Origin of the sequence: Silvanigrella paludirubra, assembly GCF_009208775.1 — a bacterium.
GTDB lineage: Bacteria > Bdellovibrionota_B > Oligoflexia > Silvanigrellales > Silvanigrellaceae > Silvanigrella > Silvanigrella paludirubra.
Genome location: NZ_WFLM01000003.1, coordinates 406,867 through 464,537, shown reverse-complemented (window position 1 = coordinate 464,537; position 57,671 = coordinate 406,867). Strand labels below are relative to the sequence as shown.

Annotated in this window: 48 protein-coding genes and 5 tRNA genes (2 of these 53 only partly in view); 27 read left to right on the top strand and 26 right to left on the bottom strand. The window is 29.5% G+C overall.

The genetic code is table 11. The features are described 5' to 3' along the window. From GCL60_RS09620 to GCL60_RS09605, 4 genes are all read left to right on the top strand, one after another. Positions 1-397, top strand: partial view of an amidohydrolase family protein gene (locus tag GCL60_RS09620; RefSeq protein WP_153420440.1) — the end only. Its footprint begins 1,049 nt before the window's first position; 397 of the gene's 1,446 nt are visible here — the last part of the coding sequence; its start codon lies beyond the left edge, outside the window; it ends in the stop codon at positions 395-397. A gap of 89 nt (positions 398-486) precedes the next feature. Next, positions 487-557 (top strand) — tRNA-Gln (locus GCL60_RS09615). A gap of 65 nt (positions 558-622) precedes the next feature. Next, complete coding sequence (locus GCL60_RS09610) at positions 623-799, top strand: hypothetical protein (protein WP_153420439.1); 177 nt, start codon at positions 623-625, stop codon at positions 797-799. A 146-nt stretch (positions 800-945) separates the two neighbouring features. Continuing rightward, complete coding sequence (locus tag GCL60_RS09605; RefSeq protein ID WP_153420438.1) at positions 946-3,237, top strand: alkaline phosphatase family protein; 2,292 nt, start codon at positions 946-948, stop codon at positions 3,235-3,237. A gap of 18 nt (positions 3,238-3,255) precedes the next feature. Here GCL60_RS09605 and GCL60_RS09600 read toward each other — a convergent pair whose 3' ends face one another. From GCL60_RS09600 to GCL60_RS09585, 4 genes are all read right to left on the bottom strand, one after another. Next, the gene (locus GCL60_RS09600; protein WP_153420437.1) at positions 3,256-3,693 is read right to left on the bottom strand and encodes a GNAT family N-acetyltransferase; all 438 of its coding nucleotides are present in this window, start codon (positions 3,691-3,693) and stop codon (positions 3,256-3,258) included. Positions 3,694-3,716: 23 nt separating this feature from the next. Beyond that, positions 3,717-4,223 carry a DUF2165 family protein gene (locus GCL60_RS09595; protein WP_153420436.1) on the bottom strand — a complete coding sequence of 169 codons (507 nt, stop codon included), beginning with the start codon at positions 4,221-4,223 and terminating at the stop codon, positions 3,717-3,719. Between the two features lie 128 nt (positions 4,224-4,351). Then, positions 4,352-4,428 (bottom strand) — tRNA-Gly (locus tag GCL60_RS09590). Between the two features lie 96 nt (positions 4,429-4,524). After that, the gene (locus GCL60_RS09585) at positions 4,525-5,361 is read right to left on the bottom strand and encodes a type IV toxin-antitoxin system AbiEi family antitoxin domain-containing protein (protein WP_153420435.1); all 837 of its coding nucleotides are present in this window, start codon (positions 5,359-5,361) and stop codon (positions 4,525-4,527) included. 104 nt (positions 5,362-5,465) lie between these two features. On the opposite strand from GCL60_RS09585, the gene GCL60_RS09580 reads away from it, so the two are divergent. Genes GCL60_RS09580 through nth form a run of 3 tightly spaced genes read left to right on the top strand, consistent with a single transcriptional unit; the run spans position 5,466 to position 11,253 of the window. Then, the gene (locus GCL60_RS09580; protein ID WP_153420434.1) at positions 5,466-7,688 is read left to right on the top strand and encodes a sulfatase-like hydrolase/transferase; all 2,223 of its coding nucleotides are present in this window, start codon (positions 5,466-5,468) and stop codon (positions 7,686-7,688) included. Then, positions 7,685-10,597 carry a sulfatase-like hydrolase/transferase gene (locus GCL60_RS09575; protein WP_153420433.1) on the top strand — a complete coding sequence of 971 codons (2,913 nt, stop codon included), beginning with the start codon at positions 7,685-7,687 and terminating at the stop codon, positions 10,595-10,597. Before GCL60_RS09580 ends, GCL60_RS09575 begins: the two co-directional genes overlap by 4 nt. Beyond that, positions 10,594-11,253 (top strand): endonuclease III, encoded by a 660-nt coding sequence (gene nth, locus GCL60_RS09570; RefSeq protein ID WP_153420432.1) that lies wholly within the window; start codon positions 10,594-10,596, stop codon positions 11,251-11,253. Before GCL60_RS09575 ends, nth begins: the two co-directional genes overlap by 4 nt. Here nth and ychF read toward each other — a convergent pair. Continuing rightward, positions 11,243-12,352 (bottom strand): redox-regulated ATPase YchF, encoded by a 1,110-nt coding sequence (gene ychF, locus GCL60_RS09565; protein ID WP_153420431.1) that lies wholly within the window; start codon positions 12,350-12,352, stop codon positions 11,243-11,245. The genes nth and ychF overlap by 11 nt on opposite strands. A gap of 245 nt (positions 12,353-12,597) precedes the next feature. Between ychF and GCL60_RS09560 the strand changes: the two genes are divergently transcribed. From GCL60_RS09560 to GCL60_RS09550, 3 genes are all read left to right on the top strand, one after another. Further along, positions 12,598-13,068, top strand: coding sequence for a helix-turn-helix domain-containing protein (locus GCL60_RS09560; RefSeq protein WP_153420430.1), 471 nt, complete (start codon positions 12,598-12,600; stop codon positions 13,066-13,068). 100 nt (positions 13,069-13,168) lie between these two features. Next, the gene (gene dnaB, locus GCL60_RS09555; RefSeq protein WP_153420429.1) at positions 13,169-14,533 is read left to right on the top strand and encodes a replicative DNA helicase; all 1,365 of its coding nucleotides are present in this window, start codon (positions 13,169-13,171) and stop codon (positions 14,531-14,533) included. Positions 14,534-14,647: 114 nt separating this feature from the next. Next, a complete protein-coding gene (locus GCL60_RS09550) occupies positions 14,648-16,756 on the top strand; it encodes an HD-GYP domain-containing protein (protein ID WP_153420428.1) in 2,109 nt (702 codons plus the stop codon). On the opposite strand, the gene GCL60_RS09545 is transcribed toward GCL60_RS09550, so the two are convergent. The 3 genes from GCL60_RS09545 to GCL60_RS09535 all read right to left on the bottom strand — a co-directional run bounded on the left by GCL60_RS09545 (position 16,753) and on the right by GCL60_RS09535 (position 17,752). Continuing rightward, a complete protein-coding gene (locus GCL60_RS09545; protein WP_153420427.1) occupies positions 16,753-17,403 on the bottom strand; it encodes an HAD family hydrolase in 651 nt (216 codons plus the stop codon). The genes GCL60_RS09550 and GCL60_RS09545 overlap by 4 nt on opposite strands. Before the next feature lie 35 nt (positions 17,404-17,438). Then, positions 17,439-17,515 (bottom strand) — tRNA-Glu (locus GCL60_RS09540). Positions 17,516-17,676: 161 nt separating this feature from the next. After that, positions 17,677-17,752 (bottom strand) — tRNA-Glu (locus tag GCL60_RS09535). 229 nt (positions 17,753-17,981) lie between these two features. Between GCL60_RS09535 and GCL60_RS09530 the strand changes: the two genes are divergently transcribed. Together GCL60_RS09530 and GCL60_RS09525 are read left to right on the top strand one after the other, a co-directional pair. After that, a complete protein-coding gene (locus GCL60_RS09530; RefSeq protein WP_153420426.1) occupies positions 17,982-20,255 on the top strand; it encodes an aconitate hydratase in 2,274 nt (757 codons plus the stop codon). Between the two features lie 496 nt (positions 20,256-20,751). After that, entirely contained in the window at positions 20,752-21,228 is a 477-nt protein-coding gene (locus tag GCL60_RS09525; RefSeq protein WP_153420425.1) for a hypothetical protein, read from the top strand. A gap of 7 nt (positions 21,229-21,235) precedes the next feature. Here the strand turns inward: GCL60_RS09525 and GCL60_RS09520 are convergent, their stop codons facing one another. From GCL60_RS09520 to tilS, 6 genes are all read right to left on the bottom strand, one after another. Further along, entirely contained in the window at positions 21,236-22,504 is a 1,269-nt protein-coding gene (locus tag GCL60_RS09520; protein ID WP_153420424.1) for an MFS transporter, read from the bottom strand. Positions 22,505-22,873: 369 nt separating this feature from the next. Then, the gene (locus GCL60_RS09515) at positions 22,874-24,055 is read right to left on the bottom strand and encodes a MalY/PatB family protein (RefSeq protein WP_153420423.1); all 1,182 of its coding nucleotides are present in this window, start codon (positions 24,053-24,055) and stop codon (positions 22,874-22,876) included. A 1-nt stretch (position 24,056) separates the two neighbouring features. Further along, the gene (locus GCL60_RS09510; protein WP_153420422.1) at positions 24,057-25,013 is read right to left on the bottom strand and encodes an HAD family acid phosphatase; all 957 of its coding nucleotides are present in this window, start codon (positions 25,011-25,013) and stop codon (positions 24,057-24,059) included. Positions 25,014-25,034: 21 nt separating this feature from the next. Beyond that, positions 25,035-25,901, bottom strand: a complete 867-nt coding sequence (gene folP, locus GCL60_RS09505; protein WP_161998155.1) for a dihydropteroate synthase — start codon at positions 25,899-25,901, stop codon at positions 25,035-25,037. Between the two features lie 92 nt (positions 25,902-25,993). Then, entirely contained in the window at positions 25,994-27,955 is a 1,962-nt protein-coding gene (ftsH, locus tag GCL60_RS09500; RefSeq protein ID WP_153420420.1) for an ATP-dependent zinc metalloprotease FtsH, read from the bottom strand. Positions 27,956-28,099: 144 nt separating this feature from the next. After that, positions 28,100-29,143 carry a tRNA lysidine(34) synthetase TilS gene (gene tilS, locus GCL60_RS09495; protein ID WP_153420419.1) on the bottom strand — a complete coding sequence of 348 codons (1,044 nt, stop codon included), beginning with the start codon at positions 29,141-29,143 and terminating at the stop codon, positions 28,100-28,102. 223 nt (positions 29,144-29,366) lie between these two features. On the opposite strand from tilS, the gene GCL60_RS09490 reads away from it, so the two are divergent. After that, the gene (locus GCL60_RS09490) at positions 29,367-30,566 is read left to right on the top strand and encodes an aminotransferase class I/II-fold pyridoxal phosphate-dependent enzyme (protein ID WP_153420418.1); all 1,200 of its coding nucleotides are present in this window, start codon (positions 29,367-29,369) and stop codon (positions 30,564-30,566) included. On the opposite strand, the gene GCL60_RS09485 is transcribed toward GCL60_RS09490, so the two are convergent. Further along, complete coding sequence (locus tag GCL60_RS09485) at positions 30,556-31,455, bottom strand: hypothetical protein (RefSeq protein WP_153420417.1); 900 nt, start codon at positions 31,453-31,455, stop codon at positions 30,556-30,558. The genes GCL60_RS09490 and GCL60_RS09485 overlap by 11 nt on opposite strands. A 247-nt stretch (positions 31,456-31,702) precedes the next feature. Between GCL60_RS09485 and GCL60_RS09480 the strand changes: the two genes are divergently transcribed. After that, entirely contained in the window at positions 31,703-32,098 is a 396-nt protein-coding gene (locus tag GCL60_RS09480) for a histidine biosynthesis protein HisIE (RefSeq protein ID WP_153420416.1), read from the top strand. 112 nt (positions 32,099-32,210) lie between these two features. Here the strand turns inward: GCL60_RS09480 and GCL60_RS09475 are convergent, their stop codons facing one another. Next, the gene (locus GCL60_RS09475) at positions 32,211-32,426 is read right to left on the bottom strand and encodes a hypothetical protein (protein WP_153420415.1); all 216 of its coding nucleotides are present in this window, start codon (positions 32,424-32,426) and stop codon (positions 32,211-32,213) included. Positions 32,427-32,934: 508 nt separating this feature from the next. On the opposite strand from GCL60_RS09475, the gene GCL60_RS09470 reads away from it, so the two are divergent. Next, entirely contained in the window at positions 32,935-33,579 is a 645-nt protein-coding gene (locus GCL60_RS09470) for a hypothetical protein (protein WP_153420414.1), read from the top strand. A gap of 133 nt (positions 33,580-33,712) precedes the next feature. Beyond that, complete coding sequence (locus GCL60_RS09465) at positions 33,713-34,162, top strand: hypothetical protein (protein ID WP_153420413.1); 450 nt, start codon at positions 33,713-33,715, stop codon at positions 34,160-34,162. Between the two features lie 3 nt (positions 34,163-34,165). On the opposite strand, the gene GCL60_RS09460 is transcribed toward GCL60_RS09465, so the two are convergent. Both GCL60_RS09460 and smpB read right to left on the bottom strand, forming a co-directional pair. After that, positions 34,166-36,616: a hypothetical protein gene (locus GCL60_RS09460; RefSeq protein ID WP_153420412.1), complete on the bottom strand. Its 2,451-nt coding sequence runs from the start codon at positions 36,614-36,616 to the stop codon at positions 34,166-34,168. A 372-nt stretch (positions 36,617-36,988) separates the two neighbouring features. Then, complete coding sequence (smpB, locus tag GCL60_RS09455; protein WP_272914822.1) at positions 36,989-37,435, bottom strand: SsrA-binding protein SmpB; 447 nt, start codon at positions 37,433-37,435, stop codon at positions 36,989-36,991. 108 nt (positions 37,436-37,543) lie between these two features. Between smpB and GCL60_RS09450 the strand changes: the two genes are divergently transcribed. The 7 genes from GCL60_RS09450 to GCL60_RS09420 all read left to right on the top strand — a co-directional run bounded on the left by GCL60_RS09450 (position 37,544) and on the right by GCL60_RS09420 (position 46,211). After that, positions 37,544-38,407 carry a prepilin peptidase gene (locus tag GCL60_RS09450; protein WP_153420410.1) on the top strand — a complete coding sequence of 288 codons (864 nt, stop codon included), beginning with the start codon at positions 37,544-37,546 and terminating at the stop codon, positions 38,405-38,407. 22 nt (positions 38,408-38,429) lie between these two features. Continuing rightward, positions 38,430-40,445, top strand: coding sequence for an ATP-dependent helicase (locus tag GCL60_RS09445; RefSeq protein ID WP_153420409.1), 2,016 nt, complete (start codon positions 38,430-38,432; stop codon positions 40,443-40,445). Between the two features lie 26 nt (positions 40,446-40,471). Continuing rightward, positions 40,472-42,088: a hypothetical protein gene (locus tag GCL60_RS09440; protein WP_153420408.1), complete on the top strand. Its 1,617-nt coding sequence runs from the start codon at positions 40,472-40,474 to the stop codon at positions 42,086-42,088. 15 nt (positions 42,089-42,103) lie between these two features. After that, the gene (locus GCL60_RS09435) at positions 42,104-42,958 is read left to right on the top strand and encodes an MBL fold metallo-hydrolase (RefSeq protein WP_153420407.1); all 855 of its coding nucleotides are present in this window, start codon (positions 42,104-42,106) and stop codon (positions 42,956-42,958) included. Next, positions 42,955-43,803 carry a 16S rRNA (cytidine(1402)-2'-O)-methyltransferase gene (gene rsmI / locus GCL60_RS09430; RefSeq protein ID WP_153420406.1) on the top strand — a complete coding sequence of 283 codons (849 nt, stop codon included), beginning with the start codon at positions 42,955-42,957 and terminating at the stop codon, positions 43,801-43,803. The genes GCL60_RS09435 and rsmI overlap by 4 nt, the downstream gene beginning before the upstream one ends. A 104-nt stretch (positions 43,804-43,907) precedes the next feature. Further along, positions 43,908-45,038 carry a hypothetical protein gene (locus tag GCL60_RS09425; protein ID WP_161998154.1) on the top strand — a complete coding sequence of 377 codons (1,131 nt, stop codon included), beginning with the start codon at positions 43,908-43,910 and terminating at the stop codon, positions 45,036-45,038. A gap of 213 nt (positions 45,039-45,251) precedes the next feature. After that, positions 45,252-46,211 carry an acyl-CoA desaturase gene (locus GCL60_RS09420; protein ID WP_153420404.1) on the top strand — a complete coding sequence of 320 codons (960 nt, stop codon included), beginning with the start codon at positions 45,252-45,254 and terminating at the stop codon, positions 46,209-46,211. A gap of 9 nt (positions 46,212-46,220) precedes the next feature. Here the strand turns inward: GCL60_RS09420 and GCL60_RS09415 are convergent, their stop codons facing one another. Continuing rightward, a complete protein-coding gene (locus GCL60_RS09415; RefSeq protein ID WP_153420403.1) occupies positions 46,221-46,718 on the bottom strand; it encodes a hypothetical protein in 498 nt (165 codons plus the stop codon). 301 nt (positions 46,719-47,019) lie between these two features. Here GCL60_RS09415 and GCL60_RS09410 point away from each other — a divergent pair, with 301 nt between their 5' ends. Then, positions 47,020-47,256 (top strand): hypothetical protein, encoded by a 237-nt coding sequence (locus GCL60_RS09410; protein ID WP_153420402.1) that lies wholly within the window; start codon positions 47,020-47,022, stop codon positions 47,254-47,256. Positions 47,257-47,258: 2 nt separating this feature from the next. Here the strand turns inward: GCL60_RS09410 and GCL60_RS09405 are convergent, their stop codons facing one another. The 4 genes from GCL60_RS09405 to GCL60_RS09390 form a co-directional block, all read right to left on the bottom strand. After that, positions 47,259-47,789, bottom strand: coding sequence for a hypothetical protein (locus GCL60_RS09405; RefSeq protein ID WP_153420401.1), 531 nt, complete (start codon positions 47,787-47,789; stop codon positions 47,259-47,261). Continuing rightward, the gene (locus GCL60_RS09400; protein WP_153420400.1) at positions 47,758-47,991 is read right to left on the bottom strand and encodes a hypothetical protein; all 234 of its coding nucleotides are present in this window, start codon (positions 47,989-47,991) and stop codon (positions 47,758-47,760) included. The genes GCL60_RS09405 and GCL60_RS09400 overlap by 32 nt, the downstream gene beginning before the upstream one ends. Positions 47,992-48,149: 158 nt before the next feature. Then, on the bottom strand, positions 48,150-48,836 hold the full coding sequence (locus GCL60_RS09395; protein WP_153420399.1) for a cyclase family protein: 687 nt from the start codon (positions 48,834-48,836) through the stop codon (positions 48,150-48,152). Between the two features lie 104 nt (positions 48,837-48,940). Then, positions 48,941-49,017 (bottom strand) — tRNA-Arg (locus tag GCL60_RS09390). 191 nt (positions 49,018-49,208) lie between these two features. On the opposite strand from GCL60_RS09390, the gene GCL60_RS09385 reads away from it, so the two are divergent. After that, entirely contained in the window at positions 49,209-50,339 is a 1,131-nt protein-coding gene (locus tag GCL60_RS09385; protein WP_153420398.1) for a ComEC/Rec2 family competence protein, read from the top strand. Here the strand turns inward: GCL60_RS09385 and ligA are convergent. The 3 genes from ligA to GCL60_RS09370 form a co-directional block, all read right to left on the bottom strand. Beyond that, positions 50,331-52,301: an NAD-dependent DNA ligase LigA gene (ligA, locus tag GCL60_RS09380; RefSeq protein WP_153420397.1), complete on the bottom strand. Its 1,971-nt coding sequence runs from the start codon at positions 52,299-52,301 to the stop codon at positions 50,331-50,333. The two genes, GCL60_RS09385 and ligA, sit on opposite strands and share 9 nt — an antisense overlap. A gap of 66 nt (positions 52,302-52,367) precedes the next feature. Beyond that, entirely contained in the window at positions 52,368-53,786 is a 1,419-nt protein-coding gene (locus GCL60_RS09375; RefSeq protein ID WP_202614017.1) for a helix-turn-helix domain-containing protein, read from the bottom strand. A 27-nt stretch (positions 53,787-53,813) separates the two neighbouring features. Further along, a complete protein-coding gene (locus GCL60_RS09370; protein WP_153420396.1) occupies positions 53,814-56,174 on the bottom strand; it encodes a DNA translocase FtsK in 2,361 nt (786 codons plus the stop codon). A gap of 49 nt (positions 56,175-56,223) precedes the next feature. Between GCL60_RS09370 and GCL60_RS09365 the strand changes: the two genes are divergently transcribed. Together GCL60_RS09365 and GCL60_RS09360 are read left to right on the top strand one after the other, a co-directional pair. Then, positions 56,224-56,955, top strand: a complete 732-nt coding sequence (locus tag GCL60_RS09365; RefSeq protein WP_153420395.1) for an EI24 domain-containing protein — start codon at positions 56,224-56,226, stop codon at positions 56,953-56,955. Between the two features lie 246 nt (positions 56,956-57,201). After that, positions 57,202-57,671 carry the 5' end (the start) of an APC family permease gene (locus tag GCL60_RS09360; RefSeq protein WP_153420394.1) on the top strand. The gene runs 1,075 nt beyond the window's last position, so 470 of the gene's 1,545 nt are visible here — the first part of the coding sequence; its start codon is at positions 57,202-57,204; its stop codon lies beyond the right edge, outside the window.

Sequence of the window (57,671 nt, the reverse complement as noted above, 5' to 3'; positions counted from 1 at the left end):
AAAATATACTCAAAAAAATAAAACGTTATTTTTAAAAGAAAAGAGTAATATAAAAAAAATTCAAATTAAATTTGCTGATAGCAGTTTTTTATTAAACAAAGTTTTTGAAGGACCAGGAACATTTCATAATCATTTTAAAGCGGGCATTATTCAACAAGGAGCACTCGCAAATTTAAATATTTGGGATTTAAATCACCCCTCCATGTGGCCTTCAGACAACATCCCTCGTAATTTATCAATGGGTGATACGACAGGTGCAATTTATAATATGATGATTTGTGGAAAATGGATTAGCAATAATGGAAATTTTATTCAAAGTATTTTGGAGTCAGATATTTATAAAATGTCTTTAAAAGAAGCAAACGATAGGTTAAGATATCTCCTTAAAAAAATATAACACTTATTATTCATTATCTTTTTTTAAATTAACAAAAAATCTCAGGCACTTGTATTTTTTTAATGATAAGTATACATTAAAAGTCCTTTTGGGGAATCGTCTAATGGCAGGACACCGGTTTCTGATTCCGTATGTTTAGGTTCGACTCCTAATTCCCCAGCAAAATTTATATTCTTAGGAATTTTTTTTAATATAAATTAATTCTTCACAATAATCGGAGAGATTATGAATAAAACCTCTCAAAAAATTAAAAATTCTTATAACAATAAAGAACCAAGCTTATATTTGCAAAACATTTTAGAAATAAACTACAAAAATAAATGTAGAAACTTAATAAAACAACTATTAAAAATGAATTCAATTAATAAAGAAAAACAGTTACAAAAAAACATCTTCAAATAAAAATATATTTTTACAAAATTATAATCTAATTTTATACAACATAACATTTTTTTATTTATATTTTTTTGATAAATAAATTAACAATAATAATTTGAATACTTTAAAAAAAAAAGCTATATATTTTATAAATATAGGAGGGATATACTTTGAAAAAGAAAATGGTGGCCACATCAATTATTTTAACTTCAACGTTAATTTTGTTTAATTCATGTCAAACAAATAAAAATACTTCAGACAATTACTCACAAATTATGAATTCAAAAAAGAATGATAAAAATTATGTTATTCTTTTTGTATGGGATGGATTACGCCCAGACGTTTTAACAGATTCAAAAGCAAAAAAATTAATTCCAAATTTACTTTATATTTCTGAAAATGGAGTTGAATTCAAAGACAACCATTCGGCTTATCCAACATTCACAATGAATAATGCTCAAGCTTTTGCAACTGGGGACTATGCGGGAAAAAGTGGTTTTTATGGAAATAATTTATATCAACCTTGGCGAGCAAACAAAGAATTTGGGATTGCTACAAATGCAAGTGGAAATAACATAACAAGCACATTTTTGTCGCCCATATTTACTGAAGATTATAAAATTTTAAAAGCACTTGATCAACCCAATAATGTTCAAGCAAGCCTCGATGAACCTCTTGTTCAAGTCTCTACCTTATTACAAGAAGCACAAAAATTAGGTATGACTACAGCTGTAATAGGAAAGTCAGGCCCTGCTTTTTTTCAAGACTTTAGGGCTGGTGGGTATATATTAGATGAAAATCATGTATGGCCATTATCTTTTGCAAAAGAACTTCAAGCTAAAAATGTAAAGTTACCTAAGTTAACAGAAAATGCTTACAATAAAGGTGAATTTGTTTTAGCTCTAGATAATGGAAATCCAACTGCAAGCGATCCTATTATTCGTTTAGCTGAAAGCAAAGAAATATCTGACCCATCGATCGCAACAAACTCGCCATTTAATAAAAAAAATGAATATATGGCTGATGTATTTTTAAATCATATCCTTCCAACTAAATTGCCTCAATTAAGTGTAGTTTGGTTAAGAAATCCTGACTCTACACAACACGCTTATGGTCCTGGCACTTTACCATATTATGATGCGTTAAGATCTAATGATCTTATTTTGGGTAGTATAAATAAAAAATTAAAAGAGATGGGAATTTACGAAAAAACAAATATTATAATTGTCTCTGACCATGCCCATAGTAATATTGTTGCAACAAAAAGAAATGACTCTGAAGGCTTTCCACAATTAATGTATCCAATGCATGATATTGCAAATGGAAAAATTTCAAATAAAACTTCTTCAGAAAAAATAGTTCATTCTATTAGTAATCAAAAAATGTTAGTAACAAATGGCTATTCAACATCTGGAACAATTAGAACAGCTGATTTAATTTCTAAAGCTCAATTAAAAACTCAAAGTGGAAATATTATTGCCGCATATGATGGAGGAGGATGTTCTTTTAATATGCCAATGAGTGGAATAAGAAATGAAGATGGATCTATTAATACAAATTCTCCTGGATATAATCTTGCAGATGGAAGCTGTATTGATGACTCCAAGAAAAATTCTGCTTACACATCTCCAAGCTACTTGGTTCCAAATGATTTAACTAATAAAAATGGTGTGGATAAAATTGTAGTCGCTGCAAATGGAGGTAGTGATTATATTTATATTCCAAATCATGATTTAAATATTATGAAATCTTTAGTTAATTTTTTCCAAAGAAGACAAGAATATTCAGTTATATTTGTCGATGAAAATCGTTATCCAATAGGAGAAAACTTTCCTCGTGGTGTACTCCCTCTTTCTTATGTTAAACTTGAAAATAAAGACGGCAGAAATCCCGATATGGTAATTAGCGTAACAAGTAATCCAAATGTTATTGTGAATGGACTTCCAGGAACAGAATTTGATTCAACAGATGGTGATACAGAAAGAGGAGATCACGGCACATTTGGAAGAACAGATGTTCATAATACCTTATTAGCTTTAGGCCCAGATTTTAATTCACAAATGAAGAATAATTTACCAACAGGAAATGTTGATGTTGCTCCAACTATTGCAAATATTTTAGGATTTAAATTACATAATACAGATGGTAGAGTATTATATGAAGCCATAAAAAATTCAGGGTATAGTCAAGATAGTTATAAAATAGAACCAATTACAGTAACATCTTCTTCTTCGTGTGAACTCGAAATTTATGAACCAACAACACATCCTATTAATTTTAATTTAAATTCAAAGAATAGATTTATTGATCCAGAATTAACTAGTTATTACTCTCAATTAAATAGCAAAATGTTAATTTCTAAAGAAGGAGTTAAGCATGTTTACTTTGATTTTGCAGAAGCGAAAAGACAAAAAGATTGTCCTAATGTTGGAATGACTTTATTTCATAGTAATAATAATTAACATGAAATAAAAAAAGGATTAATGACTCCAAATATATTTAGCATCTGGAACTTTTTCTTCGTTTCTATCTCCATTAGTTTTTTCTTCTAATATAAATCCATTTTTTTCATAAAATCGAATCGCACGTATATTTTCTTGAAATACCCAAAGTTCAAATTTATTTCCTGTTTTCAAACAGAAATCCAAAAGTTTTTGTCCAACAGAAAAATTTTGGTAGTCAGGTATAACATATAAGTGTTCAATCACCTCTTTATTTTTTGCCAAAAAACCTACTTTTTCATTTTTATATTCTGCAATATAAATTTCGTTTTGTTTCATTACAATATTTTTTATCCACCATAAGGTTTCCTCTTTTGTATATAAAACGGGTAAATAATACAGATCTTTACGTGCTAAAAAAAATATTTCCGTTAAAATTTCACAATCTTCAAATTGAGCTTTATTTATTTGAATCATAAAATAATTATTTCCAAATTTATTTATTCATTTTTTTCATCATCTTTTTTTATAATAAATAACAATGTTATTCCAACAATCAAAAACATAGGGCGAGCAACTGCAAGGCCATTCCAAGTTGGCGATTGCCACATTAAAAACCATTCACCACCAATAGTCATGAAAAATAATGACCACATAACTAAGCTTAAAATAAGACTTATAACAGCTAATTTTTTTGAGTTATGAAATTTTTTAGCACTTAATTTGTAGTTTTTAATCATACAAAAAGAGCCTATCCATGCTAAAATTGAAATCATTGCTTCAAAAAAAATTAACCCTATATAAAATAATGTATGTATATTAGGAGATGAGATTGAACGCCACATTAATTCATTATTTTTAAAAGTTGTATCCATTAATAGAACATGTTTTACAAAATTAAAATTAGAACTATAATCTAATACATTATTTAATGTAACAATAGAAATGTATATTGTAAATAAAAGCATAAGAACGATTTTACAAACTCTTTCTAAACTAGCCATCATGATCTATTTCTCCCATAAAATAAAAGATAGAAAATTTAATAAAAGTGTAACAAAATATGAAAATTTAATAATTCATTTATTTAGAAAAACAAAAACCGCAGCTTTGAAAACAAAACTGCGGTTTTAATTGGAGCGGGAAAAGGGACTCGAACCCTCGACCCTCGCCATGGCAAGGCGATGCTCTAGCCAACTGAGCTACTCCCGCACCTAGGAGTAAAAGATGATCTACTGAAAGAGATATTCAGAGTCAAGTTGTTTCCCTAAAAATTTTAATCAAATATAAAAATCAAATATTATCTATTTAATTTTGCTGAGAAAATTGAACTTTCCAACGGTTTTTAGATTCCATCACAGAAATATCTATACTTGCCGAGGTTTTAGGTTTGCTTAAATAATAAGAATCATTAGTGTTTTTATTATGCTCATAAATAATAGGCCATTCTGTCTGTTTTCTACTCATTCTATCTTCAATATATTTAAAAAAACCGTCTTGGATTTGCCAATAGGGTAAATTCTTTTCAAACAAAAAACCAAGCCTATTAAAAAGTGCTTGGACATTACAATCTGAAGCATATTTCAAAATTTTTTCTATATCTGGTAAATATCCGCTTTTTCTACAAAGCCTTACAAGCTCATAAAAAGGCGGACAATGCGTTGGCCTTTTTAAACAGTCAACAAGAGATTTTTCAAAATTAGTAGTTAAAACAGCATATTCAGTTCCATGTTCATTTAATAAAAAAGTTTCTAAGCCATGGGGTTCTGGACTCTGACACCAAAAATAATGAATTCCTTCGAATTTAAAGGAGTTAAATTTTGTGGGACTGACCACATAAATGGTATCGTTTTCTTTTGGTACTTCTTTTGCATGAAGTTGCATAGCAGAGTGAAACCCCACATAAGAATATGGGGTAAGTTTTCCTGCAATAGCAAAAGGTGAACTTTTTTCAGAATCAGGTCTTTCACCAATTTTAGTGACTCTGTAAAGACCTTGGCGAATAGAGAAAATATAACCTCTAGCGGAAAGTTCACTTAATCTTTTGCGAAGCGTGTTTCCAGTAGTTTTTAGCTTTTCACGGGCCTCTTCAATAGTAAATATTTGTCCTTGCCTGAAATGCTCGTAAATTCTTGGTAACTTCATGCAATTCTCCAATAGTAAACCTTTTTTTGTATGCAAGTACAATTTAAAGGATACTTTTGGGAGTTTATCACGCGCGATATTTTTAAAGAGACAAAGGTGTTAAGATGTTGACGGTAAAAATTTGGAGAGTTTTTTGGGTTCGTTACTTACTTGAAAGTTTTATTTTTTTAATTCCTTTTTTTATAGTATCTCTTATATTTTCTTCTGGATTTGTATATATGGGGGAAGATACTTCCTCTATTCTTTTAATGATATTTAAAACACAACCCAACCTTGTTTTTATTTCTTTAGCAAAAATAATATTTACCGCTTGGATAATTTGCCTTGGTTTACAATTTGTTTCATCATCTTTTAAAATAAAATACAAAATTATTTTTGGATTTATCTTTTTTATATCAGCAATTATTCGAATTTGCGGTCTCTACCCAGGTGTTACCGAAAATTGGTTAATTACTCAAAAAATCGAATTTTTTAGAGATTTTATTCAATTCATTTCTACATTAAGTGATTCTGCAAGAAGAAGAACTTTAATTGAGTGGTTACCTTTTATTATTATTTCAATAAGCTTTACTTTAAATCTTTTTATTCATATTAAATATCTTACACAACAAAGTAGAAAAGTGAAGAAAGCCCGCTCAAGTATTCATGTGGATGAATTAGATAAAGAATCAAGAATTTTTTCTATTCAAGGTGTTTCTTTTTTAATTTTCTTTATATTTGGAAGCATATTTTTATATAATTTAAATTCATCTTTTAAAGTTAATTTACCTAAAAATTCAACCAATCAAGCTAGACCACATGTTTTTATTTTTGCTATTGATAGTCTTCGATTTGACAGACTAAATGACCCTAAATATTCAAATGTAATGCCATTTTTAAAAAGTAAATTGCAAGATGCTACTTTATTCAAACCAATGCTTGTTGGTATTCCAAGAACATTTCCAAGTTGGGTAGAAATTGCAACTGGAAATTATGCTTCAAAAACAGGTGTTCGAACCATGTTTCCACCAAGAAATTCAAAAATAGGAAAAAAACAGACTATTTTTGAATCAGCAAAAGATACTGGATACTCCACTATTTTTGTTTCTGATTTTGCAGGCGATATATTTCCTAGATATCCTTTTGGAGCTTCTGAAATAAATGCACCAACTTCTAATTTAGGAACATTAGTTGAAAATGGGATTATCTCTGCTTTTAGTCCCATTCAAGCAATATTAACATTACCAAATTTACAAAGATTATTACCATCTCTTTTAGAAACACCCGAAATTTCTGATCCAAGATTAATTGCAAATTCTATTTCTAAAAGTTTAAACAAATTTTCAAATATTTCACGGCCCGTTTTTTTAACAACATTCTTTTCAACAGCACACTTTCCTTATGCATCACCTGGTCCTTGGTATGCAAAATTTCAGAAAAAAGACGAAAAAGGGAATTATATTTTTAGAAAAACTTCTGATCAAATTATAATTCAAAATGATTTAAATAAAACAACAATTCCTGAATATTTGAAAGAACAAACAGTTTCTTTATATGATAGTGGATTAAATGCTATAGATGATACACTAAAAGATTTATTTGATGAATTAAATTATAAAGGATGGTTAAAAAACTCAATGATTTTAATTTTTGGTGACCATGGAGAAAATTTATATGAAGGAAATTTAGGAATGGGCCACGGTGATGGTGTTGCTGGCGAACACTCTAACGTAACACCTCTTGTCATATTTTTAAATGGAAACGCTCAAGTTAACAAAGCAGATATTCCAATTAAGCCTATTATTAGAACAATTGATATTGCACCAACTATAGCTAGAAGAATTAATGTTAAAATGAATGAACAAATAATAGATGGAGAACCTTTATTAGATGTAAAAGAAAAACTATCTGATTTTCCTGAAAATTCTGCTTATATGGAAACAGGAATTTGGTTTACATCTGGATCTTTGACTCCTGAAAATTATCCTCGCATGATCTATCCTAGAGTAACATCTCTAATTGATATTGATGCAGGTATGAATTACGAATTTTATATTCGTCCTAGTTATTCACAATCAATTCCTGGAGTAAAGGAAAGAGCTTGGATTAACGAAACTTATAGATTAATCGCAAGAACAACAAAAACGGGAGTAGCTTTATCCCTTCATTTAAGAACAGATAAAAATGCGAAGTATGATTTACTAGAAGATTTATCAAATATTAATTTATATCGGCCTATTGCTAATGAAATGTTAAATCAAATGAATAAATATTTAACTTCACGTGGAGTAGAAATTATTCGTAATAGCAATGGTTCCTTTTTCTATGCAGAGAATATTAGTCAATGAAAAAATCAAAAATTAAAAGACATTATATTCGTATTATATTAAGACCTACTAAAGTTTTAAGATTATCTTTTGTATATTTTTATGGAAGAATTGCTTTAGCTTTTGCATTAAGAGGAATTAAATTACCCGGCCTAAATGGAATCAAAAAAAGAATGCCTCCAAGTGCTCTAGGTGCCTATGAAAGACAAGCACTTATTTATGATATAAAAGGAGAAAGATATTCTTTTAGGGCAGGTCCTCTCTGGGTTAGAAAATTATTTGAAAAAATGAATAATTTAATTTCACGAAATCGTTTTTGGCTATTAATTCTTTTAAAAACAACAATAGCATTTTTTATTATTGCTATACCAATTGTTATTTTTATAATAATAAGAGGAATTCTTCCTGTTCCAGAAAGAGTAGCATACAATTCTATAACCACTAAACTTTCTAACACTTCAAACATAAGAACCGATTGGTTATATACAGAAGCTCCTTATTTAAAGCAAAAAGATAACTTTAATAATAAAAATTATTTTAATTATATAAACCCAGAAGATTCTAGAGGGGTTTCAATAATTCCTGTTATTGAACCAGAAGCCCCTCCAGGATTGATTCATTTTGGCATAGGATATTATCCAGTAAAATTAAATTTAGTAAGAGGTTTTTTAGTTGGCGAAAAATCTCCTTTACAAATTTTAAGAAATAGAAATGTTCCTATTGAATTTGAAGAAGGTAACAGAATTCGAATTCAGTACTATTTATTTCCAACAAATGATAATTCTATTCACCAATGTCAAATTCAATTAAAAGATAAAAGTGGCAAAGTAATTACAAGCATAATACAAAATACTCCTCCACAAAATAAACCAAGATCCCCAAATTCTTTTAAAACCGCATGGAATGAAAGATTTGTTCCAAATACAACCCCCGATGTCGGAGTCGTAGGTGAGTTTATTATTAATTTAAAATCACCACCCGAACAAATAACTGCTATATCATCAGAAATCGCTCAAAATAAAATATTAGAAAACACTCTTTCTCAACCAACAGATCAAGATTATATCTCTCAATTTAAAATAAATGCCTCAAATGCTAAAGGAATAGATATCACAGATAATAATTGCATTTTTGCTCTTGGTGATTTTAGCTTCGAAAGAAATGTGGTCAATCCTCCGAAAAGACGTGGTATTATTTTTATTTTAGTTGATACATTAAAAGCAAATACTGCTTATAATAATGAAATAATGCCAAATTTAAATGAATTCGCAAAAAATAGTGGTATTAAATTTTTAGAGCATAGAGCTCAAGGTAACATGACAGTACCAAGCGTTATTCCATTAATGACATCACGTTATTCTAGAGAATTAGGCTCAATTGCATTTACTTATGCAGCAGATTCTAATATTCGCAAAAGTTTTTATGATAAACAAATTCCTTTAATGGCTTCATCAATGCAGAATTTAGGCTATAGAGTTGGAGGCATAGGCTGGCTTTCCTTATTTTCTGAAGCTATGCAAGGAGGTGTTGACTTAGGATTTCACAACGTCGTTATTTCTGAAACACCAGAATATGAAGCAAGACAAATTACGGAACAAATGGGATCTTGGTTAGAAACGTATGGAGACTCGCCCTTCTTTTTATATGTTCATTATAATACAATGCATGGCCCTTATAAACCTCCTCTAGATAAAATTGATATTAGTAAATTTATTTCAAAACCCTTTGGCTTAAATCAAAAAAGACAGCTGTATAATGGCGTTGGTCGTTATTGGGATGGTGAGTTTGAAAATATTATTAAAAAATTAAAAGAATTGGGAATTTACGAAGACGTTGACATTATTGTTACTTCGGATCATGGCGCTCAAATGGATGTACAACCTTGGTACTATTTTTTAGGAGTTAACCAAAATATTGATGGAGGTTATGCAGATAAAGGAAATTCTTTATTTGATGAAGAAGTAAGAGTCCCTTTAATTATGCATTTAGCTAAAAATAATAGATTAAATGGCTCTACAGTTTCAATACCGACTGCTCATGTAGACTTATTTCCAACGTTATTTAATTTAGCTGGCGGAAATAATATCAATCCATTATGGAGAGGAATTAATCTTTATCCAGCTTTAAAAGAAGAAAATGATATTGATTTACCAAATCTTTTAAGTAAACGAGATACAATTTATTTTGATGGACATAAATATGCCGGTATTTTATATTGGGGTGAAAATTTCAAAAATAATCCAATGAAATATATGAGACAACTAGCTCCTGATAATGTTAAATTATATTTAACTCATAATCCATGGAGTGAAAAAATAAGCTGGTATCAACCAGAAATGTTTTCATCAGTTAATTTTTCCAAAAACTCAGAAAAACTTTTGCCAAATATATCGAGTGAAAATTTAAAATCTTTGAGAACTGCTTATTTTAATTCTTCTCCATCAAATAAAATAATACGTTTTACACCTAAATATGATGGTACGTTTTCCTTAAATATTCAATTTAATATAAATAGTAATAATGAACTTCCTAAAGTTGCATTAATTCCTGATGGATTAAAATTAGAAGAAATCAAAAATACAAATACAATAACTTTTAATTTTAATGGAAAAGTAAAATCAGATGAAGGTATTTGGATAAATATAGGTAATGGAAATTTAAATAAGATTGAATTAGATAAAAAAATTACAGCAATCACATGCTCTAATGGAAATAAAGTTGATCACAATTTAATTGTATCTATTTTAGAAAAAAATATTTGCACTTTTTTTGCTCCACCAGATGGAATAATAGAAGCAAATTACAAGTCAAATGATAAGCCTGTAGTTATTCAAAAAACGCTTTCAAGTGAGCAAGTACAACAATTAGAAGGAACAGGAGCAGGCGCAGCATTGCAAAACGCTCTACGAGACTGGGGCTATGCAAAATGAAAAATCATTTATTATTAGAAAAAAAAGAAATTGAAAATGTATTTTCTATTTTAATGAAAACATGGCCAAATGCAAAATGCGAATTAGAGCATAATAATCATTTTCAATTATTAATAGCTGTTGTTTTAAGTGCACAAGCAACTGATAAGTCTGTAAATAAGGCTTTAGAACCCTTATTAAGGGAACAACCGCAATTTTCTGCATTTGATTTAGTAAAAATGGGTGAAGATAACTTTTTAAAAATTATTCGAAGTATTGGACTTGCTCCAACAAAAGCAAAAAACTGTTATAAATTATCTAAAATTTTAATTGATAAATTTGATGGAATTGTTCCTTTAAATAGAACTGACCTTGAATCTTTTCCTGGAGTTGGAAGAAAAACAGCAAATGTAATTTTAAATGTATTATGTGATTTACCTACAATGGCTGTAGATACACATGTAGAAAGAGTTTCTCAAAGAATTGGTCTTGTGAAGCAAACAAAAGACAGATTAGAAATAGAAGAAGATCTTTTAAAAATAGTTCCAAAAAAATATGCGGTAAAAGCGCATCACCTTTTAATTTTTCAAGGAAGATACCACTGTACCGCAAGAAATCCTAAATGCGAAAATTGCCCAATCCATAAAAGTTGTTTAAAAATTGGTGTTACACATTAAATAAGAAATTCATAATATCGCCATCTTTACAAACGTAATCACGGCCTTCTTTGCGATATAATCCCGCTTCTTTTACTTTAGCTTCGCTGCCTAAACGAATTAAATCATCATAAGCAAAAACCTCAGCACAAATAAAACCCTTTTCAAAATCAGAGTGAATAACCCCTGCAGCCTGTGGAGCTTTACATTCTTTTGGAATTGTCCAAGCGCGTACTTCTTGAACCCCAGCAGTAAAATATGTCATTAATCCTAAAAGAGAATAGCCGGTTTTTATCAATCTATCGAGACCAGGTTCAGAAATTTTAAGATCATCCATATAAACTTTTGCATCTTCAGGATCTAATTGGCCAAGCTCTTCTTCAAGTCTTGCTGATACAACAACTACTTTTGAACCTTCTTTTTCAGCAATTTCTCTTAAAGCTTTTACATGCTTTGAATTGTTTCCATTATCCGCCAACTCGTTTTCATTTACATTTGCAGCATATAAAACTTGTTTTCTTGTAATTAAATGTAAACTTTTTAAATAGTCATCTTCATCTTCATTTAAAGTTACAAAAGAACGCGCTGGTTTTAATTGTTCTAAATGAGCTTTTAATCTCACACCGCATTCATGGGATGCTACTAATTTTTTATCGTTGTTTTTTAAGAGACGAGACATTTTATCAATACTCTTATTCACTGTTTCAAAGTCACAATAAATAAGTTCTGTATTAATTGTATCAATATCTCTTGCAGGATCGGTGCTACCGTCTACATGCGTGATGTTTGAATCTTCAAAACATCTAACAACATGAACAATGGCATCCACTTGGCGAATATGTCCTAAGAACTGATTTCCTAAACCTTCTCCACGACTTGCGCCTTTTACAAGACCAGCAATATCCACAAACTCCATAAAAGTAGGGATAACTTTTTTAGCGTTTACGATTTGATTTATTTTATCAAGTCTTTCATCTGGAACAGCAACACGGCCCACATTGGGCTCAATTGTACAAAATGGATAATTTGCCGCTTGTGCATTCGCTGTACGAGTTACCGCATTAAACAATGTTGATTTTCCAACATTAGGAAGACCAACAATACCGCAATTAAATCCCATAAAAAATCCTCTTTTTTTTTAAATCTATTGCCTTCCAAATCGGCAGCGGGTTACACTAAGACGATTTCTCCTACAAGGCAAGGTCAAATAAGAAGGTAGTGCTGCATTGGTTGACAGTTCTGTAACTCGTGTTAAACCAGTCGTGAGCCTATGATTTGAGTTGACTTTAGTTGAGGCATCGTCCCACTGTGTTGACACTGTCCTGCTACAACTGGGAATTTATATTTGTTTTAAAGGAATATTACATGAATTCTGAAAACCTAAATAGAACTATAGAGGGAGCAACTGTCCAAGGACCTGCGGATGATAATGATAACTCACCAATGGCGAATGAAAAACTTTTAAGTTTTTCTACATGTCCTGAAGAATTTAAATTATTTATTGAAGAAACAAGTCTTGAAAAACTTGTATATTGGAAATTATATAATTTATTTGAAAAGTTTGATGAAGATTCTCCAAACGACATTCTTAAAACAGTATTAGCACATGTTGAAAGACCTTTATTTGCTTTAGTTTTGAAAAAAACAAAAGGCAATCAAAGCAAAGCTGCCGATGTTTTAGGATGCAACCGAAATACCCTTCATAGAAAATTAAAAGAATTTTCTATTGAACCACGTGATCTTCGCAGAGCTTTAAGAAGTCCTGAACAACCCACCACTCAAAGAAGTTCTTTTAATTCAAGATTAGAAGACGTTTCTATAGAAGCTAGACAATAATTTAATTAGTGGAGTTATTCATACTCTTCCTAATTAAATTATAGCTTTTAACTCGCTTTATTTTAAGTCTGCATGAGCTTAATAATTTGATAGGTTTTCAATGAATATAACACCACAAAACACACCAAGTATTGCTGGACTGCCTCATTCACGTGAAGCAGAACAAGCTGTACTTGGTACAATTCTTGCCACTCCTTCAAGTATTTTTGGTTACACTGACAAATTAATTCCAGACTATTTTTTTGACCCTCAACATCAAATTATTGTTGCAGCAATGAGAGAACTTGTAGCTGAAAACACTCCCGCGGATGTTACTTTAGTTTATGGCAAATTAAGAGAAAAAGGGGATAACTTAAAAGTTGGCGATCTTGAAGGAGTCAGAAGGCTTCTTGAGTTTAACGCACGTCCCGAATTACTTGGCTATTGGCTAGATGAAGTAAAAAAATACTGGGAACTTCGTATTGTAATTGAAGCCTGCGCAGAAATTGTAACTCGTGGCAAACGAGTTGCCGGAGCAAATGTAGATGAGTTTTTAAGTTATGCAGAGTCTAAGTTTACTCAACTTGCAGAATCACGCATCACAACTGGTTTAATTTCATCAGCTCAAGTTGTCCGGGAAACAATTTTAGATCTAGAAAAAATATTTCAAAACCCTGGAAAAATTACGGGTATCCCAAGTGGTTTTACTGATCTTGATAAAATAACGGCGGGTTTTCAGCCCTCTGACCTTATTATTTTAGCAGCACGTCCAGCAATGGGTAAAACATCACTTGCTCTTAATTTTGCTGCCAATGCCGTATTTTTACATCAAAAAACAGTAGCTTTTTTCAGCCTTGAAATGAGTAACGCTCAGTTAATGCAAAGAATGCTCGCAACAGCAGCAAAAATCGAATCTCATAAATTTCGAGATGGCAAAATGACAAGCGAAGAGCTCGGAAGGCTTTACCCCGAAGCGGCATCTTTCCAAACAGACAAGTTATTGCTCGATGATTCTCCTGGTATTAGCATAATTGATCTGGCAAGCCGTTGCCGTAAGGTAAAACGAGAAAAGGGTGCATTGGACATGGTCATAGTTGACTATCTTCAATTAATGTCAGCACACACTTCATCTAAAGGCTCACAAAATCGGGAACGCGAAATTTCAATCATTAGTATGGGTCTAAAATCTTTGGCAAAAGAACTTAGTTGTCCTGTAATTGCTTTATCTCAGCTAAACCGTGGATTGGAGCAACGCCCAGATAAAAGGCCAAGACCATCAGATCTCCGTGAATCTGGCTCTATTGAGCAAGATGCCGATCAAATTTTGTTTGTTTATCGCGATGAAGTTTACAATAAAGATAGTCCTGATAAAGGCATTGCTGAAATTATTATTGGCAAAAACAGACATGGTTCAATTGATACCGTAAAACTTGCTTTCCAAAGCAGTTTCACTTCATTTCATAATCTAGCTCGTTTCGATAGCTAATTATTTCCTATGTTTTATTTAAAGTTAAATGCAATCATTTCCCAATGAATTCTTTAAAAAAAACCGATTAGCCATCTGATCATTTCTGATAAAAGGATTGATTGGAGAGGCTTTGTGACTATTTCGCCATTTAATAAAATCGAAATCGTTTTTTTATACAAACCATATGATATTCAATTTCCATTTTCAGATATCAGTGATCTCAAAATTCATTTAATAGAAAAAGATATTAATGATGAATTTTTAAATTCAATTACAAATCCTGAAGTATTAAAAATTTACATTTTAACACCACAACAATATTTTAAAAATATTGATAAGATAAAAAGGCATTATAACTCTGGAACAAATGCAAAACATTCTGGTTTTATATTAGTAGAAAATCCTAGAGATTTACCTACAATTTTACTTCGTAAAAAAGTATCAAACATTTATAAAAACATTAATGTATTAGGAAATTTAAGAAGTCCAATTTCTAGAAATCAATTTTTTTATGAAATAAGAAATTCTATTTATTCTTTATTTTTAAATTCAAGTTATGAATATTTAGAATCATTCTCTTTTTTAAGAGAGCTTGAAAGCAGAGCGATGAAAGATATTAGCAAAGCTATGACTAATAAATCATTCTATGCTAAAGATTTTTTAGATTTAGTTCTGAAAAAAAGCATGGAAATAACCATTGCAGATGCTGGTTTTATTTTAATAAAAGAAGATATATTTGCGGAACCACCAAATCCAAAAGAAATGAATAAAATACAAATTTTAAATAAACCATTAAAGTTTATCCAAAAATCAAAAATTCTTAATAGCCAAAAAATATTTTTAAAAAGAAATACCCTAGATCCAAATCACTCAAGAATAACAAAAAGTATGATTGAAAATAAATCTGGTGTTTCTTGGTTTGACGATAATATAAATTTGCCAAATAAAGAAAAAATTATTGCTTTGAAAAAAGCATCTCCATTACCTGAAATTGATTTTGATGCAAAAACATATAAAATTAAATCTTATTGTGCTTTTCCCATTCATTTACCTTCTGGAGAAATTGAAGGGTTTATTATTTTAATAAATAAAAGAATTTCTGAAGATAATATCTTAACGAAACATTCTGATATTGATAATTATGTATCAAAATTTTCATCTCATGACTTAAATTTATTAGAATCTTTTACAAATCAAGCTGGAATAGCTTTAGAACATTCTAAACTGATTAGTGATCTTAAAAAAGTATTTGAATCATTTACGGCAGCAAGTATTATTGCAATAGAATCTCGAGACCCAACAACAAAAGGTCATAGTGAACGAGTAGCAACTCTTACAGTAGGACTCGCAGAAGCAATTAATAATACAAAAAATGGAGTTTATTCTTCATTAGAATTTTCAAAAATTCAAGTTGAAGAAATTCGTTATGCTTCGCTTTTACATGATTTTGGAAAAATTGGGGTAAGAGAACATATTTTAAATAAAGAAAAAAAACTGTTTCCATTTGAATTAGAAAAAATTCAATCTCGTTTTTTAATGTTACAAGACAAGTTACATATCAATATTTTAGAAAAATATATTAGCAATTTAATGGCAAAAAAAGAAATTCCAAAACAAGAAGATTTTGAAAAACATAAACAAGAAATTTTAAATATTTCTAATAAATTTACAAAGTATTTTGATGTTATTTTAGATGTTAATGAGCCAGCATTATTAAGCCAAGAATTTTTTGACAAAATTTCTGAAATTGCGGCCACAAAAATTATTGTTGGAGATAATTCTTACTCCTTACTCTCCGAAAAAGAAATAGAGATTTTAAGTATTAAAAAAGGCTCTTTAAGCCAAGCAGAAAGGCTTGAAATAGAAAGTCATGTTACTCATTCTTATAATTTTTTAATTCAAATACCTTGGTCAAGCGAGTTACGTGATATACCTGAAATTGTATATGGTCATCATGAAAGATTGGATGGTTCAGGATACCCAAGAAGTTTAAAGGGTAAAAATATTCCTGTTCAAGCAAAAATGATGGCTATTACAGATATATTTGATGCCCTAGTAGCACAAGATAGACCTTATAAAAAAGCAATACCATATGATAGAGCATTAAATATTCTTGAAGCAGAAGTAAAACATGGAAAACTAGATGGTGATCTATTTAAAATTTTTGTAGAAGCAAAAGTTGGTCAGTTGATTTTAAACCAAAATGCTGAAAAAGAAATTAAAAACTCCTCAGTAGCTTAATTAAAAAATTTCTCAACATGCTCTGATTTAAGCTCATCTACAATGAGATCAGCATGGGAAATTTCTTCTCTTTTAAAAGTAGTGGTTAAAGCAATACAACGAGTATTCGCATTTTTTGCGGCCTCGATTCCACTAATAGAATCTTCAATAATGACTGTATTTTTTGCAGGAATTTTAGATAATGCAATTGCCTTTAAGTAACCTTCGGGTGAAGGCTTGCTTTCTTTAAAATCTTCAGAACATAATACAACGTCAAAAAAAGATTTTAAGTTTGTTTTATCAAGAATAAATTCGACCTCTTTTCTTATTGCTCCTGTTACAATAGAAAAACAATATTTTGAATGATACTCTTTAATAAAACGGATTGTAGAGGAAACAACTGGAACCTCTTTAGAAATAAGTTCTAAATATATTTTATTTTTATTTATAATTAAATTTTCAATATTTTCTTGTACACCTTTCAAATTTAAATAAACAGTAAATCCTAATTTATTTGTTTTTCCAGCAAAAAATTTATAATAATCATCGCTCGTTATTTCAATATTTAAAAGATTTTTTAATACAACTTTAGTTGATTCAAAATGTAATTCTTCATCATTCACTATCACACCATTAAAATCAAAAATTACATGATTTTTTAAAATCATTTTGTACTCCTATGAATTATATAATGAAAGAAAAGTGGTGACCCTTACGGGATTTGAACCCATGTTCCCATCGTGAAAGGATGGTGTCCTGGACCTACTAGACGAAAGGGTCGGATAAAGATTACAAACTCTATCTGTAGCAAAAACATTTTTTAACTACAATGCAGCTTGAAATAAATCATTTTTTAAAAAAAGATGAAATAAAATAGGATAAATAGAATTTAAAACAAAAAAGCCAACCTATAAGGTTGGCTTTTTTGTTTGTCAGGAGAATGGTGACCCTAACCGGATTCGAACCGGTGTTACCGCCGTGAAAGGGCGGTGTCCTAGGCCTCTAGACGATAGGGCCATTACTTCCGTGAACGGGTAAGTATTCTTTCGCAAGAAAAGAGTCAAGCGTTTTTGGAAAAAATTTTTAGTGTCATCTAGTCGACCAGAGATATTGAGTTTTTTTATAGCTCGAAAGAAATTATTGTTTCACACTTTGTTTCATAACAACCGACAAGAGGATATTACTAGAATAGTGCCACGTTATAGCACAACGCGGGCGTTTCGAGTGTCTTTTAGGAGGTTTTTTTATGGTTCAAGATCTAGATATGGTTAAAAAAGTTTATTCAAATTTTAAGTCTAACGTAGACTCTGCGCGTAAGCTTCTTGGCCGACCGATGACTTACACCGAAAAAATTCTTTATGCTCACTTAAAACCAGCAAATGGCGGAAAAGGCACAGAACTAAGCAATTTTGGCAGAGGTAAAGACTACGTCGACTTTTTCCCTGACCGCGTTGCTATGCAAGACGCAACGGCTCAAATGGCTCTTCTTCAATTTATGTCTGCTGGAATTCCAAAAGTAGCAGTGCCTTCTACTGTTCACTGCGACCACCTTATTCAAGCTGAAGTAAACGCTTCAACAGACTTAGCCACAGCTAACAAAGAAAACTCTGAAGTCTATGAGTTTCTTGCGAATGTTTCAAAAAAATATGGCATAGGTTTTTGGAAACCAGGTGCAGGTATTATTCACCAAGTTGTTCTTGAAAATTATGCTTTTCCAGGTGGAATGATGATCGGTACAGATTCCCACACCCCGAATGCCGGCGGTTTAGGAATGATCGCAATTGGTGTTGGTGGAGCTGACGCAGTTGACGTTATGGCTGGCATTCCATGGGAACTCAAATTTCCAAAACTAATTGGGGTTAAACTAACTGGCTCACTTAAGGGCTGGGCTTCTCCAAAAGACATCATCTTAAAGCTTGCAGGAATTCTTACTGTTAAAGGCGGTACGGGCGCGATTGTAGAATATTTTGGTTCAGGAACAGCAACTCTATCCTGTACAGGTAAAGGGACGATTTGTAACATGGGTGCAGAGATTGGCGCTACAACATCTTTATTCCCATATGACTCCCGCATGGCTGATTACCTTAAAAAGACAGAACGCGCAGAAATTGCGAAATTAGCTGACGGAGTAAGTGAATACTTAAAAGCAGACGTTGACGTAGAAAAAAATCCTGAAAAATTCTATGATCAAGTCATTACAATTGATTTAGATACACTTGAACCACATGTAAATGGTCCATTTACACCAGACCTAGCAACTCCTATTTCTCAGTTTGCTAAGGCTGTTAAAGACAACAATTGGCCCGTTCAATTAAGCGCAGCGTTAATTGGTTCTTGTACAAACTCTTCCTATGAAGACATCGATCGCGTGGCTTCTGTTGCAAAACAAGCCGCTTCTCAGGGCATAAAATCAAAATGCGAATTTTTAATTACTCCTGGCAGCGAGCAAGTAAGAGCAACAATAGAACGTGATGGCCAACTTGGTGTGCTTGAAAAATTAGGTGCAAATGTAATGGCAAATGCATGCGGACCTTGCATTGGACAATGGAAACGTCATGGCTCGCAAGAAAAAAACTCTATCATCACAAGTTTCAACCGTAACTTTACAGCGCGTAATGATGGAAATCCAAAAACACATGCCTTTGTTGCTTCTCCTGAAACCGTAATTGGTTTTGCATTAGCTGGCGACCTAAGCATTGACTTTACAAAAGAGCCTGTAACCAACGATAAAGGCGAAAAAGTAATGCTACAAACCCCTAAAGGTCTCGATCTTCCAGACAAGGGTTTTGTTAAAGACGAGCACGGCTACGTGGCTCCAGCCGCAGATGGCTCTAGGGTAACAGTGGACATCAATCCAAAAAGCGACCGACTAGAAGCGCTTAAACCATTTAATGCGCCAAACTTGGATAAAGATTTTAATGATCTTCGTTTACTTATTAAGGCAAAAGGAAAATGTACTACAGACCATATTTCTATGGCGGGTAGTTGGTTAAAGTACCGTGGCCACCTTGACAATATCTCCAACAACCTCCTTATTGGCGCTATCAATGCCTTTAATGGAGAAGCAAATAAAGTTAAAAACCAGCTTACAAATGCGATAGGAGCCGTTCCAGCAACAGGACGTGACTATAAAGCAAAAGGAATTGGCTGGATTGTAATCGGCGAAGAAAACTATGGGGAAGGCAGCTCTCGCGAACATGCTGCTCTTGAGCCTCGCCATCTTGGTGGTAAAGCAATTATTGTAAAAAGCTTTGCTCGTATTCACGAAACAAACCTTAAAAAACAAGGTATGCTTCCTCTAACCTTTGCAAACCCAGCAGATTATGAAAAAATTCGTGAAGATGATTCCTTTGCACTAAATGCAAAAGATCTCGCACCAGGAAAACAAATCACTCTTACCGTTAAACATACTGACGGCCAAAGTGAGAGTATCATGTTGAATCATACATTTAATGAACAACAAATTGGCTGGTTTAAAGCAGGAAGCGCATTAAACTTAATTGCTTCTTCAAAAAAATAAACCTCTGATTTAGTAACCTTTTAAGAGATATGTTTTATACTTAATAAAATATATCTCTTTTTTTATTGTTAATTACAATATTTAATAAAAGTCTAAGAAACCAATTCATCTTCTTTACAATGATATTTAACTAAAATACAATTATTTAGAATCATTATTAAGGAGAGCTGTCATTAAAAATATTTACTTAAAAACAATTTCTATTTTATTTATATTATTTTTACAAATAAACATCTTTCCAAAAAACTTAGACGAAATTAAAATTCATTACCAAGTTAGACCACCCTATTTTATTTTTAAAGGGGATTCAAATGAATTAAGTTCTGGAGAATTATATCAAAAAATTAAGTTAATTTTTAATAATGCCAAATTAAAATATAGTTTTATTGAATATCCTTTAGCTAGATCATATGAAGAATTAAAAGAAAATAAAGAAAAAATATGTATAGGCTATAAAATTTTAATAAATGATAAAAAAGACATTGGAAATTACTCCTTGCCTTTTTATAATGACAAAAAAAATATAATTGTGCATAGAAAAGAAGATAATCGTTTTGAAGAAAATAAAACTTTAAGCGATTATCTATCTAACTTCGATTTATTATTATTATTGAAAATAAAATATTCATATGGAGAATACGAAGATTCAAAAATATCCTCCATTAAAAAACACGATATCAATAAAATGGACGACTCAAATGATGGAGTTACAGGATTTAGATTAACCTATACTGATAATTTAGGCATGCTTAAACAAATAGAAAATAATAGAGCCGATTATATGATAATGGCCTTAAATGAATTTGAATATTTTGAAAAAGAATATAAAGATGAAAAATTAAATTTAACTTATAAATATTTAAATGATGTTAACAAAATAAATCAAAGAGCTTTTTTATGCTCAAAAAAAGTAACTAAATTAGAATTAGATAAAATTAATAAATCAATAATAAAAGTTGTAGGGAAGTTATAAACTATCTTTAGGAAATAACTTTTCTCTCTACAACTTCTTCTGATTTAACATTATTAGAATGAATAAAATATTTTATAGCAAAATAATAGATTACAAATAAAATAAAACTATAAAGACCAAATAAGATATTACTTTGATTACGATATATAATACCCATGAGCTCAGTACCTAATCCAAAGAAAATCATAGAAACCACGCTAAAAGCAGCCGCAACAGAACCTTTTGAGACATCAGAAGCAAATAAAACAAGCCTATAGATTGGAGAACTGATAAGACCTACACCTATCGCATATATAGAATAAGGAACAACAATGGATAAAAAATGTTCTGCAAAGAAAATAGGTGATATCATACTCAAAAATAAACCTACTCCTGAAATTAGGGTTCCTAATAGAATTATTTTTTCTAAAGTATATTTTTTTAACAACTTCTGTAAAATAACAACTCCAATAATAAAGCAGCTAAAAATTGGAATTTGATAAAGACCATATTCAAACTGGCTTAAAGAAGCTTTTCTTATTAGAACAATTGGTGAAGTGGCAATCCAAATGATTAAAGGCAATTCAATAATTGAAAATGCTAAAACACCTGCCATAAATTTTTTGTTTTTAATAATTAGCGAATAATTTTTGAAACTTTCTTTAAAGATATTTTCGTAAATTTTATCAGAATTTACTTCTTCTTTGTTTTTAATCAATTTAAATTTATTTTTTCCTGGAAAATAAAAATAAAGGCCTACTAATGAAATAATAGATAAAAATGCAATTATTAAGTTAATTCCTCTCCAATTATAATATTCTAGAAAAATACTTCCACTAAGCGGACCAATTAAAGGAGCTAAAATAGAAACTGTAGTCATAATAGAAATTATTTTTACAGCTTTTTTTTCTTCAAACATTTCTTGAATTGTAGCGTAACCAATTACACCAATATAACAAACACCCATGCCTTGGAAAAATCGTGTAAGCATAAATTGATTAATTGAGGTTACTAGGCCATTTGCTATAGTTGATAAAACAAATAAAGTTACACCAAATAGCATAATTTTTCTACGACCATATCTATCGGATAAAGGTCCTAAAAATATTTGTAAGCTAGCTCCACCTAAAATAAATGCTGTTAAAGAGCTAGGAATATAAACATCACTTGCAGAAAATTCTTTTACAATATGTATCATACCAGGCATAATCATATCATTAGCAATATAAACACTAAATTCATATATTAATAGAAATGCGACAAATATAAACGCATATTTTTTTTCAATTTTTGACATAACTCACTCAATTATTAATTTTAAATTAAAATTTTATTAAATAAACAAAATTTTATAATATTATATTATTAAATTTATAAATAGATTAGTGAGCTAGAAAAGTTTAAAAGCTATTTGATTATATAACCTCTGTGAGAGGTATATGGATTTCATGACTGGCACCTAAATGATAATTTATCGAATATTATTAATTTTTATAATTAAATAATAAAAATTACAGAATCATTACATAGCATAATATAGACAAAATTGCAAGATATAAAAATTAATATATTTTTTATATCAATAATTTCAATATGTTAAATTTTAGTTTTGTATTATTTATATTTTAAAAGAATACAAATAAAAAAAGCTCTTATTTTATATAAATTAAATTGAATTTAATGCACATTTTAATTTATGAAGAGCTGTTTCTAATTGACTTTTAGGGCATGCAAAATTAATTCTCATAAAATTTTCACCCCCAGTACCAAATCTAGACCCGGGATCCAATGCAACATGAGCCTTTTCATAAATGAATTTTTTTAATTCAGAATCGTTTAATTTTATTTTTTTAAATGACAACCAGCCCAAATAAGTTGCTTCAGGAGAACTATAATCAATATATTCATGATTTTCAATAGACCATTTTTTTAAAATAGATTGATTATTTTCTAAATATAGCATTAAATTTTGATACCAGTTATTCCCAAATTTATAGGCAGCATCAAATGCTAAAACAGAAAAAACAGATGGTAAAAATAAATGAAATTTATCAATAGAACTATTTAATTTATTTCTTAATATTTTATTTTCAATTATAATAGCTGAACTTGAAATTCCAGGAATATTAAAAGTTTTAGAGGGAGAAATACAAGTAATTGTATTTTGAGAAACTTCATTGCTAATAGAAGAAATATTAATATGCTTATTTGGTTTATAAACAAGGTCACTATGAATTTCATCAGAAACTATTATAATATTATATTTTAAACAAATTTCAGAAATTTTAATGAGCTCATTTTTAGTCCAAACACGACCTACTGGATTATGAGGACTACATAAAATAAACATTTTTGCATTTTTATTTTTACAAAGGTCTTCAAAATCATCAAAATTTATCTCATAATTTCCGTTTGCATTTAACTTTAAGCGATTCACTAATAAATTTCTTTTATTGTTTCTAATAACTTCCATAAATGGTGGATAAATTGGAGTCTGAATAATAATACCTTCATTTTCTGTTGTGAGAGAATGAATGCATAAACTTAACGAGGTAACAATACTAGGGCTATATAAACACCATGAGGGAGATATTTTCCACTGATGTTGATTAAATATCCATTCAGATAATGTAACAAAATGGGAACCGTCATAAATAGCATATCCAAAAGAAGGATGTGCCGCTCTTTCTTGAATAACTTCTAAAATTTCAGGTGCACATTGAAAATCCATATCGGCAACATGCATAGGTAAAACATCAGGATAACCTAAAAACTTTTTTCTTCCATCCCATTTATAACAGCTGGAGCCAATTCTATTAAATTCTTTATCAAAATTATATTTAGACATATTATTCTATTTCATCAAAATGAGAAATTCTATAAATAGGAATTTCTAAAGAAGGAGTAGGTCTTCCTGAATGCTGTGTATCCACTATGACATTTATTGCATCTTTAGCTTCAAGTGCCATATATGCTAAATTTAAATATTCATTTTCAAAATTACCACATATTTCATTATTCTGAGATAAATTATGAATTTGTTCAGATTTAAATAGCTGATCATCTTCAAATGGATTCATTTTTAAAATTAAATTTTTCTCTTTAAATGGAAAATTAAATTTTTTTAATTGTTCAATTGTGCCATTTCGCATTGAGTGCCAATATCTTCCCGTTAAATAAAATATTTCAATATTATTTTTTTCTATCGTTTTTACAAAATTTAAAGAATTTTTAATTGTATCATCATAATGAACTAATGATACTCCATCAAAAAATTTTTTCTTCCAGACTCTTTCAATAGAACTAAATACACTCATTATTTGCTGGTTTCGTAAATCAAAGCCAGAATTTTCAAATAAATGTGAAAGGCTATAACCAACATGATCATAATTAATTTTAGATATTTTTTGGATTAAACTCTTATCAAAATTTAAAGAAGCATCTGAATTTAACCATTCTTTAATTATACCTATTGTTCTATAGCCAACATCAAATAACGTTCCATCAAGATCAAATACACAAATCGGATTTTTTTTAGCCTTTTTAGCTTTTTTAAGAATTAAATTTAATATTTCTTTCGAATTACTTTCTCTAATATCCCAAGTTTTAGGTTCTGATCGATAAATTCTGCTTCTGGGATGAGGGTGAGGAAAGCCCAAAGTAATTTGTTCACTAAAAAATTTATCAATTGCTTCTTTTATAGAGTCACAGGCTCTTTCTAAAACGGGGTGATGCATTGCATCTGTTTCTTTTTTAATTGTTTCTATTTGTAATTGAATAGTATGCCAAAGCTGATTTGCATCCATTTTATTTTCCTAATATTAAATTCATCTCGTATTTAATTCTATTTCAGAAGGCATAACATGGGATCGTATTATTTTTGCGCCATATGAAATACAATTAAATTCGTATTGTTTAGTAACTTTATCTCTAGTATGGGGTTCTATTAATTCCGGATAAAGTTGACCTAGAAACCATTTTCTTGATAAACCTATTAAAATAGGCCTTTTTAAACTAGATAATTTATTTATAAATTCAGCTGAAATTAATTCTAAATTATTTTCAACAGTTTTACCAAAGCCAATTCCGGGATCTAAAACAATATATTTGACTCCTAGGTTTTCTGCAAATTGTAATCTATCTTTTAAAAATAATATAACATCATTACCACAATTTTCATATGATGGTTTTAATTGCATATTTTCTGGTGTTCCCTGCATATGCATTATAATATAACCAAGTTGGTATTCTGAAGCAATATGAGCATTATTTACAAACATAAATTCATTTTTAATTTTAATATTTTCTTCTATACGAGCTGAAAACTGATCATTTATAATATCAATTAAATTTTCTTTCGCTAATAAATCCGTTACGTATGGAGAAGAAGAATCTATACTAATTAAAATATTCTGAGGAATTTTATTTTTTAAAAATTTTATAATTTCATATACTCTTTCAAATTCAGAATGAGAATTTAATTTTTCTGAATATGGCTTTGTTGAAACACCACCAATATCTAATATTAGTGCTCCACTATTTATAAGCTCTAAAGCTCTTTTTAATGCTAAATATTTCGAATTAAATTTACCACCATCACTAAAACTATCTGGAGTAATATTTAAAATACCCATCCAAATTGTTTTATTTTCGTTACAAAGATTCTCAAATTTTTTTGCACCAGATATATTCATTTTAGGTTTAACCATTAATTTAATGAATTAAAAAAACTCAGCTTCTTATTAATGAGAAGCTGAGTTGTTAGCTCAATACTATTTTATGATAATCAAGCTGGAGTTGGAGTTGTATTTAAAGAATTGATCGCGTTAGATTGTGCTTCTTGTTTATTAGCATTATCGCCGCCTTCGCTTCCACTTAATGTCTTTTTAGCTTGAATTTCTTTAATTTGCTCGGAAGTTGCACCGTTGTTTACAACAGCAAGAAACTCTTCGCTATCTAAAGTTTCAACATCTAAAAGGATATTAGATACTCTTTCAAAAACATCCATATGATCAACTAATACTTGTTTAGCAAGCTCATATTGAGTATTAATTATTTTTGAAACTTCCATATCAATTTCATGAGCAAGAGTTTCTGAGTAATTTCTACTCTCTCCCCAATCACGTCCTAAAAATGGATTTTCATTTTTTTGTCCAAAATTTATAGGCCCAAGACGGCTCATACCAAATTGGCAAACCATACGACGCGCAAGTTCAGTTGCTTGTTGGATATCGTTTGATGCTCCAGTCGTAAATTGAGAAAATTTAATTTCTTCTGCTGCTCGTCCACCCATAGCAAATGCAATTTTCGTAAGTAAATCTTCTTTGGAATAGCCATACACATCTTCTTTAGGAAGGTATGCAGTTACTCCAAGTGCCTGACCTCTTGGTATTACAGTAATTTTGTGCACATTTTCACGTGACTTTAAAAAGTGAGAAACTAAAGCATGACCAGCTTCATGATAAGCCGTTACCTTAATAGTTTCTTTAGGAAGAACAGCGCTTCTTCTTTCAGGACCCATTAAAATTTTATCTTTAGCAGATTCAAAGTCTTTTTCAGTAACACGTTTCATGCCATTACGGGCAGCCATTAAAGCGGCTTCATTACAAAGATTCTCAAGATCAGCACCAGAAAAACCTGGAGTACCAAGAGCAATTCTTTCCACATTAATATCTTCTGTGTGTCTGATTTTCTTCATGTGAACGGCTAAAATTTCTTTACGTCCACGAACATCAGGAAGACCAACCATTACACGTCTATCAAAACGTCCTGGTCTTAATAAAGCTGGATCCAATACATCTGGACGATTTGTTGCAGCAATAACTATAACAGCGTCATTTGCCTCAAATCCATCCATTTCAACTAGCAACTGATTTAGTGTTTGTTCACGTTCATCATGTCCACCACCAACACCAGCTCCACGATGACGACCTACGGCATCAATTTCATCAATAAAGATAATGCAAGGAGAATTCTTTTTTGCGTTTTCAAATAAATCACGCACACGAGAAGCACCTACACCAACAAACATTTCGACAAAGTCAGAACCTGAAATTGTGAAAAAGGGAACACCCGCTTCTCCAGCGATTGCTCTTGCAAGAAGGGTTTTTCCTGTTCCAGGAGCACCCATCATAAGAACACCTTTAGGAATACGAGCACCAATCTCTTGAAACTTTTTATGATCTTTTAAAAATGCAACAATTTCAGTGCATTCTTGTTTAACTTCCTCAATTCCAGCGACATCTTTAAATGTTACTTTATTAGCGCCATCAGATTGAAGTTTCGCTCTGCTTTTCCCAAATGACATTGCTTTTCCGCCAGCACCTTGCATATTGCGCAAGAATAAAAGCATGAAGACAACAATAATAATTAAAGGGAGCCACATGGAAATGAAATTCATCCATGCACTACCTTCATCAGGTTTTTCGTAATTAATTGGAATCTTTTTAGATTCAAGATCTTTACGAAGTTGTGCACGCACACCATCATCTGCTGGGCCATAAGTTGTAACAGATGTATTGTCTTTGAGTTTTGCAGTTATTTCATCACCACGAAGGTTATCAGAACGAATACTGACATTTACAATACTTTGTGGATCACCTGCTTGCTTTTCTACATAACTTTGAAATTGTGGATAAGTCTTTTGAACATCTTCATGAGGCTTATACAAAAATTTAAAGAAAAGTACAAATAAAACTATAATAGCTGCCCACACCAAGGCAGCTTTCACCCAGGATTCTTTACCCATTCGAGCTCCTTAACTTTCACTTTTTTCAGCCCCGACGAGTCTGGTTGGAGGCTCATAAGTATCTTATGCTACTAAACAGGCGAACACTACACCCTAATATACAATTTGCAACGTTACTTCGGTAAGTCAAGACGCCTTCATAATTCATTTAATCGTTTTTTTCTGATAAACATCTATCTCTATGTTATTATTACCTTTAACTAAGTGAACAATCCAGCCTTGCGCCAACATTATTTCTTTTTGAGAAAAATTACTTTTTTTCATAAGCTCCATTTCGTGCAAAATATTTTGAATCACATTTTTTGTTAATATTTTAAATATTTCTTTATTTTTTAAGAGAAGCAAATCATAAACTTCAGAATATGACATTTTATCTGTAAGAATAGAGTTTCCACTTTTTGATAAATCTATTTTATTAGGAAAATTTTGCAAATATTCAGACACATGATTTGACATTGTACAAAATGACTTTTCATAAGAATCTTTTATTCTTTTAAAATGAGGTAATATTTGATTTCTTATATAATTTCTATCATAGTCATCAGTTAAATTAGAACTATCTTGTCTATATTTTATATTCTCTTGATTTCCATATTTAACAATTTTTTCATACTCCATATTGAAAAAAGGTCTGTAAAATATTTTTTGATTATCAAATTCTTGAATACCTAATAATCCGTTTAAAGAACAGCCTCTTATCAAATGCATTAAAACGGTTTCAACATGATCTCTAGCATGATGAGCAGTAACAATAAAATATTTTTTACAATTTAGATCTTTTCTTAATTGTAAACATAATTCTGTTGCACATTTTTTTCTCCAATTTCTTGCGAAATCTTGAAAATTTTCTTTTTCGTTAAATTTATTAACGTAAAGTTCTTGATAAATTGGAATTCCTAAATTCAAGCAATTTTTTATAACAAAAGCAGCATCTTCATCAGATTCAACACCTCGTTTTTTATGATTAAAATGTTGTGCTATAAAAATAAACTGATTTTTAGGTTTAAATAATTTAAAATTAAGAATTTTTGCAAAAGCATTTAAAAGACACATACTATCTAATCCACCAGAAATTTGAAGATTAAATAAAATTTTTCCTTCCTCATTATAATTGTTTTTATCAATTAAAATAAGCTTTTCCATAAGTTCATATTCAAATTTATTGAGAGAACTGTTTTTAAATTCCATTTTCTCCTCAAATAAATATACTTAAGTAAAAAAACTTCTGAATGATTGTTTTTTTAAAACAGTAGATTTAAATTAACCAACGGCTCCTAAAAGATTTTTTCTCACATTAAATGGATGCTTTATTTTTAAAGCTATCCCCATGTGTTAAAATAATAAAACACATAAACATGATGATTTATATATGTATTAATACAAATCATCAAATATTTTTAAAGGTATCATAATGCAAAACTCTAATAGAATTGCAAAAAGATGGGATTCAACTGGTAAAAGTATTTTTTCAGAAATGACATCTCTTGCTAACCTTCATAATGCAGTAAACTTAGGGCAGGGCTTTCCCGATTTTTATGGTCCCACTAAAATATTAGATGCTATTTCACAAGAAGTATTATCCTGCCACAATCAATATGCACCTTCTCACGGAGAAGCTCCTCTTCGCAATGAAATTTCTTATTACGTAGAATCAACAACAGGCGTTATTTATGATCCTGACACAGAAATTACAGTAACATCAGGCGCATCTGAAGCACTCTACTGCGCTATTAATGCATTTATTAATCCTGGAGATCGTGTTCTTGTTTTCGAACCTGCTTTCGATCTTTATTATCAAGCTATTGCTAATGCCGGTGGCGTTGCTGTTCCTATCAGACTTCATGCTCCTGATACTCCAATAGGAATACGTGGGGGAGGATGGACAATTGATTGGTCTGAATTTGATGCTGCATGTGCAGGGGGTTTTAGTCTTGCTATCTTTAATTCTCCCCACAATCCAACTGGAAAAGTTTTTACAGAAGAAGAAATAGACAGAATTGCATCAAAAATACTTAAAAAGAATGCTATTATTCTTAGTGACGAAGTCTATGAAAATTTAGTTTATAGCCCCGCTCGTCATGTTTCATTATGCAGTCTCCCAAAAATTCAACACCTAGTTGTAAGAATTAGTTCTGCAGCAAAAACATTTGGTTTTACAGGTCTAAAAACGGGCTGGGTATGTGCACCACAATACTTAACAGATGGTATTCGACTTGTTCATCAAGCGACTGTTTTTTGCACAAGCCCATTTATTCAGTTAGGTTTAGCAAAAGCAATGTCAGATAAAGTTTGGCTACAAAGTTACCTTAAAGAACAAAATGAACTTTATTTAACTAAAAAAAATTACTTAAAATCAATTCTAGAAAGAGCAGGTTATTCAGTTAGCAATTCGGAAGGAACTTTCTTTTTAACTGCTAATTTTGAAAATTTAGCAGGCGATATTTCAGATATTTTATATGCTAAACAACTAACAGAAATGCATAAAATAGCTACCATACCAATTTCATCATTCTACAAACAACCCCCAAAAAGTTTACCATGGATTCGTTTTGCTTTTTGCAAAAAAGAAGAAACGTTAAAATCTGTCGCGGAACTTCTTCTCAATTCGTAATTTTTATTCCGGTCCACAAGAAAAAACTTTCTTTTGCTTGTGTTGTTAGCATCAATTTTCCATTAAGACATTTAACTCCTTTTGTTTTAGCAAATTTTATTGCCTGAGTATTTTCGTAAACTAAATCAAAGTAACAGCAGAGCTTAGGCTTTATTTTTTTAATTAACTTAATAGCATAAGGATTTTCATTACAATAACTTTCATTAGAAGCCTTCTCTAAAACTCCTAATGGTAAAGTGTTTATAATAATTTTTTTATGGTTCGTCTCATTAGAAACTGAAATGGTCTTTTCAATATTGTCATCATTCAGGTTTTCTAATGAAATTTTGTTTTCATTTTTAAAATATTCATAGTGACTTAGAGTTTTTTCAGGGCTTCTTGTTAAACAAAATATCTTTTTGCAATGATTATTGACCAATCCGCAATAAATAACAGCTGCAGCTGCTCCACCTCCACCTAAAACAATCATTTCAAAAGATTCATTGGGTTTAATTAGCTTTAAAATTGATGCTTCTATTCCTTTAACATCTGTATTATCTAAGCACCATTGACCTAAGTTATTTTTATAAATTGTATTTGCAGCCTTAATTTTTTTTACAATCTCAGATTTTTTTAAATCTTCTAATTCTAAAACAGTAGATTTGAAAGGAAGGGTTATATTTGCTCCATTAAAACCTTCAATACGTACCAAGTTTTTTAAAATGTCTAAAAAATCATTTTCTTTTTTTATTTGCATTGGTAAATAAACACAATTTAGCTTGTTACTTCGCATCCAAGATGTATGTAATTTTGGTGACAACGAATGAGCAATATTTGACCCAAATAAAAAACTAAATTTTGTTTTTCCATCTGGCATGAACGAATCTACCTTAATAATGCTTTTTTTCATATAAAACCCTAATTATATTTGTTTTTTACTATACTAGTTCATTGTATTTTCTTATTGCTTTTGCCAAAATTATGTTAGAAAGGCAATGAGACCAATAAAATAAACTCAAGGTATTTTTACAGATGTCGATAGGAAAGGGAAGCGCAAGCAACATGCGTCGTGAGACGCCTTTTTGCGTAACTTCGCGTCGAGAGGACGCTATGTGGCATGTATTTACATCATCAGTGATGATGGGAGAGGAAATAATATGGTGGTACGTAGAAGAAAGAAAGCCGGTGCTTCTAAAGCTAAAAAGCTTACTACCGGTAAAAAACGTAGAAAATCTACTAAAGCTAAAGTAACAAAAAGAAAAAAAGTTGCTAAAAAAGCTACAGGTAGAAAAACAAAAGCTAAACGCACAACAAAAAAAGCTGTTGGTTCTAAAAAAAGAAAAACAGGAGGGCGTAAAGCTGTAGGTAAACGTAAAACTGCGCGTAAAACTACTCGCAAAACTACAGCTAAAAAACGTAAATCAAAACTCTCTTTAATTTCTAAACCAAAAACTCGTAAAAAACGTGCAAAGAGAGCTACTAAGAGAAAAGTAACAGCAAGAAAAGTTGTTGCTAAAAAAACTACAGATAAGCATCTCAAAAAAGCAGGATAACCTAAAAGTTTATCCTGCACCTCAAGAAACAGATTTATGATCTGTCCTGCCTTTGGAGCTTGATAATCTAAATATCAAGCTCCTTCATTTTTTTTAAATTTAATTTTTTGAATTAGGTTTCTGCTTGATTTCTCTCATTACGACTTTTTAGATCATCGGTAAGTCTATTTAAAATTTCAGAAGAGATAGCTACTATATCTTTATCTGCAAGGCCATAAGCCCTAAGATCCTTAAAAATATTTTCAGCAATTACTTTAGTCATGTTCGCAGATGAATTGTAATTAGGTGATTGACTAATATTTTTAATGGTATTTAAAAGTGTGTGCATCTATGTCACTCCAAAAATTATTTAAACGTATTTTTTTTATCTTTTTCTAAAATTTTTTCAAAAGATAAAAAGAACAACATCATAAACTAAGCAATATTTATGCCAACCAGAGATAATAATGATATCTCATTCAAATTGAACCAATTGGCTATCAATTATCGGAAAAACTGTGTCATTTATGAATCATTTCTTATAAAATATGTATCATATGGGACACTTTAATTATGATTAATTTTTAAGCATAATTAATTCTAGAAAAAAAATTATATCTTTTTTTTCTACGAACGCTATATGAGTTTGTTTGACATCAGCTGAATCATAGTTGTTAGGCAAAATTGTTGATATACAACTTAAATTCGTGGAGTCTTAATACATAAATATTTATGAAGCCAAAAAATTGTCTTGACCATTGCGAACTAAAGTCGCATGTATTTGTTGCTGAAAGTTTTTTGAGCTTGTTGTTTGCTGTATTGTTATTAATAAGAAGAAAAGCCATCAAGGAGAAGCTATGGATATGCACGAACTGATTAGGCAAATGGAACGAGCTGAAAGAGTATGGCCAGACGAGAGACCTTGGGCAATACAAGTCCTTGCAAGCTATTTACACGTTCAACCTCCAGAGTTGTTAAGTTTATTTCGTCAAATTAACCCTACTTTGGAAACGGAACGTGACCAAGTTCTTCCAGAGGATTTACGCCTCTTAAAAGCCTATTGTGAACGTATTATTGAGAGAAACTCCCAGGAAAGCCTGGAAGATAAGAGAAGGGAACAAGTACGCGCCCGTAAAACAATTCAAACTCTCTCACCTAAAATTGCAGAAATGATTGCAGCCCGTGATCATGTACGTGCTTTAAATTCTTACATCTATCTCTTAGGTGAAAGCGGAGAATACGCTTTACCAGAAGAAAAAGCGCAATGGTATGAAGAAATGGGACGTCTTTGCTTAAAAGTAAAAAGGCACCCCAATGAAGCTGCCCGTTATTTCCGATCTGCTGTAAACGCTCTAAGTTTATTAGAAGATGCTGATGGCATTCAAGATCTTCTTGAAACTTATGATGAAGAATTTCAGGGAGACGAAGCTCGTCGCTCATGGGATTCTGTCATGCTAACTGGAAAAGAATCTCTCTCAAAATTAACTTGCAGTGTAAGTTAAAAACAAAAAATCTTTTTAAGCCACCAATAATTTGCAATTACATTGGTGGTTTTTTATTCATATAATTTAAAATAAATTTATTTAATGATATTCTTTTTAAGGGTCTTTAATTTTATAACGAAAGGCAAAAAATATGAAAAGAATTTTATCCATTGCAACATTATGTTTAGCAACTCCGTTTATTTTAGCAGGATGCTCCTCTTCTTCTAAAACATATGTACTACCAAATGAAGACGATTACCAAGGCTACGACATTATTGACGGCGTAGATAAAGATACTGTTTCTGTCAAGGTAGACAAAGATGATAAAATAGCAGTTGTTATAAGAGACATTAGTACAACTTCATATAATTATTTAGAACCACGCTATATGAATTCCATGGTTAAATTTGATGGCAAGGGAAGTTGCTGCAAACCTACAAGCATAACAATGGGAGCTTCAGGTAATTTAGTTTATAAGTTTTCCTTTATTGGCAAAGGAAATACAGTCATTAAAATCATTGCAAGACATAAAGGAAAACTAATTACTGCAAATAGTTTTGATGATGATAAAGAATTTTCAATCAACGTAAATATAGATTAAAAATTAAGCTAAATTATTATCCTCAGAATAATTTTCAATAAATAAGTAAATAAATTCTCTTAAATGCTCAGGCTTTTTTAATTTTTTTGAATTTACAAATTTTTTTACACTTTCCAAAGACTCTTTATAAAATTTCTCTTTTAAATCTCTTTTTACCACTTGTTGTTTATATTCAAGAGCAAATATAATTTTATAACAAATTTCAATAAAATGCTTGGAAGATGTTTTTTGTTCGATTGATAATTTAATAAGTTCATTCCCAATTGTTGATTTATGGTATTTAGAAATAAATTTATATTCCATAAGATCAATATTTAATTTGGTTTCAGGATCTTCTTTTTTATAATTGTCATTGTATTCATTTATAAATTTCTTTAATTCACAAGTTAATAACAAAGAATTAATCTTGTAAAATAGCATATAAATACACTCATTAAAATCAGATACTTCAATATTTTTTTTATTTTTAAAATAATTTTTTCTAGTTTCAATTTTTAATTCTGATATATTTAAATCTTTTAGATTTATTTTATTTCTTATATAGTTAATAATTTTTTCACAATAATTTAAAGTATATTGATAATTTTTTAAGTTTATATTATCATTCAAAGTATTATATGCTAATTTATAAGATGTTCTTGAAAAACTTTCTGTATTTAATAATAAATATTCATTTTTATAACTAATATCGTTAGAAATTTTATTTATTCTATTCAATATTAAATTAATTTCTTCAAAAATATTTGGATTTTTTTGAGATTTAAGAAAAGATTCTGATTTTTGAGAAATTGGAACATTTAATAATTCAGAATTTTTTATCGGAATTTTACTATGATTATTTTTTATATTAGAAATTGTTTTTTGTATATCAAATTGAACTAAACCTTTTGATTTATTATGTTTTTCATTATTTTCTCGACCATTATCTTTATTTTTAATTTTAGCAATTTCTGAACTATCAAAATTAAAAGTTCTTATAATATCATTTGTTAAATTCATAACTGGAAATTGTAATTGTTTTGGCAAAAAACCAATAAAATTATTAATCATTTCATTACAAAATTGAAAGGCAGATGAATTTGAAGCCAATGTTTTCATATTAAATAGCAATTGATTACTTGCCTTTTCTATTTCTGACTTACTCAAGTTTTCCAAAGGTCCTATGTAAGGTATAGATGCCTGATGAACTTCTTTTTCGTTAAATTTTAAATTTTTTAATAAAACATCTATTTTATATTTAAAATCCTGTTGGTCATATAATGGTTTAGTAAATTTATATAAATAATCAGGAAAAACTGATAGAATCTCAAAAAAACAAACTTCTAAATTTTTATAATCCTTACCTTGAATACAAACTTTCTCACTCATAAATTTATAAATGAAATCATCTCTTTTATCTGAAATAAAGTTATAGGAGCCATCTTTAATATTGGCCTTAAAAAAACCATGATTCACTTGAATATTTAGATCTTCATCTAAAATTAAAATTGGAAAATTATTGTTAAAAAATCCAAAAAAAGAATCTTTGCTTACTTTACATATTTTTGTTTTTAATTCTGTTATTTTATAATTTACTGATTTTATATTTTCATTAAGATTATTTGAATTACATTTTTCAATCTTAACTTTATTAAAAAATTTATTTTCAAGTTTATTGCATAGTATTTTTTCAGCTTGAGATAATTTGGCAAAACCTAAATTTCCTCTGTAATTATATAAATCCCTACAAAGTTCATTATTCAAAATAAAATAAATACATTCTTCATGATAATTTATAAAATATGATAATTCTCTATCATTTTTAAAGCAATAATCTTTAGAGGTTTGAATGTCTGATTTTTGAATAAAGCTTGCAAATTTTTTAAGAGCTTTATCAATGCCCCTTAATTTTTTATATTCAACAAATGCTTCTTCTATTGCTTCATGTATTTTAGATATTTTTTCAATTCTATTACTTTCAATAACTATATATTCGTAAACTTTTAAATCCAATTTATAAATTAATTCTTTAATATATTCATGTTGATAAAAAATTATATTAAACTCTTTAATCATAAACTTAATATATTCAATATTAATATAAATAAATAAAATTCTACTTTTAAAACTTAATAATGATAGTTTAGAAATTTTATTATCAAGAATACATTTTGAATTACTTTTTTTATCAAAAATAATTTGGACTGGTTTATCTTTATATTCTTCTATAAATCTACTATAGCCTGAAATAATATTTTCTTGATCAGGCTTATTTTCAGTTAAATATTTGTAAAATATATCTAAAACATTATTTATTTTATAATCAATAATTTCTATAAAATCATTATTTTCTGATTTATTTTCAAAATTAATATTTTTAATTATACTAGAAACGTCATAATTAAAATTAGATACATATTCAAATATTTTAGGGATTTCATTTTTCAATAACTTAAATGGAAACTTTATAGCCATAAAAAAACTCTTTTACTTATTTAAAAATTTAAGTCATAAATTCAAAATATTTTAATAGATTGAATCCCTTTAATTATTTAGAATAAATTATATTAAAAATGAATTATGATAATTTTTAATACCACTCAATTCACAAAATAAAAATTAATATATTTAATATAAAATGCAAATATTTTTGAAAATTTTAAATTAATTATATTTAGATAAATTATTTTATTTATTTTTCTTAAGAATTTTTATTTATAGAAATAATATTTATAAAACTTAATAATTTTTCTAGTTAATTTATTGTACAAAAATATTTTTTAATTTTTTTGTAAGATTATTTTTTAATTCGTCATAATTGAGAAAGGATAGATTTTATTCTTGAATTTATCGGCGCATAGCTCTTTGAGCTTCTTTTTTAGCGTCTTTTTCTTTTTCGGAATCTCTTTTATCGTGATTGGCTTTCCCTTTTGCTAATCCAAGTTCTACTTTTACACGATTATTGTCATCAAAATAAAGCTCTAGTGGAATCAGGGTATATCCTTTTTGCCTTGTAGAGGCATCTAACTTTTCAATTTCTTTACGATTCAGTAGCAATCTTCTATCTCTTCGCTCGGCGTGATTGAGATAACTAGCATTTTTAAGAGTTGGTATATAAGCATTTACTAACCATGCTTGACCATCACGAACCATAGCGTAGCCCTCAACAACACTTCCATGCCCTTCGCGCAAAACCTTTACTTCGCTACCCTTTAAACTGAGACCGGCTTCAATCTTTTCTTCAATATAATAATCGTGCCAGGCTTTTCTATTCTTTGAGATTGATTTCATAATATTCTCGTGTTCAATTCTATTGTTCCACCTTTTGTATTAATATAAAAGGCAAAAACTATTGGAATAGAATAGTTGATTGAATTTTCTTATTTTGTCAAGGAAAAATAAATGCCTGTAGAATTAAGTACACTAAATATCATTTTTGGAGTGTTTGTTTTTTTGTTTGGCGTTTCGATGGGAAGCTTTTTAAACGTAGTTGCCTATAGAATACCAATAGGTATGTCTATTATTTATCCAAGAAGTTCATGCACAAGCTGTAAAAAAACGATTTCAAATACTGCTTTAATTCCTGTTTTAGGATTCTTTTTTACAAATGGTAAATGCTCAAACTGTGATGCTAAAATTTCAATTCAATACCCTATTATTGAACTACTAACAGGAATTTTAACTGTTATTATATTTTTTAAATTTTTAACTCCACAAATAGTTTTAGAATCCTTGCCTGGGTTTTTAAGTATACAATCATATCACTATGGCAAATTTCATTTTACAAATTATGTACCATTTTTTGTCTCATTATGGATAATTTATACAGGAATCCCATTATCTTTAATTGACCTTAAACACAGAATTCTTCCCGATAAAATTGTTCTTCCTGGAATAATTATTGGATTTTTAATTAGCTGTTTAAACCCTGAAATGGGCTGGTCTGGAAGCATTATTGGTATAATAACAGGAGCTGGGGGCTTATTTATTATTTCTAAACTTTATGAACTAATTAGACATCGCAATGGTATGGGAATGGGTGATGTAAAATATCTAGGATTTATAGGCGCTGTTCTTGGATGGAAAGGAGTTATTTTTACTCTTTTTTATGCAAGTATTTTGGGCGCAATTATAGGTATTTTTTGGGGTATTTATTCAAAAAAAGGAATTTCAGCAGCCATCCCATTTGGACCTTTTTTAGCTTTCGGAGCCTTTGCTGTTAGTACTTATGGAAATGAACTTTTATTTTTAATATTTAAAAGTTAAAAGAAATGAAAAATAAAAAATTATGCCAAATAATATTATAAATGCATTAAATAAAGAACAACTTAAAGCTGTTACTTCATCTTATGGAGCACAACTAGTGCTTGCAGGAGCTGGTACTGGAAAAACAAAAGTAATTACTTCAAGAATTGCATGGATGATTCATTCTGGAATTCGCCCAGAAAGTATAGTTGCCGTTAGCTTCACAAATAAAGCGGCAAGAGAAATGCAATCCAGATTATCTAATATAATTGGTGAAAAAACTGCAAAAAAAGTAGAACTTTCAACATTTCACTCTTTTGCACTAAAATTATTAAGACAATATCATAAAGAATTTTCATTACAAAGAAATTTTTCTATCTCCGATGAAAATGAAAGTCTAAATTTATTAAGAGAATCTATAAAAGAATTCCATTTAGAAGAAATTTTATCTTTGCAAGATGCCTCTCAAAAAATATCTTATTATAAAGACAATTTATTTACTGAAGAAGATTTCAAAAAACAAAAAAACGTTTTTGACGGAAAAATTATTTGTAAATTATTTAATTCATATAATAGAAGATTACGTTTATTTAATTTAGTAGATTTTGATGATATTGTTTATTTAACAGTATTGGGATTTAAAAAAAATCCTGAGTTATTGAACAAAATTCAAGATACTTTTTCATTTTTAATGGTAGATGAATATCAAGACACTAGTTTCAGCCAATTTCAACTTATTTGTATGTTATCTTCAAAAACAAAAAATGTTTGTGTTGTGGGAGATGACGATCAGAGCATTTATTCTTGGAGAGGAGCTAGACCTTCAATTATTTCAGATTTTTTAAAACATTTCCCCGATGCAAATAAAGTAACATTGGAGCAAAACTATAGATGCACACCTAACATTTTAAATGCAGCAAACAGTGTTATTAGAGAAAATACAGAAAGATTAGGAAAAGAACTTTGGAGTGAACAAGCTAATTTACATCCTATCGTCATTCATGCTTGCGAAAATGAAAGAGATGAAAGTTTATTTGTTGTTGATAAAATATTATCTTTGAAAAGAGAATCTGGAAAACTAAATTTTGATAACATTGCTATACTTGTTCGTTCAAATAGCCAAACAATTCCTCTTGAACAAGTATTTATTGAGAAAAATATTCCCTATACGATTCATGGAGGAACTCAATTTTTTGATAGAAAAGAAGTTAGAGATCTCTTTTCCTATTTAAAATTTGCTCATAATTCAAATGATATGAATAGTCTTTTCCGAATAATAAATTTACCAGCAAGAGGAATTGGAATAGCTACTCTTGAAAAAATTAAGGAAATACATTTTTTAAACAAAACAAAAAATCCAACTTCAGACATTTTTGTAGCCCTTAAAGAACTTTCTTATGAACACAAAGGCATTGCAGAATTTCTTAAAAATTGGAACCAATATGGTGAAAAATTAAAAAATTCTACTTTAAAAGTTGATATTTCTTCTACTCTAAGAGATTGTTATGAAAACATTGGTCTAAAAAAAGACATTCTTATGTCTTCTGCCAATATGCAAAATGCACAATTTCGAATTGATATTGTTGAAAGAGTTTTTAATGTGATTGAAAAACTTGAATTACCAGAAGAATCAATTCAATCTGTCGTAGATGCACTTCATTTAGATAAAGCAAGATTTGATATTGCTCAGGAAACTAAGAATAAAGTACAGATCATGACAATACATTCTTCAAAAGGTTTAGAGTTTCCTTATGTATTTCTAATTGGCGTTGAAGATGGTATTCTTCCCCATGAAAAAAGTTTGGCTCTTGAATCTGGAATTCAAGAAGAAAGGCGCCTCTTTTATGTCGCTATTACTAGAGCAAAATATAGACTTTTTATTTCTCATTGTGGTTTTCGAAAAAAAGGGAGAGCGTCAGGAAAAGATTTGGAGCCCAAACCATCACGATTTTTATCCGCCATTCCACAACAGCTTATCATCCATGAACAAACAGATCCTAATTCAGAAGAAGCAAGAAGAATGGATGCGGCAAGAAAATTATTTGAATTGTTTCGTTAATTAAGTTTAGGAAATAAAAAAACGGTATGAAAAAAAATGCGAAACTTCTTAAAATTCTTATATTGTTTGTTACATTAATATTATTTATTATTACCGCTATATTTACTTATTTATATTTGAATTTAAAATCAAATACACCAACACTTTCTCATATTGCTCAAAAAGTTGGAAAACCTACTTTTGCAGTAGCTTTTAATTACACTGTAAATACAGATAGGCAGCTTTATCAATTTTCAAAAAATATTGGACTTGAAAATAACCCTCGTACTCAACAACCTGTACCTCCTATTGGTGAAATTGGCGCTCGCGGCTTTTTTATTCTTGATATATACCCTCAATTTAGTGAAAAAATAATAACTTCTTTAGACAATATTCTGAATGATTTTTTATCTACTTCAGAATCCTTAGATGAAAATGAATTTTTTGACCCTACACCTACAGGTAATCAATCAAATGATGAAATTCTTAACATAAATGATATTGAAGCACTTAATCACAATGAAGACAAAGTTATAGAATCTGATGGAAGTCCTTTTGCAAAACCTTTAACATCACTTATAGAAGAAATATGGAATGGAAAAACGTTTTTAATTGGTGGTGCTACTCAATTGCAATTATCAATTAAAGACTCTATATTACTAGCAATAGAGCCAAACATAAAAAAGAGCCTGCATTTATCTTCAGATACTTTAAAAAGTTTAGTTTTAAAAAATGTTCCACTTTCTATTCAAAATTTTCTTGGCAATCATGCAATTGAATTATCAATAGAATCATTAGAATTTGATGAAGAAAATAAAATTAATCATTCACAAGTTATATTATCTATTAGCGATCCTATTGAGTTTTTAAACTCAATTTGTTCTCAAAAAATAAACCCTTGGGATTTTTGTGGCCGATTTAGTTTTCAAAGAAATAATTTTAGAAAAAACTTAGAAAGTGTTTTATCTTTATTAAATAATAATTTTAATATTAAACTTGACATGTATTGGTCTATTAAAGGTCAAACATTTATATTTTCAAATCAAAAAAATTTTGTTTCCATTATTAGCTCTGATAAAAAAGAAAATAATTTAAACAATATTTTAACCACAGTTTCTTCTTCGGGAGCAGATTTTTTATTACCAACAGACTCTCTTAAAAACTTTTCAAGTATTTCTTTCTTATTTGACATGATTCAGACTCAAAATAAATTAATTGATTTTTCAGATAGAATTCGTAAAAAATCGTCCGTTCTTTCCGATTATTTTTCTTCTCCCGCTGGAGACATTATGTTTTCTGAAATTGAAAAAACAATTAATACTTTAACATCTTATTCTGAAAATGCTTCATTAACTTTAGATACCGATGGTGATAAATTAATTCCTAAAATAAGACTTTATGCCCCAACTGGGGATTTATTTATTAAACAAGGAAAAGAAGTTAATCCGGAGGCATTAAATACAATTAAAATATTTATTACAAAAGCCGTTTCTTTTGGTAATTTTTTACTACCAAGAGGTTTAATTCCATTACCTGGACCTTATATTCAAAAAAATGGTAAATGGGTAATTATTCAATCTGAAATAAATGTGAAATCAATAGCACCATATTTAGAAAGTATAGACCCTTATATAGATAATTCAGAAGATCCAACTAAACTATAAAATGGAGCTCTTATAATGGAAATAATTTCTCTTGAAGGTAACACTCAAATGCTTGATGGTGGCGCTATGTTTGGAAATGCGCCAAAAGCAATGTGGGAGTCTTGGATTCAATCAGATAATTTAAATAGAATTCCTTTAGCATGTAGATCACTTTTAGTTAAAAATAAGGATGGAAAAAACTTTCTTTTTGAAGCTGGAGTAGGAGCTTTTTTTGAACCAAAACTTAAAGATAGGTATGGAATTGTTGAAACAGAACATATTTTGTTGCAAAGTTTACAAAAAGTAAATTTAAGTCATGAAGATATTGATGCTGTTATTCTTTCTCATTTGCATTTTGATCATGCTGGTGGAATTTTAACTCCTTATGGCCAAGGAGAGACAAAACTTTTATTTCCAAAAGCAAAATTTTATGTTGGCAAAGAGCACTGGGAGAGAGCAATAAATCCACATCCAAGAGATAAAGCTTCATTTGTTCCTTTATTAAATAATTTACTAGAAAAATCGGGTCGGTTGATTTTAGTTGAAAATAATGGAATAAGTGATTTATCTCCCTTTATAACCTTTAGATTTTCTAATGGTCATACCCCGGGACTTATGTTAGGAGAAATATCTTTAAAAGACGGACCACTTGTTTTTGCAAGTGATTTAATTCCGGGATTCGCTTGGATGCATATTCCCATTTCTATGGGTTATGACCGTTTTCCAGAATTAGTAATTGATGAAAAGAAAAATTTTCTTGAAGATTTAATCACAAAAAATGCAAAATTATTTTTTACCCATGACAGCCAAAATCCAATTGGAAAAATTAAAAAAGATGATAAAGGAAAATTTTTTGCAGAAGTATTTGAATACCCCAAAGGAATAGAATGACTACTGGTACACTTTATATAGTTGCAACACCCATAGGTACATTAGGCGATTTTTCTCCAAGAGCAAAAGAGATTCTATCTCACGTAAGCTTTATAGCATGTGAAGACACTAGACATTCGGGAAACTTATTAAGCCATTTTGGTATAAAATCTCAATTAGAAAGTTTACATGTACATAATGAAAAAAATAAATCAAGTTACCTTATTGAAAAACTTTTAAATTCACCTAACAAATGCGCCGCAATTATTACCGATGCAGGAACTCCCTGTATATCTGATCCAGGCTCTTTATTAATTGCCGAAGCTCATAAACATGGAATTTTAATTCAGAGTATTCCTGGTCCAAGTAGTATGTCTTCAGCATTAGCGGCTTGTGGGTTTATTCAGCCAAGAAGTATTTTTTCTGGCTTTTTAGGACGTACTCAAAAAGAACAATTTGAAGAATTCAATAGGTGGAAAGCGATTTCACCTTGCATTGCCGTATTTTTTGAAAGCCCAAAAAGATTAATTAATAGTTTGAAAAATTTAAATGAATTTTTTTTAGATCAAGAAATTTTTATTTGTGTCTCTAGAGAAATTTCTAAAAAATTTGAAGAACACAAAACAGGCAATATAAAAAATGTTTTAAATTATTTTTCAAATCAAAATGAGATTCAAGGCGAATTTGCAATTTGTGTTAATATTTTAGCAGAAGAAAAAAAAGAAATATCATTACAAGATGCAGCAATAGAAGCTTTAATTTTAGTACAACAAGGAATGCAATTAAAATTAGCATGTAAAAATATTGCTCAAAAACACAATCTAAATGCTAAAGATATTTATAATGAAAGTATTAAAAAACCTTAAAAAGTAGAAAATAGTATTTCAAAAAAAATGTAAATTTGACTTTTTATTAGTAATAATTTATTATTTCTAATGAATGCTATATTTTTTTTTATCAAAGGTTTCATGTGAAAATTTTATTATTTATTTTACTATTTTTATTTATATTTAGCTCCTGTTCAAGTGGAAAAGGTAAATTTTATTTGGGCTTAAATAATACTTTAAAGCCCAATGAAAAAGAACAATATATTATAAAAAATACGGGGATAATAAATTGCTTTGAAGAAGGAAAAAAGACAATATTTGTTAAAAACAATAAAGAGAATGAAATATTAGCTTCATGCGAATTATCTGCAGTTGTTTTTAATAATAACAATCTTTTTTTTGCGAACGATAAATCAATTTACGACAATAATGTATCCCCAATATTTTCAATTCCATTTAATAATAACAATTTTACAGATATTAATAACATAACTTATTATAAAAATTCCAAGTTTATTTTTACAAAAAAATTTGAAGATTTAACTGTAACACTAGATAATAAATATATTTTTGCCACAACAAGCTTTGACAGAGATGATTCTAATTATGAATATAATTCAATATTATATTGGCAACCTGAATTTCCAAATAATGTAGAATTTTTATCTGTTATTGAAAACGAAAAAGAAACAAGAGACATAAAAAAATATTTACAAAAAGAATTAAATAATTCTAAATATTTTAAAGTTGAAGGCTTAACAATTATTCCAGACAATAAAATTTTATTTGGGATAAGAGAAGAAGGAGATTCTTATAAAAATTTTGAATATTCGTTTAAAATTATTTTAGCTAGTTTAATTTATAAAGATTCTAAATATTTTTTAAAAAACGATTTTAAATTAATTTATAATTTTAAAAATACAAATAAATATATAAATGAAAAAGTTGGAATATCTGGTTTAGCTTGGAATAAATTTAATGATAAATTATTTATTCTGAGTAGTTTTGAGCATGAAAATATAATAGGTGCTTACCTTTGGACTATAGATTTAGAAAGGCTTTATAAAAATAACGATCCAATTTTAGTTCATGACAGCAAAAATATTCCTTTAAAATTTAATAACAAAGCTGAAGGTATTACAATTTTAAATAACAATGAATTATTTATCATAAATGATGATGACAGAATTATAAAACAAACTAAAATAAATGGAATAGATTATTTTAAAAAACCAAATGAGTCCATCTATAATATTTTAAGCAAATCATTGTAACCATTCAATATTATTAATTTATACATAAAATATTAATATCATTAATATAAATTCTAGACACCTGAACATTAAGTATTTTAAAGTATTTATATTAGTATTATTAAACAGATACACCATTTACATTTCTTTTACGTTCTCTACCTTCACTAAGAAGTAAAATAACCGTTAAATGAGGATGGATTAAGATTTCTTGTCTATTTATTAGAGGTTATTATGAAGTTAAGAGAATCTTCCAATATAGTTAAGTTTAACTGGCGCAATTTTATTTGGATTACTGGTGTGCATGTCATTGCCCTATCCTTGTGCTGGTTCTTTTTCACATGGCAAGCCTTTATCGTTTTCCTAGTAATGCATTATCTTGCTGGTATGGTTGGAATTACTTTTGGATTTCATAGATTATTAGCTCATAAAGGCTTTCAAGCAACAAAACCTATAGAATATTTTGCCGCATTTTGCGGTACTTTAGCCTGCCAGGGAGGACCCATTTCTTGGATAGGGCAACACAGAGTGCACCACGCTTATTCTGATAAACCTGAAGATCCGCACGATATGAACAAAGGTTTTTGGCATTCTCATATTGGATTTATTTTTAACAGAAGAGCTGATTTAAACTCCATAGAAGAAGTATCTCATTATTGCCCTGATATTGCTAAAAATAAATTTTATCAATTTTTAGAAAATAACATGATTTTAATACAAATTGTTGTTGGTTTTTCAATCATGGCTCTTGGCGGAGTATTAGGTTCTGCACCCGGATTCGATTGGTATAGCGCTATTAGCTTTACAGTCTGGGGTGTCTTTGTAAGACTTGTATCAGGTTATCATGTTACTTGGTTTGTGAACTCTGCAACACATAAATGGGGTTCCCGTCCTAATAATACAAATGACGATTCCAGAAATAACTGGTGGGTTGGTATCCTTGCCTTTGGTGAAGGATGGCATAATAATCACCACGCTCAACCCCGTGCTGCACGTCATGGCTGGGAATGGTGGCAATTTGATCAAACTTGGATAATGATTTCAATATTAAAAGCTTTTAGACAAGTTAAAAATATTAAATTACCCGTAAGACCAAATACAAAAGTTAATTCATTGGAAAACCCAATTGAAAATCTGAACAATAACCACTCTATTTTGAATCCTAAAAAAATTCATCAAAATAAAGCGGTTTAGTTCTTCTCATTATTGATTATGAGATATTGTAAAGATATTTGCATTTCCCATTACTTTTTGATCAACTTGGTAGTAACCAGTCACATCCATTGTTCCTAATGGGAAAGTTGGATAGTATTTATAAGTATAATCTGTTTTAAATACATCTGCTTGATCAACTCTCATACCAAATTCTTCATCACCACTTGCTGCTGTAAATTTAAAATTCATAGTGAACTTTGCATTTGTTGCAGTGGAGTTCATATCTTCATTTCTTTTTAAATAATTTGAACCCGCAATTGTCACACCATTAAAGTTTATATTTGGTTTTGCACCACCATTCCATTGATGCCAGTCATCAATAGAAGATGTAATAAAAACTTTATATCCAGTTTGATTGTTTACTTGTAAAACAGTTCTGAATGTATCAGCAAAAGGAACCATAAATTTATTGGATGAAATGACTACGGACTCATGTGCATAAGGTGCTACTTCAACGGCTTGTGGAGGCATATCAACTGCTATCATGTGAACTCCCTAATAATGTATGTTTTTATAATGGTGAAAATGAATCCTACTTAAATAAGTTCTATTAAGATAGAGTCATATTTTTGACTTAATTCATTTGTTTTTATAAAAATATTCGTTAACTAGTGTCTTAGATTTTTATTATTAAGAAAATTTTAACAATATAAATATAAGAATCTGATTAAATATTCTTGTAATTTATGGTCATTATAATATATGAATTTTTTATTGTTAGAAGTTTTTGCTATTCAAATTTTTAGACAAACTGCTTTTATAAGATCAATAATTAAGGGATATTAAAATGAACGATATTCAAGCAAATACGAATTTTGATAAACTGAATTTAAAAAAATGTCGTGATGGATTTGACCGAAACCATCATTTAGTTACCCCACAGGCGGAATATTCTGGAATAGGTTGGTTTCTTGTTACCTTTGGAATTACTACAAGACCAGTTAAAATTAAATATAAATGCCGCAAGTGTAATGAAATATTTGATGAAAGTAGCGCCAAGGAAGATCTCGATAAAAATACTTAAAATTATATAGGACTTTTATTATTGTTAATTGGTTCAATTTTATCTTTTTTAAAAAAGAAGTTTTTAGGAGATATTCCTATAACAGCTAACAAAATATACAATCCTATAAAAGCAAATTTATTTTCGATTTTAATCCAATAAGAACTAAAAAAAACAATCAAACCAACTAAAAGTGCAATATAAAACTTTATATGTTGATGTCTTTGTTCTTTAACTTCAATTTCAATACTTTTCTTTTGATTTATTAATTGAGATTCAACTAATTTTTCGCTCATCATCTTTTTATGTTGGGCTGTTTCTTTTTCTAAATTACGCCTGTGCTCTGATTCCATTTCAAATGCAACGATCATTTTTTCAATGAAACCTGGGTACAATTCTTGATAAGCTCGTGTATCATCAGGATTTGGAAGAAAACTTTTTGCGTTATTTGAATTTGATAATACAATATCTTCTTTTCGAGTTGATGATTGAGTAGAAAAATTTTGAGAACTGGGCATTATGCTATGAAATTTGGTCTCTCTCTGAAGATTCACTAGAACTATCCTTGTTCATAATTTTTACCTTTGCATGCGTAAAATCGGAAGATAAATGGATACCATCGTTCTCCAAATTATTAAAATCACTACATAATGCAATTACAGATTCTTGATTTGTGGTTTGGTAGGAGTAAACAGCGGGCGTATTATTTAGCTTATCTAAAAAATCTTCAATTTCAGAATAATGACTAAAAAACATTTAGTTTAATCTCCTAAAATAAAAATAAGTCTTACATATATATTTTGAAAATTAACTTAACATATAGTAAACACTAATTATCTTAAACTATATTTAACTAATGGTCAATTTTTTTTAATTTTCTAAAACTTGAATTAAAACGTATTAATATAAATTTTCTAACTTTTAAAACCAACTAATCTTACGGGCGCTTCTGTTCCTCCCTTTGTTTTTAATGGGAGCGCGCAAATAAAACCTCCGATAATTGGCATATTTTTTAAATTAGCAACATTTTCAATAATATATTTTCCGTTACCTAGAAGTATTTTATGGACAGGAAATCCATCGTCAGGTCTATCAGGAGAAAGTGTGTCTATACCTATTCCTTTTATTCCTCTTTCTAAAAGATATTCCGCTACATCTTTAGAAATTGATGGAAATAAATAATGATTGCGATATTGCTCAGGTGTACCCCAATATTTTTCCCAGCCCGTTCTAAAAAATACAAAGCTATTTGAATTAATGGGAGTGTTTATTTGCTCGAATGATTTAACATCATTTAAAGAAACAGTATATTTTGAATGAGCAAACATAGATACATCAATAACTACACATGGTGCGATAAGATCTTGTAAGGAAATTTCGCTAATATAAATTCCATCTGGAATGCAGTGAGCAGGTGCATCAATATGCGTTCCAATACCAGCTTGCATTATTATTTGCTGGACTCGAAATTGAACTTCTGTATTACAATCAACATAATCAATTATATTATCTTGTTTGAATCCACATCCTTCATCCCAATGTGGAATATTTTCATCTAATGTATGGGTTAAATCAATAATTTTGTATGGAAAAGAGCGCATTATTTATCCTGTTATATTAATGAAAACTTACAAAATAGATTGTAAAATTATAATTAAATTTTTAGTGTCTCATAAATACAGGTAATAGAGAACTTTCAAGAAAGTGGCGTCACCAGTAGGACTCTAACCTACGACCCCTTCTTTAGGAAAGAAGTGCTCTATACAACTGAGCTATGGCGACAGCAATCTATAATTTGCAAAAATAAAAACATACGTCAAGACTATTGTATTGAAATTATTCTAAAATCATTTCAACACAAGATATGACTTCATTTTAATACAAATTGAACAAATATCATACATCTCAAGTCATCTTTTTGAGTCAGGTATAATTATAGCCCCTCTAATGAAAGAGAATGAGTAGGGCTAAAAATGAGTCATTTAAACTATTTTTTATACAAAAATATATTTTTCTCTATAATTCTATATACTGTGCTAATAATATTATTAAACGATTTTCCAGAAGAAATAAAAAATAATGGTATTTTTAAACAGTTTTTTGATTATTCAAATTGGGTAGAACAAAAGGCAAAAATCACATCTGCACAAATGCAAGAATCAAACCTTGCATTAAATTTTTTAGGAAACTTAAGAAAATTAACTTTTTCGGAAGCAAAAGCATTTCAAAATTCGGGCTTAATTCATCTTTTAGCAATTTCAGGTGGCCAAGTTGTTCCTCTAGCAAATGGCATAAGCAAAATTTTTTCTTATATTTTATTTTATGTCCTTTATAAATATATAAACCCAAATAAACTAATGAATTTTATAAATAATTTTAAAATATATTTATCATTATTTATTTCATTAATAATATGCTCTCTTTTTGGCTGGACGGGAGCTCTTGTAAGAGTTTCTGCATTGAGTTATTTTCAATCAATAAAATTTATTCAAAGTCAATATCTCATTTTTTTTAAACTGTTTCCATTTATAACCTCAAAAATATTTCATAAAATTTTCGTACTTTTTCTTATTTCATTTTCATTTGGAAATGTTTTTATTAATTTTTCTTTTTTACTTTCTGCAATTGGTGCCATAATATTAGAAATTTCAAGTTATATAACAAATTTTTTAATTTCAAATTTAAAAATATTTAAAGCAATATGTAATACTATATTAACATCTTTTTTTACTGGAATTATTCTTTATCCTTTTACAAATATTGATTTAATAAATTCATGCTCTGCAAATATTTTAGCATTGCCAATTGTTTGTTTTTTAATAACTCCTTTATCTTTACTCGCCATATTTATTCCAATTCATTTTGTATTTTATCCTTATATTATTTATTTGTTAGACTTTTCTTTATACATTCTAAAAAAAATAGCTTTCACTTTTAGTATTGATAATTCAAAAAAAAATCCATTTGATAAAAACAACCCTATTTTCACATTAGAAGGATTAATTTATCTAAATACTATTTTAATTATATTATGGATATTTTCTGATTTTTTAAAAGAAAGAAAATTATTTAAAGCAAGAAATAAGTTTCTTGCTTTAAAGTAATGAAGAAAACTCCTCTTCATTTACTATTTTTACATTATGTTTTATTGCATCTTTATATTTTGACGAAGAACTAGCTTCGTTACAAACTAATAAATCTGTTTTTGAGCTCACTGCGGAAACGAGTTTTGCCCCGACAGTATCCAATATTTTTTTGTACTCTTCTCTTGGCCTTGAAAGGGATCCTGTTATACAAATATTTTTACCAAAATAGGGATGATCACTTTGACTTTGTATCAAAGCACCAGATTCATCATCAATAACTTCAACATAATGTAATAAATTTTGAATTATTTTTTCTTTCAATTTTAATGATTCGACAAAATCTTCTGCAGATTTTTGGGCCCAACCTTTTTCTTCTAAAAGATCTTCTACTTTTAATTTTAAAACATTTTTAAGATGAATACATTTTTTAGCAACTTCTTGACATTTAACAGCACCACCTCTTTTTAAACCTAGTGATGTTAAAAATTTTGCTAAAGGAATTTTTTTTGAATTTTGGATAGCGGCAATAACATTTTCTGAAGATTTTTGTGCAAAACCTTCAATTTGAATGAGATCTTCTACTGTTAATTTATAAAAATCGGCAGGCTCTTGAACTAATCCAGCCTCTCTTATTTTTAGTACAATTTTGTCAGAAACCCCCATAATATCTAAAGAGGAAATAAAATATACAAGACTTTCTTGATCTTTGTAATTACAAGAAGGATTATCTAAACACATTAAATCGGGACCTTGACGCGTCAAAGGATATCCGCATTTACAATTTTTAGGTAATATAAAAGATTGTTTAGAAGGCTCAATTAAGCGAATAATAGCTGGTATTACTTCACCACTGCGAATGATTTCAACTTTAGAACCTACAGCGTAATTACCTTCTTCTATAAATTGAGCATTATGCAAAGTTGCGTATGAGATTTTTGCACCTGATAATTCAACTGTTTTTAATTTTGCTCTGAAAGTTATTTTTCCGCTACGTCCTACATTTTCTTCAATTTCTAAAATTTCAGTTTCTGCGGTTTCACCTGCTTGTTTAAATGCTAGACTTCCTCTTGGATGATGAGCTGTATTTCCTAAGTTTTCCCATAAAATCTCATCTTTAAATCTAAAAACAATACCATCAATTTGATAATCTCTACTTTTTTTATACCAGTTTTCTATAAATAAATTTAAATCATCTATATTTTTTATATCAGTCACATCAACAACATAATTCATATTATCTTCAAAGCCCATTTTTTTTGTCAAATTAAGCTTTGAGAGATAATTATTTGGTACATCAAAATATTTTGGAATTTCTTTTGCAGATAAATAGTTGCCTTTATTATCGAATACAAATAAATCATATACACAAAAATGCAAAACTTTTAATACATCAACAGCCTCTTCAACATCTTTTCGACCTAAAGTACCAGGAACGGCATTTCGAAAACTATCAAAACGGTCTTGAAAGTTTTGAAATTCAGAATGTGGAAAATAAATTTCACCTCTTATCTCAAAATGAAATCCTTGCCATTTTTTATCTATATTTAATTTTTTTGGTATATTTGTTATATAGTAAACATGCTCTGTAACATCTTCTCCTAATTTACCGTTTCCTCTTGTTGAGGCTCTTAAAAACTTACCATTTTCATCATATTCAATAGAAAGAGCCATGCCATCTAATTTATCCATAGCAACGCTTGGATTTTTATTTAAAAAATCGAATAAATCTTCAATTGAATAGGTTTTTGCTAAAGATAACATTGGTAAATGATGTGAAATTTTTTTTCCAGAGTCTTCAAATTGATAACCAACCAACGATAATACGGGATGATTTGGAGATAATTTTTTTAATTGATCTTCTAAAGAATCATATTCCATATCACTTATCATACTACGGCCTGTATAATAAAGTTTTTTATGATAAAGTAACTGAGATGCTATGGATTCTATTTTCTTATTTGATTCTATTTTCATTGACATAAAAAAACCTCCCTAGGGTCGGGGAGGGTTATAACAAGTAGAAAGGGATATGAGCAAGTATTTTTGTTATTCTACATATGCTTTTGCATTTAATACAATTTTTCTTTTTCTGCCAGCGTATCCTAAAGGCCCGTGATTTACTCCTTCGTAAATTAAACTCACCTTTGATGCGTCAGACATATTTATTTCTGCTTTATTTTTAAAAGGAATATCTAATACTCCCGAAGAATGAACTCCTGAAAAAATTTGTTTTCCATCGGCCTCAATTGTAATGTTTACTTTTGAAATTATATTTAGTTTTGCTATTCGTTCCACTTCAATAATTGCCTGAGTTTTTTGTGACACTGGGATAGTGCTTGTTGTCGCTTGAGGCGTTAAAGTTGCTTCCTTAGTTTCTGCAGCAACTGTTTTTGTTTGTGGAGGATAAACCGTTGCTTTTTGAGCTTCAGACACAGCTGGAATATTTGAATTTACGATTGAATTTGGTAATGCTTCACTTTCACCAATCTCATTTTCAAGTTGTTTAGCAGATAAATTTGTTACTTTAGTTTGACTTGAATTTCTTGAAAAGAGAAATAAACTAACAAAAACAAAAATCATTAAAAAAGATAATAAAACAACAATTTGCAAAGGATTTAAATCAAAAAGTCTTTTTTTAATAATGGATTCTTCTTTTACTTCTTTTGAAGTAACAAATGGAAGATCTTTTTTTACATGACTTTCTTGAAATACTTTTTCTTCTACTTTTATTTTTTCTTTTTCAACTACTGGATGAGTTTCTACAATTGATTTTTTTACAGGCTCTGCTGTTGGTAAATTTTGTCTTATATTTTTTTGCTCTTTTGCTACAGGATATTCGGGTTCAGCAATTTCTTGGACTTTAAGTTCATCAACTTGAAGACCTAGAACATCATAAATATTTGGAGTGACAATAGAAGCACTACCAGTTGAAGCCGCTGTCCTTTGTGAAAAAACAGGTCTTGAATATACTTTTGAACTTGGAATATGTGGAACAGGCTCATCTGGATGCATTGAAGACGAACCATATTCAGAGGTTTCTAAATTTATCCCTTTTTGAAATTCGCTGCGGGAAATCGAACGAATGACTTCAGCGGATTCCTCTGCTGCAGGATGATATTTCGATTTTTTATTTGAAGCAGCCATTAAACTTTCAGACTGTTTTTCAAGCATAACCGTTTGTAAATGATGAAAAGCTTCAAATTCAGGAATAGCAACGGCTAGTTCTCTAGCGTAAAGTCTTATAAGCCCTCTACCATTCAAGCCAGGAGGAAGGACGTCCCAATCTCCAATTTCTATAGCTTCAATATAACGCTCACGAATTTTGACGCGCGCAGAAACTTGAGAAGGCGAAAATCGTTTATGTTCACGAGCGGCACGAAGTCGACTTCCTATGAGAGCCGCAGTTTCATAAGTAACACCAAGTGCATTTTTATCATTCTGGTATGCGGCTTGGTTCATATTCATATTCCACAGTCCTTTTGTTATTGAACTCTAAAATCGTTTGATTACTGGCCTTGGTTTACCCGAAGACTCAGCTTGCCCAACAATTCCTTCAAGAATCATTCTATCCATTATACGTGCAGCTCGGTTGTAACCTATTCGGAATTCTCTTTGAATACTTGATGTACTTACATTCCCGGCCTCTCTCGCAAAATCGACAGCTCTTTCATAAAGGGTATTTTCGTCAATGGTCTCATTTTCACCGGATAAAGTGAGTGTACTAATTTCGCTCCCTTTGTCATTTTTTTGTCTCATCAAGTCTTGTGATGCTCTTTCAATGTCTTGCATTACATGTGTTTCATAAACGGGCGGATAAAGTTTTTTTAATTCAGATGCCATTAAATTAATTTCTTTATCTGTTACAAAAGCACATTGTGCGCGAATAACTTTACTAATTCCTGGCGGTAAAAATAACATATCACCTTTACCTAATAATCTTTCTGCTCCAATATTTTCAATAATTGTTCTACTGTCATGCCTTGAAGCTACTTGGAAACTCAATCTACATGGTAAATTCGCTTTTATTACTCCAGTTAATACGTCTACACTTGGTCTTTGAGTTGCTAATATTAAATGAATACCCGCCGCTCTAGCTTTTTGAGCTAAACGCTGAATACTATCTTCAACATCTTTTGGAGAGGTCATCATAAGATCACTTAATTCATCCACCACAACAACAATATAAGGTAACAAATCTAATTTTTGTTGTTTAGGATCTGATTGTTTAATTTCTCCATTAGTAACCGCATTATTATAGGCTAAAATATTTCTTACCTGATAATTTTTCATTAACCTATATCGACGTTCCATTTCTTCAATTGCCCATTTTAATGCTCCAGCCGCTTTATCTGGCTCAGTAACAACAGGCATTAATAAATGACCAATACCGTCATAGACGGAGAGTTCTAACATTTTTGGATCAACTAATAATAATCGAAGTTGTCTAGGCGTTTTGCTCATCATTAAACTTAATAACATAACATTTATACAAACACTTTTCCCTGAACCTGTTGAACCTGCAACAAGCAAATGTGGCATTGTTGATAAATCAGTGATTAAATGCGAGCCATCCACATTTTTTCCTAAAGCAACAGAAAGAGGAATATTTGGGTTTTGAAACAACGGAGATTCCATAATTTCTCTTAAAGAAACAGTTTCACGAGTTGAAGCTGGAAGTTCAATTCCTAATGAACTTTTTCCTGGTTGTAATCCAATTAAAACACTTTGAGCTTTTAATGCTAAAGTAAGATCATCTTGTAAAGAAAGAACTTTATTAACTTTAATTCCAGAAGCGGGTTCAAATTCATGTAAATTTATGACAGGTCCATTTTGGCTTTTGATTACAGAACCTTTAACGCCAAATGTAGATAATTTATCTTCAATAAGTCTTGCTTCTGCTCGTAATTTTTGATTTTCAATTTCAGGATTTTTCTTTTGACCATTAATTTTATGATATTCAAGTTTTGATAACAAAGAATCAAAATCTTTTTTATTGATTAAAAATGCAACTTTTGGCGAAACATTAGCAAATGTAATATCATTAGAAAAAGAATTTGTTGGAGGCGCTGCTTGAATTTCTTCTACAGCATAATTAAATACCGGTTTTTTCTCTTCAATTAAAGACTTTTTTTCTTCTTTATTTTGCTTAAATATATCTTCCTGAATGTAGGTTGATTGAGTATCTTTTTCATTAGCCTGTTCTTCAATAGCACCAACAATTTTTTTCGTTACTTTATTTGGAAATAAAGATAACAAATAAGATAAAGTTGTTAATGGTCTTATACCTAATGACAATGTTAAACTTGCTAAACCTACAATGGATAAAACAATAATTGATCCTGTTTTACCAATAAAAGTGATAAAAAAATGAGAAACCAAATGACCAATAATACCACCAGTATAAATATCAACTCCACGAAAATGAATTTCTGGAGAAATAAGAGACATTAAGCCTAAATAACATAGTATAAGTTGAGGATAACCAAAAACTCTTAAACCAAAGCGGCTACGTTGCCTTGGCCTTCTCAAAGTATTTAATAACTGAACAATAAATACCATTGAAAAAACCATAGAGCCTAAGCCACAAACCTGAAAACACCAATCTGCGATTGAGGCACCTAAAATTCCAAACGTATTTGATACATGAGAAATATTATTCAAAGATTTTGAATTGATATTAAATGAACTCGGATCCGAAGGATTATAAGTAATAATGGAAACGAAAACACAAAATGTAATACCCAAAAGAAGAATATGAATATATTCTTTTAGGTACTCTCGATCTTCTGCACTATTATTTGGCAAAGCACCGTTAAAAGAATCTTTATTCCTTATATCCGTTGAAGATACCATTGAGAGTCTCCGTTAGTAACATTATTCTACCCTTGTAAAGGAGGGCAGTATGTCCATTGAACCATTTCAGCAAATATTTTTAGGGATGAAATCCCCTATTTATTCTGTCAGATTTTTCCTTCGTAATAAAGGCATGCTTCTATTAGGCACTGCTCCTCATATCTTGAACCTCATAATCTATTTTTGGATAGTTAGAAATATCGTTATCGCAAAATGGATTATACCTCTCTTTCACTCTTTAGCACTAAAATGGGATGGAACTTTCTTAGCACCTCTATTTAACACTGTATTTATCGAAATTATAATATGGATAATAGGATTTTTATTATATGGAATTTTTGGAACTGCTTTTGTAAATGCCGTTGCTAGCCCAATTTACGATATTATTGCTCAAAATGCCTATGAAAAAACTTCAGGAAATAAAACTCCTAAACAAAAATTTATGGATTTTATCGATAGCATTATTTCTGAAGTAACAAAAGCAGTTGTCATTTTCTGCTTATTTGTTTTATCATTTTTTGTTCAAATTTTTGCCCCTATCGTTTTTATAGTAGGAATTTGGTATTTAGGATGGAACAATATAGATAGAACATTGCTATTAATGAACATGCCCTTGCGTAAAAGAGTTTTATTTGGCATTCGTAATTGGGGATTATGTATTGGGCTAGGTATATGGTGTTATATTCCAATCATAGGAACATTAATGGCCTTTTCAATGGCTGCAGCAGGCGCCATTGTCTTTGCTAAATTTGAAAAAGGTAAAAATTTGATAAAAAATTAAATTTTTATTTATTATAAATTCAAACACATTAAAAATTGCGGATACATATTTTATTAAAATTAGAAATCAAAAACATATTTTATTAACAAAAATTTTTTTATTGATTTTTTTATGAATTTTTAATAAAAACAATATGATATTTTAAAAATCACAAAAAGGAGATATATATTCCAAACTATAGAATTATTTTAAATATGAATATCCATCTTTTTCTAGAGAGTTTCTCCTAAAAGGAATTATCATAATATGATTAAAGTCACTAAAACAAATTTACTATTTTTATCACTAGGCTCAATCATTGGTTCTGGTTGGCTTTATGGAGCATATTACACAGCAAAAGCAGCAGGAAACTCAGGAATATTATCTTGGATAATCGGCGGATTAATGTATGGAATTATAGCACTTTCCTATGCAGAAGTTATTTTAAATAAAAAATTTAATAACATGTCCGATGCTGCAAATTTAAGTTTTGGGAATAGTGGAAAAATATTGGTAAGTATTTTAACTTGGATTTGGACAGCTTTAATTCCTCCTATTGAAGTTCAAGCAACAGTTCAATATGCTTCAAATTATTTTACATGGATAAAAACAGATTCTAAAGAATTTACTTTATCTACAGAAGGCCTGTTACTTTCCATTTTTTTAATCTTTATTATGTTTTTTATAAATATTTTTGCAATAAATACTGTGGGCAAGTTTAATAAAGTAATCACAGT

What these genes read in the sequence shown, in the direction of transcription:
- GCL60_RS09610 (WP_153420439.1), top strand. Translation starts at nt 623, where the DNA reads ATGAATAAAACCTCTCAAAAAATTAAAAATTCTTATAACAATAAAGAA.
- GCL60_RS09600 (WP_153420437.1), bottom strand. Translation starts at nt 3,693, where the DNA reads ATGATTCAAATAAATAAAGCTCAATTTGAAGATTGTGAAATTTTAACG.
- GCL60_RS09595 (WP_153420436.1), bottom strand. Translation starts at nt 4,223, where the DNA reads ATGATGGCTAGTTTAGAAAGAGTTTGTAAAATCGTTCTTATGCTTTTA.
- GCL60_RS09585 (WP_153420435.1), bottom strand. Translation starts at nt 5,361, where the DNA reads ATGAAGTTACCAAGAATTTACGAGCATTTCAGGCAAGGACAAATATTT.
- GCL60_RS09580 (WP_153420434.1), top strand. Translation starts at nt 5,466, where the DNA reads ATGTTGACGGTAAAAATTTGGAGAGTTTTTTGGGTTCGTTACTTACTT.
- GCL60_RS09575 (WP_153420433.1), top strand. Translation starts at nt 7,685, where the DNA reads ATGAAAAAATCAAAAATTAAAAGACATTATATTCGTATTATATTAAGA.
- nth (WP_153420432.1), top strand. Translation starts at nt 10,594, where the DNA reads ATGAAAAATCATTTATTATTAGAAAAAAAAGAAATTGAAAATGTATTT.
- ychF (WP_153420431.1), bottom strand. Translation starts at nt 12,352, where the DNA reads ATGGGATTTAATTGCGGTATTGTTGGTCTTCCTAATGTTGGAAAATCA.
- GCL60_RS09560 (WP_153420430.1), top strand. Translation starts at nt 12,598, where the DNA reads ATGAATTCTGAAAACCTAAATAGAACTATAGAGGGAGCAACTGTCCAA.
- dnaB (WP_153420429.1), top strand. Translation starts at nt 13,169, where the DNA reads ATGAATATAACACCACAAAACACACCAAGTATTGCTGGACTGCCTCAT.
- GCL60_RS09545 (WP_153420427.1), bottom strand. Translation starts at nt 17,403, where the DNA reads ATGATTTTAAAAAATCATGTAATTTTTGATTTTAATGGTGTGATAGTG.
- GCL60_RS09530 (WP_153420426.1), top strand. Translation starts at nt 17,982, where the DNA reads ATGGTTCAAGATCTAGATATGGTTAAAAAAGTTTATTCAAATTTTAAG.
- GCL60_RS09520 (WP_153420424.1), bottom strand. Translation starts at nt 22,504, where the DNA reads ATGTCAAAAATTGAAAAAAAATATGCGTTTATATTTGTCGCATTTCTA.
- GCL60_RS09515 (WP_153420423.1), bottom strand. Translation starts at nt 24,055, where the DNA reads ATGTCTAAATATAATTTTGATAAAGAATTTAATAGAATTGGCTCCAGC.
- GCL60_RS09510 (WP_153420422.1), bottom strand. Translation starts at nt 25,013, where the DNA reads ATGGATGCAAATCAGCTTTGGCATACTATTCAATTACAAATAGAAACA.
- folP (WP_161998155.1), bottom strand. Translation starts at nt 25,901, where the DNA reads ATGAATATATCTGGTGCAAAAAAATTTGAGAATCTTTGTAACGAAAAT.
- ftsH (WP_153420420.1), bottom strand. Translation starts at nt 27,955, where the DNA reads ATGGGTAAAGAATCCTGGGTGAAAGCTGCCTTGGTGTGGGCAGCTATT.
- tilS (WP_153420419.1), bottom strand. Translation starts at nt 29,143, where the DNA reads ATGGAATTTAAAAACAGTTCTCTCAATAAATTTGAATATGAACTTATG.
- GCL60_RS09490 (WP_153420418.1), top strand. Translation starts at nt 29,367, where the DNA reads ATGCAAAACTCTAATAGAATTGCAAAAAGATGGGATTCAACTGGTAAA.
- GCL60_RS09485 (WP_153420417.1), bottom strand. Translation starts at nt 31,455, where the DNA reads ATGAAAAAAAGCATTATTAAGGTAGATTCGTTCATGCCAGATGGAAAA.
- GCL60_RS09480 (WP_153420416.1), top strand. Translation starts at nt 31,703, where the DNA reads ATGGTGGTACGTAGAAGAAAGAAAGCCGGTGCTTCTAAAGCTAAAAAG.
- GCL60_RS09475 (WP_153420415.1), bottom strand. Translation starts at nt 32,426, where the DNA reads ATGCACACACTTTTAAATACCATTAAAAATATTAGTCAATCACCTAAT.
- GCL60_RS09470 (WP_153420414.1), top strand. Translation starts at nt 32,935, where the DNA reads ATGGATATGCACGAACTGATTAGGCAAATGGAACGAGCTGAAAGAGTA.
- GCL60_RS09465 (WP_153420413.1), top strand. Translation starts at nt 33,713, where the DNA reads ATGAAAAGAATTTTATCCATTGCAACATTATGTTTAGCAACTCCGTTT.
- GCL60_RS09460 (WP_153420412.1), bottom strand. Translation starts at nt 36,616, where the DNA reads ATGGCTATAAAGTTTCCATTTAAGTTATTGAAAAATGAAATCCCTAAA.
- GCL60_RS09450 (WP_153420410.1), top strand. Translation starts at nt 37,544, where the DNA reads ATGCCTGTAGAATTAAGTACACTAAATATCATTTTTGGAGTGTTTGTT.
- GCL60_RS09445 (WP_153420409.1), top strand. Translation starts at nt 38,430, where the DNA reads ATGCCAAATAATATTATAAATGCATTAAATAAAGAACAACTTAAAGCT.
- GCL60_RS09440 (WP_153420408.1), top strand. Translation starts at nt 40,472, where the DNA reads ATGAAAAAAAATGCGAAACTTCTTAAAATTCTTATATTGTTTGTTACA.
- GCL60_RS09435 (WP_153420407.1), top strand. Translation starts at nt 42,104, where the DNA reads ATGGAAATAATTTCTCTTGAAGGTAACACTCAAATGCTTGATGGTGGC.
- rsmI (WP_153420406.1), top strand. Translation starts at nt 42,955, where the DNA reads ATGACTACTGGTACACTTTATATAGTTGCAACACCCATAGGTACATTA.
- GCL60_RS09420 (WP_153420404.1), top strand. Translation starts at nt 45,252, where the DNA reads ATGAAGTTAAGAGAATCTTCCAATATAGTTAAGTTTAACTGGCGCAAT.
- GCL60_RS09415 (WP_153420403.1), bottom strand. Translation starts at nt 46,718, where the DNA reads ATGATAGCAGTTGATATGCCTCCACAAGCCGTTGAAGTAGCACCTTAT.
- GCL60_RS09410 (WP_153420402.1), top strand. Translation starts at nt 47,020, where the DNA reads ATGAACGATATTCAAGCAAATACGAATTTTGATAAACTGAATTTAAAA.
- GCL60_RS09400 (WP_153420400.1), bottom strand. Translation starts at nt 47,991, where the DNA reads ATGTTTTTTAGTCATTATTCTGAAATTGAAGATTTTTTAGATAAGCTA.
- GCL60_RS09395 (WP_153420399.1), bottom strand. Translation starts at nt 48,836, where the DNA reads ATGCGCTCTTTTCCATACAAAATTATTGATTTAACCCATACATTAGAT.
- GCL60_RS09385 (WP_153420398.1), top strand. Translation starts at nt 49,209, where the DNA reads ATGAGTCATTTAAACTATTTTTTATACAAAAATATATTTTTCTCTATA.
- ligA (WP_153420397.1), bottom strand. Translation starts at nt 52,301, where the DNA reads ATGTCAATGAAAATAGAATCAAATAAGAAAATAGAATCCATAGCATCT.
- GCL60_RS09375 (WP_202614017.1), bottom strand. Translation starts at nt 53,786, where the DNA reads ATGAATATGAACCAAGCCGCATACCAGAATGATAAAAATGCACTTGGT.
- GCL60_RS09370 (WP_153420396.1), bottom strand. Translation starts at nt 56,174, where the DNA reads ATGGTATCTTCAACGGATATAAGGAATAAAGATTCTTTTAACGGTGCT.
- GCL60_RS09365 (WP_153420395.1), top strand. Translation starts at nt 56,224, where the DNA reads ATGTCCATTGAACCATTTCAGCAAATATTTTTAGGGATGAAATCCCCT.